At 71.4% G+C, this 56,020-nt stretch carries 50 protein-coding genes and 4 pseudogenes (2 of these 54 running past the window's edge); 23 read left to right on the plus strand and 31 right to left on the minus strand.

Annotation, left to right across the window (positions count from 1 at the left end):
* Positions 1-70, plus strand: partial view of an SAM-dependent methyltransferase gene (locus tag ACIRRY_RS12710; RefSeq protein WP_403971370.1) — the 3' end only. Its footprint begins 719 nt before the window's first position; 70 of the gene's 789 nt are visible here — the last part of the coding sequence; its start codon lies beyond the left edge, outside the window; it ends in the stop codon at positions 68-70.
* A gap of 51 nt (positions 71-121) precedes the next feature.
* On the opposite strand, the gene ACIRRY_RS12715 is transcribed toward ACIRRY_RS12710, so the two are convergent.
* The 8 genes from ACIRRY_RS12715 to ACIRRY_RS12750 form a co-directional block, all read right to left on the minus strand.
* Positions 122-1,765 (minus strand): protein kinase, encoded by a 1,644-nt coding sequence (locus ACIRRY_RS12715; RefSeq protein WP_403971372.1) that lies wholly within the window; start codon positions 1,763-1,765, stop codon positions 122-124.
* A 160-nt stretch (positions 1,766-1,925) separates the two neighbouring features.
* Positions 1,926-2,399: a DUF4440 domain-containing protein gene (locus tag ACIRRY_RS12720; RefSeq protein ID WP_403971374.1), complete on the minus strand. Its 474-nt coding sequence runs from the start codon at positions 2,397-2,399 to the stop codon at positions 1,926-1,928.
* 32 nt (positions 2,400-2,431) lie between these two features.
* Positions 2,432-3,571, minus strand: coding sequence for a M24 family metallopeptidase (locus ACIRRY_RS12725; protein WP_403971376.1), 1,140 nt, complete (start codon positions 3,569-3,571; stop codon positions 2,432-2,434).
* A 237-nt stretch (positions 3,572-3,808) separates the two neighbouring features.
* Entirely contained in the window at positions 3,809-4,759 is a 951-nt protein-coding gene (locus ACIRRY_RS12730; protein WP_403971378.1) for an oligopeptide/dipeptide ABC transporter ATP-binding protein, read from the minus strand.
* Complete coding sequence (locus ACIRRY_RS12735; RefSeq protein WP_403971380.1) at positions 4,756-5,541, minus strand: ABC transporter ATP-binding protein; 786 nt, start codon at positions 5,539-5,541, stop codon at positions 4,756-4,758. Before ACIRRY_RS12735 ends, ACIRRY_RS12730 begins: the two co-directional genes overlap by 4 nt.
* Positions 5,538-6,428 carry an ABC transporter permease gene (locus ACIRRY_RS12740; RefSeq protein ID WP_403971382.1) on the minus strand — a complete coding sequence of 297 codons (891 nt, stop codon included), beginning with the start codon at positions 6,426-6,428 and terminating at the stop codon, positions 5,538-5,540. The genes ACIRRY_RS12735 and ACIRRY_RS12740 overlap by 4 nt, the downstream gene beginning before the upstream one ends.
* Positions 6,425-7,504: an ABC transporter permease gene (locus ACIRRY_RS12745; RefSeq protein ID WP_403971384.1), complete on the minus strand. Its 1,080-nt coding sequence runs from the start codon at positions 7,502-7,504 to the stop codon at positions 6,425-6,427. Before ACIRRY_RS12745 ends, ACIRRY_RS12740 begins: the two co-directional genes overlap by 4 nt.
* Positions 7,494-9,080, minus strand: coding sequence for an ABC transporter substrate-binding protein (locus ACIRRY_RS12750; protein ID WP_403971386.1), 1,587 nt, complete (start codon positions 9,078-9,080; stop codon positions 7,494-7,496). Before ACIRRY_RS12750 ends, ACIRRY_RS12745 begins: the two co-directional genes overlap by 11 nt.
* Before the next feature lie 171 nt (positions 9,081-9,251).
* Here ACIRRY_RS12750 and ACIRRY_RS12755 point away from each other — a divergent pair, with 171 nt between their 5' ends.
* The gene (locus ACIRRY_RS12755; RefSeq protein ID WP_403971388.1) at positions 9,252-9,899 is read left to right on the plus strand and encodes an Lrp/AsnC family transcriptional regulator; all 648 of its coding nucleotides are present in this window, start codon (positions 9,252-9,254) and stop codon (positions 9,897-9,899) included.
* A gap of 42 nt (positions 9,900-9,941) precedes the next feature.
* On the opposite strand, the gene ACIRRY_RS12760 is transcribed toward ACIRRY_RS12755, so the two are convergent.
* A complete protein-coding gene (locus tag ACIRRY_RS12760) occupies positions 9,942-11,105 on the minus strand; it encodes an FAD-dependent oxidoreductase (RefSeq protein WP_403971390.1) in 1,164 nt (387 codons plus the stop codon).
* A 198-nt stretch (positions 11,106-11,303) separates the two neighbouring features.
* On the opposite strand from ACIRRY_RS12760, the gene ligA reads away from it, so the two are divergent.
* The 5 genes from ligA to ACIRRY_RS12785 all read left to right on the plus strand — a co-directional run bounded on the left by ligA (position 11,304) and on the right by ACIRRY_RS12785 (position 18,613).
* Positions 11,304-13,394: an NAD-dependent DNA ligase LigA gene (gene ligA / locus ACIRRY_RS12765; protein WP_403971392.1), complete on the plus strand. Its 2,091-nt coding sequence runs from the start codon at positions 11,304-11,306 to the stop codon at positions 13,392-13,394.
* Between the two features lie 340 nt (positions 13,395-13,734).
* Positions 13,735-14,283 (plus strand): hypothetical protein, encoded by a 549-nt coding sequence (locus ACIRRY_RS12770; protein WP_403971394.1) that lies wholly within the window; start codon positions 13,735-13,737, stop codon positions 14,281-14,283.
* Between the two features lie 125 nt (positions 14,284-14,408).
* On the plus strand, positions 14,409-15,269 hold the full coding sequence (locus ACIRRY_RS12775; protein WP_403971396.1) for a PaaX family transcriptional regulator C-terminal domain-containing protein: 861 nt from the start codon (positions 14,409-14,411) through the stop codon (positions 15,267-15,269).
* 234 nt (positions 15,270-15,503) lie between these two features.
* Positions 15,504-16,856, plus strand: a complete 1,353-nt coding sequence (locus tag ACIRRY_RS12780; RefSeq protein ID WP_403971398.1) for an alpha/beta hydrolase — start codon at positions 15,504-15,506, stop codon at positions 16,854-16,856.
* Positions 16,857-17,044: 188 nt separating this feature from the next.
* Complete coding sequence (locus tag ACIRRY_RS12785) at positions 17,045-18,613, plus strand: MFS transporter (protein WP_403971400.1); 1,569 nt, start codon at positions 17,045-17,047, stop codon at positions 18,611-18,613.
* Between the two features lie 46 nt (positions 18,614-18,659).
* Here the strand turns inward: ACIRRY_RS12785 and ACIRRY_RS12790 are convergent, their stop codons facing one another.
* Entirely contained in the window at positions 18,660-19,979 is a 1,320-nt protein-coding gene (locus ACIRRY_RS12790) for a DEAD/DEAH box helicase (RefSeq protein WP_403971402.1), read from the minus strand.
* A 305-nt stretch (positions 19,980-20,284) separates the two neighbouring features.
* On the opposite strand from ACIRRY_RS12790, the gene ACIRRY_RS12795 reads away from it, so the two are divergent.
* Positions 20,285-21,499: a serine/threonine-protein kinase gene (locus ACIRRY_RS12795; protein ID WP_403971404.1), complete on the plus strand. Its 1,215-nt coding sequence runs from the start codon at positions 20,285-20,287 to the stop codon at positions 21,497-21,499.
* A 226-nt stretch (positions 21,500-21,725) separates the two neighbouring features.
* On the opposite strand, the gene ACIRRY_RS12800 is transcribed toward ACIRRY_RS12795, so the two are convergent.
* Complete coding sequence (locus ACIRRY_RS12800) at positions 21,726-22,025, minus strand: hemerythrin domain-containing protein (RefSeq protein WP_403971406.1); 300 nt, start codon at positions 22,023-22,025, stop codon at positions 21,726-21,728.
* Positions 22,026-22,267: 242 nt separating this feature from the next.
* Complete coding sequence (locus ACIRRY_RS12805; protein ID WP_403971408.1) at positions 22,268-22,564, minus strand: hypothetical protein; 297 nt, start codon at positions 22,562-22,564, stop codon at positions 22,268-22,270.
* A 165-nt stretch (positions 22,565-22,729) separates the two neighbouring features.
* Here ACIRRY_RS12805 and ACIRRY_RS12810 point away from each other — a divergent pair, with 165 nt between their 5' ends.
* The 3 genes from ACIRRY_RS12810 to ACIRRY_RS12820 all read left to right on the plus strand — a co-directional run bounded on the left by ACIRRY_RS12810 (position 22,730) and on the right by ACIRRY_RS12820 (position 24,628).
* Complete coding sequence (locus ACIRRY_RS12810; RefSeq protein ID WP_403971410.1) at positions 22,730-23,092, plus strand: winged helix-turn-helix transcriptional regulator; 363 nt, start codon at positions 22,730-22,732, stop codon at positions 23,090-23,092.
* Positions 23,093-23,246: 154 nt separating this feature from the next.
* On the plus strand, positions 23,247-24,284 hold the full coding sequence (locus tag ACIRRY_RS12815) for a zinc-binding alcohol dehydrogenase family protein (protein WP_403971412.1): 1,038 nt from the start codon (positions 23,247-23,249) through the stop codon (positions 24,282-24,284).
* A gap of 176 nt (positions 24,285-24,460) precedes the next feature.
* Positions 24,461-24,628, plus strand: coding sequence for a hypothetical protein (locus ACIRRY_RS12820; protein ID WP_403971414.1), 168 nt, complete (start codon positions 24,461-24,463; stop codon positions 24,626-24,628).
* 93 nt (positions 24,629-24,721) lie between these two features.
* Here ACIRRY_RS12820 and ACIRRY_RS12825 read toward each other — a convergent pair whose 3' ends face one another.
* The 9 genes and pseudogenes from ACIRRY_RS12825 to ACIRRY_RS12865 all read right to left on the minus strand — a co-directional run.
* Complete coding sequence (locus tag ACIRRY_RS12825) at positions 24,722-24,835, minus strand: hypothetical protein (protein ID WP_403972253.1); 114 nt, start codon at positions 24,833-24,835, stop codon at positions 24,722-24,724.
* A 218-nt stretch (positions 24,836-25,053) separates the two neighbouring features.
* Positions 25,054-25,290, minus strand: a pseudogene (locus ACIRRY_RS12830) (sigma factor); the annotation flags it as partial.
* Positions 25,291-25,471: 181 nt separating this feature from the next.
* Positions 25,472-25,735, minus strand: coding sequence for an anti-sigma factor family protein (locus ACIRRY_RS12835; RefSeq protein ID WP_403971416.1), 264 nt, complete (start codon positions 25,733-25,735; stop codon positions 25,472-25,474).
* On the minus strand, positions 25,732-26,523 hold the full coding sequence (locus ACIRRY_RS12840) for a BBE domain-containing protein (protein WP_403971418.1): 792 nt from the start codon (positions 26,521-26,523) through the stop codon (positions 25,732-25,734). Before ACIRRY_RS12840 ends, ACIRRY_RS12835 begins: the two co-directional genes overlap by 4 nt.
* Positions 26,524-26,630: 107 nt before the next feature.
* Positions 26,631-27,131 carry an FAD-binding protein gene (locus tag ACIRRY_RS12845; RefSeq protein ID WP_403971420.1) on the minus strand — a complete coding sequence of 167 codons (501 nt, stop codon included), beginning with the start codon at positions 27,129-27,131 and terminating at the stop codon, positions 26,631-26,633.
* A gap of 191 nt (positions 27,132-27,322) precedes the next feature.
* Positions 27,323-27,976, minus strand: a complete 654-nt coding sequence (locus ACIRRY_RS12850) for a hypothetical protein (RefSeq protein WP_403971422.1) — start codon at positions 27,974-27,976, stop codon at positions 27,323-27,325.
* 106 nt (positions 27,977-28,082) lie between these two features.
* Positions 28,083-29,723 (minus strand): ATP-binding protein, encoded by a 1,641-nt coding sequence (locus tag ACIRRY_RS12855; protein WP_403972255.1) that lies wholly within the window; start codon positions 29,721-29,723, stop codon positions 28,083-28,085.
* 67 nt (positions 29,724-29,790) lie between these two features.
* Positions 29,791-30,015: pseudogene (locus ACIRRY_RS12860) on the minus strand (BTAD domain-containing putative transcriptional regulator); the annotation flags it as partial.
* 16 nt (positions 30,016-30,031) lie between these two features.
* Positions 30,032-30,160: pseudogene (locus ACIRRY_RS12865) on the minus strand (BTAD domain-containing putative transcriptional regulator); the annotation flags it as partial.
* A gap of 284 nt (positions 30,161-30,444) precedes the next feature.
* Here ACIRRY_RS12865 and ACIRRY_RS12870 point away from each other — a divergent pair.
* Positions 30,445-31,239, plus strand: a complete 795-nt coding sequence (locus tag ACIRRY_RS12870; RefSeq protein ID WP_403972257.1) for an SDR family NAD(P)-dependent oxidoreductase — start codon at positions 30,445-30,447, stop codon at positions 31,237-31,239.
* Between the two features lie 196 nt (positions 31,240-31,435).
* A pseudogene (locus tag ACIRRY_RS12875) lies at positions 31,436-31,675 on the plus strand (MFS transporter); the annotation flags it as partial.
* A gap of 79 nt (positions 31,676-31,754) precedes the next feature.
* Here ACIRRY_RS12875 and ACIRRY_RS12880 read toward each other — a convergent pair.
* The 3 genes from ACIRRY_RS12880 to lnt form a co-directional block, all read right to left on the minus strand.
* Entirely contained in the window at positions 31,755-33,707 is a 1,953-nt protein-coding gene (locus ACIRRY_RS12880) for a helix-turn-helix domain-containing protein (protein WP_403971424.1), read from the minus strand.
* Positions 33,708-33,851: 144 nt separating this feature from the next.
* Entirely contained in the window at positions 33,852-34,331 is a 480-nt protein-coding gene (locus tag ACIRRY_RS12885) for an NUDIX domain-containing protein (RefSeq protein WP_200682306.1), read from the minus strand.
* A 77-nt stretch (positions 34,332-34,408) separates the two neighbouring features.
* The gene (gene lnt / locus ACIRRY_RS12890) at positions 34,409-36,019 is read right to left on the minus strand and encodes an apolipoprotein N-acyltransferase (protein ID WP_403971426.1); all 1,611 of its coding nucleotides are present in this window, start codon (positions 36,017-36,019) and stop codon (positions 34,409-34,411) included.
* 257 nt (positions 36,020-36,276) lie between these two features.
* On the opposite strand from lnt, the gene ACIRRY_RS12895 reads away from it, so the two are divergent.
* Positions 36,277-37,344: an O-antigen ligase family protein gene (locus ACIRRY_RS12895; RefSeq protein ID WP_403972259.1), complete on the plus strand. Its 1,068-nt coding sequence runs from the start codon at positions 36,277-36,279 to the stop codon at positions 37,342-37,344.
* A 5-nt stretch (positions 37,345-37,349) separates the two neighbouring features.
* On the opposite strand, the gene ACIRRY_RS12900 is transcribed toward ACIRRY_RS12895, so the two are convergent.
* Positions 37,350-37,895: a hypothetical protein gene (locus tag ACIRRY_RS12900; protein ID WP_403971428.1), complete on the minus strand. Its 546-nt coding sequence runs from the start codon at positions 37,893-37,895 to the stop codon at positions 37,350-37,352.
* 106 nt (positions 37,896-38,001) lie between these two features.
* A complete protein-coding gene (locus tag ACIRRY_RS12905; protein WP_403971430.1) occupies positions 38,002-38,787 on the minus strand; it encodes a glutamate racemase in 786 nt (261 codons plus the stop codon).
* 69 nt (positions 38,788-38,856) lie between these two features.
* Between ACIRRY_RS12905 and ACIRRY_RS12910 the strand changes: the two genes are divergently transcribed.
* The gene (locus ACIRRY_RS12910) at positions 38,857-40,023 is read left to right on the plus strand and encodes a glycosyltransferase (protein WP_403972261.1); all 1,167 of its coding nucleotides are present in this window, start codon (positions 38,857-38,859) and stop codon (positions 40,021-40,023) included.
* 4 nt (positions 40,024-40,027) lie between these two features.
* Here the strand turns inward: ACIRRY_RS12910 and ACIRRY_RS12915 are convergent, their stop codons facing one another.
* The gene (locus ACIRRY_RS12915; protein WP_403971432.1) at positions 40,028-41,353 is read right to left on the minus strand and encodes a TerD family protein; all 1,326 of its coding nucleotides are present in this window, start codon (positions 41,351-41,353) and stop codon (positions 40,028-40,030) included.
* A 278-nt stretch (positions 41,354-41,631) separates the two neighbouring features.
* On the opposite strand from ACIRRY_RS12915, the gene ACIRRY_RS12920 reads away from it, so the two are divergent.
* The 4 genes from ACIRRY_RS12920 (at position 41,632) to ACIRRY_RS12935 (ending at position 46,287) form a co-directional block, all read left to right on the plus strand.
* On the plus strand, positions 41,632-42,069 hold the full coding sequence (locus ACIRRY_RS12920) for a DUF6643 family protein (protein ID WP_403971434.1): 438 nt from the start codon (positions 41,632-41,634) through the stop codon (positions 42,067-42,069).
* 42 nt (positions 42,070-42,111) lie between these two features.
* Positions 42,112-42,936 carry an MOSC domain-containing protein gene (locus ACIRRY_RS12925; RefSeq protein WP_403971436.1) on the plus strand — a complete coding sequence of 275 codons (825 nt, stop codon included), beginning with the start codon at positions 42,112-42,114 and terminating at the stop codon, positions 42,934-42,936.
* 203 nt (positions 42,937-43,139) lie between these two features.
* A complete protein-coding gene (locus ACIRRY_RS12930; protein ID WP_403971438.1) occupies positions 43,140-43,745 on the plus strand; it encodes a hypothetical protein in 606 nt (201 codons plus the stop codon).
* A gap of 106 nt (positions 43,746-43,851) precedes the next feature.
* Positions 43,852-46,287 (plus strand): right-handed parallel beta-helix repeat-containing protein, encoded by a 2,436-nt coding sequence (locus ACIRRY_RS12935; RefSeq protein ID WP_403971440.1) that lies wholly within the window; start codon positions 43,852-43,854, stop codon positions 46,285-46,287.
* Here the strand turns inward: ACIRRY_RS12935 and ACIRRY_RS12940 are convergent.
* Positions 46,257-48,596, minus strand: a complete 2,340-nt coding sequence (locus ACIRRY_RS12940; protein WP_403971442.1) for a hypothetical protein — start codon at positions 48,594-48,596, stop codon at positions 46,257-46,259. The genes ACIRRY_RS12935 and ACIRRY_RS12940 overlap by 31 nt on opposite strands.
* A gap of 290 nt (positions 48,597-48,886) precedes the next feature.
* Between ACIRRY_RS12940 and ACIRRY_RS12945 the strand changes: the two genes are divergently transcribed.
* Entirely contained in the window at positions 48,887-49,714 is an 828-nt protein-coding gene (locus ACIRRY_RS12945) for a DeoR/GlpR family DNA-binding transcription regulator (RefSeq protein WP_403971444.1), read from the plus strand.
* Between the two features lie 66 nt (positions 49,715-49,780).
* Positions 49,781-50,251, plus strand: a complete 471-nt coding sequence (locus tag ACIRRY_RS12950; RefSeq protein ID WP_403971446.1) for an SRPBCC family protein — start codon at positions 49,781-49,783, stop codon at positions 50,249-50,251.
* Between the two features lie 125 nt (positions 50,252-50,376).
* Here the strand turns inward: ACIRRY_RS12950 and ACIRRY_RS12955 are convergent, their stop codons facing one another.
* Positions 50,377-51,498 carry a PLP-dependent cysteine synthase family protein gene (locus ACIRRY_RS12955; RefSeq protein WP_403971448.1) on the minus strand — a complete coding sequence of 374 codons (1,122 nt, stop codon included), beginning with the start codon at positions 51,496-51,498 and terminating at the stop codon, positions 50,377-50,379.
* A gap of 362 nt (positions 51,499-51,860) precedes the next feature.
* Here ACIRRY_RS12955 and ACIRRY_RS12960 point away from each other — a divergent pair, with 362 nt between their 5' ends.
* Entirely contained in the window at positions 51,861-52,184 is a 324-nt protein-coding gene (locus ACIRRY_RS12960) for a hypothetical protein (RefSeq protein WP_019058105.1), read from the plus strand.
* 231 nt (positions 52,185-52,415) lie between these two features.
* Positions 52,416-52,970 (plus strand): ATP-binding protein, encoded by a 555-nt coding sequence (locus tag ACIRRY_RS12965; RefSeq protein ID WP_403971450.1) that lies wholly within the window; start codon positions 52,416-52,418, stop codon positions 52,968-52,970.
* Positions 52,971-53,169: 199 nt separating this feature from the next.
* On the opposite strand, the gene ACIRRY_RS12970 is transcribed toward ACIRRY_RS12965, so the two are convergent.
* A complete protein-coding gene (locus ACIRRY_RS12970; RefSeq protein WP_403971452.1) occupies positions 53,170-55,731 on the minus strand; it encodes an ABC transporter permease in 2,562 nt (853 codons plus the stop codon).
* Positions 55,728-56,020 carry the end of an ABC transporter ATP-binding protein gene (locus ACIRRY_RS12975; RefSeq protein ID WP_403971454.1) on the minus strand. Its footprint extends 457 nt past the window's final position, so the window shows 293 of its 750 coding nt (coding positions 458-750); its start codon lies beyond the right edge, outside the window — the gene reads right to left on this strand; the stop codon is at positions 55,728-55,730. Before ACIRRY_RS12975 ends, ACIRRY_RS12970 begins: the two co-directional genes overlap by 4 nt.

Consider the following 56,020-nt stretch of genomic DNA (forward strand, 5'->3'; position numbering starts at 1 on the left):
GAACCCGCCGGCGTCGGAGGGGGCTCCGGAGGGCAGCGGGATCTACGCGGCGGTGGCGCGGGTCCGCTGAGTCCGGAGTCGCCGGTCCGGACCGGCGACGGCCCCGCGCCGCCGCACTTCCTCAGAACGCGGTATCGGTCTGCCAGACGACCTGGGCGTCGGTCGCGATGACCATGTTGCCGGTCTCCAGCACCTTGAGGGTGGCCCCGTCGGCTCCTTGTGTGTTGCTGGCCCACAGCGACTGGTGCTGGGCGCTGTAGACCACGAGGTTGCCGTCCGCCTGGAGCACGGCCGTGTTGCCCTCGCCCTGGGTCTGGCTCGCCCAGTGGGCCGTGCCGGACGCGTCGTAGAGCACCAGGTTGCCGTCCGGCTGCATGATCAGCTTCGACCGCACGGTCTGCACGAACGTCCCGACCTCGAAGGTGAACGGGGGCTTCACCACCACGGCGTCGGGCAGCTTGCCGTCACCTGTGGCCGAGGGAGAAGGGGACGACGTCGCCGCGCTCTCGGACGGGGCGGCGGACGCGTGGGTGGCGTCGGCGGACGGTGTCGCCCGCGAGGAGGCCGAGTCCTTGCTCTTGCTCTTGCCCTCGTCGTCGAAGGCGTGCGACACGAGCAGCCCGGAGCCCGCGACGACGACCAGCGCGGCCGTGCCGACGCCGGCCCACAGCAGGCGACGGCCGCGCCCGCTCCGGGGGCCTCCGCCGTCCAGTGGCGGAGTCGGCCCGGTTCCCCCCGGATAGGGGCCGTACATGGTGTCCGCCGTGTGACCCGGGTGCGGCGCGAGGAGTGTGGCGGCGTGGGCTTCCCCGACGCCGTGGCCACTCTGGGCGAGGGCCGTCGTCACTTCCTGGGTGCCGGGCGACACACCGCCTCCGCTGTCGGCGACGGTCGCGGCACGCGCCGGGTCAGTCAACGAGCCCACGGCGAGCGCCCGTTGGTAGGCGGGATGGTGGACCAGATCGGCATCGGCCCGGCAGAGTTCGATGATGCGCTGGGGCGTGGGGCGCAGCGCGGGATCGCTCTGCGCACAGGCCGCGATCAGCTCGGCCACGCCGGGGTCGACACCCCGCAGGTCGAGCTCGCCGTGCACCGAACGGTAGGACACGGCGGCGAACGGCCCGTCCCCGTACGGCGGTCGGCCGGTGACGGCGAACGCCAGCGTGGCCCCGAGCGCGAACACGTCCGCTCCCGGACCGGTCTCGCCGGCCGTGATCGTCTCCGGCGCGATGAACCCGGGGCTGCCCATCGCACCGCCGGCCTGCGTCAGGTTGGACGTGCCGGTGGTCCTGGCGATGCCGAAGTCGATCAGCTGGGGGCCGGTGGCGGAGAGGATGACGTTGTGCGGCTTGAGGTCCCGATGCCACACACCCCGGACGTGGATGGCGTCCAGCCCCTCGGCGAGGGCGGCCAGCATGACCCGGGCCAGGTCGGCGGGGAGCGGTCCGTTCGCCACGACCGCCGCGTGCAGCGTGGGCCCCGGCACATACTCGGTGGCCAGCCAGTACGGCGGTGTGTCCAGCTCGGCGTCGATGAGTGAGGCCGTGTACGCGCTGCGGACCGTACCCAGGGTCTCCACCTCGCGGCGGAACCGGCTGAGGGCGTGTTCGTCGTGGCGGAGGTGGTCGTTGATCACCTTGACGGCGGCGGGGCGGCCACCCGGCGACCGCGCGAGGTACACCCGGCCCATCCCGCCCTCCCCGAGTCTGCCGACCAGACGGTAGCGACCTATGTGTGACGGGTCGGAGCCATCGAGCGAAAGCACGGGACATGTCCTCCTTGGGTGGAACCGACACTCACCGGATCCACCGTGAGGTCAACTCGGCTGGGCTCCAACCCCGTTGCCCGACGGGGGTGCACACCAGGCCTCGGACGACACGTCCGGACCGGACCCCGACATAGTAGAGGGAACAGTCCCCCACGCCTCACCTGTCACACGGTTCCGGGGCGCTCTGGATGTCCTCGTGCAGATGCACGACGAGCCAGTGGCCGCCCGAACGGGCACGTCGCAGGACCGCGGTGTTGCGGGCCAACTCCGCCGGGGCCGCACGGAATTCGACCCGCAGCCAGTAGCGGGCCACCGCCAGGTCCCCGAAGACGTCGACGACTTGGCCGTACGCCGTGAGGCCGGTCTCGGCCGGGCCGTCGTCCGGGGTGGGTCGGGCGTCCCGGACCCGGTTCAACTCCGTTCTGCCGCATAGGAGTTCGGGGGTCGCCGAGTCCCAGATGGTGGCCTGGGGATCGAGGAAGGCGTCGATGCGCGCGCGGTCACCCGCGGTGTAGCCCTCGTACATGCCCGTGATCACCGTCCACACCTCGGCCAGGTCGGCGGGCGCGCCACCCGGGCGGGCACCGCCGTCGGCTGCGGGAGGGGCGGAAGGGGGCGGTGGAGCGGGCATGGGGGTTCCTCGGGTGGGGTGTTCGTGCCGGGTCAAGGGAGTACGACCAGGTCCCGGGGCGTGCGGTTGAGACGCTCCCCGCCCTCCTCCGTGCAGATCACGATGTCCTCGATCCGCGCTCCGTACCGGCCGGGCAGATAGATGCCGGGTTCGACGGAGAAGGCCATGCCCGGTGCGAGCGGGAGCGGGTTGCCGGTCACGATGTAGGGCTCCTCGTGGCTCTCCAGGCCGATGCCGTGTCCGGTGCGGTGGATGAAGTGCGTGCCGTGTCCGGCCGCGGTGATGATGTCCCGCCCCACGGCGTCGAGTTGAGCGGCGGTGAGGCCCGGCCGTACGGCGTCGGTCTGGGCGCGTTGGGCGGTCAGCAGGACCTCGTGCAGCCGACGGAACTCCGCGGGCGGCTCGCCCACGGCGTACACGCGGGTGGAGTCGGAGCAGTAGCCGTCCAGGGTCGTGCCGCCGATGTCGACCACCACGGGGTCGCCGGGCCGGATCACGCGGTCGGACAGTTCGTGGTGCGGGCTGGCGCTGTTCGGGCCGGAGCCGACGATGACGAAGTCGACCCGGACGTGCCCCTCGGCGATGATCGCGTCCGCGATGTCCCGGCCGACCTCGCGTTCGGTGCGTCCGGCCCGCAGCCACTCCCCCATGCGGGCGTGCACCCGGTCGATGGCAGCGCCGGCCCGGCGCAGCGCGGCCGCCTCCCGTGCGGTCTTGCGCATCCGCAGCCCGTTCAGCACCTCACCGGCCAACTCCTGTCCGGCGCCCGGGAGTACGGCCCGGAAGGCGAGGACCTTCTCCGCCCACATGCGGTTGTCGACGCCGACCCGGGCGGTGCGGGCGGGCAGCCGGGCCGCGACGAGGGCGTAGGGGTCGTCGGTCTCGTCCCAGCCGGTGATCTCGATGCCCAGGTCACCGGCCGGGGACGCCCGGGCGGCGGGTTCCTCCAGGGCCGGGACGAGGAGGAAGGGGTCGCCTTCGGCGGGCAGCACCAGACAGGTCAGCCGCTCCAACGGCAGGGCGTCGTAGCCGGTCAGGTACCGCAGGTCCGCGCCGGGCGAGATCAGCAGGGCGTCCAGACCGGCTCGGGCGGCGGCCTGCCGGGCACGGTGGAGGCGGTCCGGCGGGTAGAGGTTCGTGTGGTCGTCGTCGGGCGGCGGGGTGGCGGACATCGGCTCTCCGTGAAGTTCGGCGCGAGACTCGGTGCGAAGCTCGGCGTGAGGTTCTGTGCGACGTTCTGCGGGTCAGGTGCTGCCTCGTGCGGAAGTGCGGGGCGCCGCCGACGCGAGGGCTCCGGGCACGTGGGCGGCGCGCGGGGCGCTGTGATCAAGCGCTGCCGGGGTGGAGCGGTGCCGCGTGCGGGCGGCGCGGGGTACGGATCGGCGTGGTGGCGAGCGCCCGGCTCCCGCTCACGCCGCGTACAGACGACACGCGACACCCCCCGCGATCAACTGCGGCTCCTCGCGGTCGCAGCCGTCGAAGGCCTGGGGGCACCGGGGGTGGAAGCGGCAGCCGCTCGGCGGATCGGCGGGATCGGGTACGTCGCCCGGGAGTTCGGCGGGCAGCACGCCCGCGCCGTCGGGTTTCGGTACGGCGGCCAGCAGCGCCCGGGTGTAGGGGTGGCGCGGGTCGGCCCAGACCTCGGCGGTGGGGCCGGTCTCCACGATCCGGCCGAGGTACATCACGGCGATCCGGTCCGCGATCAGCCGTACGACGGACAGGTCATGGCTGATGAACAGCAGACCGGCACCCGACTCGACGGCCAACGACCTCATCAGCGTGGCCACTTGGAGCTGGGCGGAGGCGTCGAGGGCGGAGATCGGTTCGTCGCCGACGAGGAGGCGGGGGCGGGCGGCGAGCGCACGGGCGATGGCGATGCGCTGACGCTGGCCGCCGGAGAACTCCTGCGGATAGCGCTCGGCGGCACTCGCCGGCAGCCCGACCCTGGTCAACAGGTCCTCCGGGGTGGTGCCTTCGGCCGCCTCGCCCCGCCCGGCCGCCGTACGGATGCCGTCCGCGATCTGCGAACCCACCCGGCGACGGGGGTTGAGGGAACCGTACGGGTCCTGGAAGACCATCTGGATACCGGTCAGGGCCAGTTCACGGCGGCGCACCCGCAACGGGCGTACCGGCGTGCCGTCGTAGACGATCCGGCCCTCCGCCGGTGCGGTGAGGCCGCAGACCGCGCGGGCCAGGGTGGACTTGCCGCAGCCCGACTCTCCCACCAGGCCCACGACTTCGCCGGCCCGCACCTGGAGGCTGACCCCGGCGACGGCACGCGTGGGCGGTGCGCCCGGCCGGTGGTACTGGACGACGAGGTCGTCGACCGAGAGGAGGGGGGCCGTCGGGTGGGGGGTCATACGGTGCTCCTTCCGGGGAGCGCGTCCAGGAGTTGGCGGGTGTACTCGTGCCGGGGATCCGTGAGGACCTGGCCGCGTGCTCCCGTCTCCACGACCAGGCCGTGGCGCATCACGCTCACCTCGTCGGCGATCGCGGACATCACGCCCAGATCGTGGGTGACCAGCAGGACGGCGAGGCCGAGGTCGTCGCAGAGGCCGCGCAGCAGACGCAGCACTCCGGCCTGCACGGTGACGTCGAGGGCGGTGGTCGGTTCGTCGGCGATCAGCACCTTCGGTTCGCAGGCGAGCGCGATGGCGATCGCGATGCGCTGGCGCATGCCGCCGGAGAACTGGTGCGGGTAACGGCCCAGCGCCTCACGGGGGTTGGGGATGCGGACCTGCGTCAGCAGCTCGACCGCCTTCCCCTTCGCGGCCTTCCGGTCGAGTTTCAGGTGGTGGCGCAGATGGTCGGTGAGCTGGTGTCCGATGCTGAGCATGGGGTGCAGGCTGGTGGAGGGGTCCTGGAACACCATGCTGACCGATCGGCCGCGCAGCGCGGCCAGTTGACGGGCCGGCAGGGTCAGCAGGTCCGTGCCCTCCAGCTCGATCCGGCCGCCGGTGCGGGCGCCGGGCGGCAGCAGGCCGAGGGTGGCGAGACCGGTCATGGTCTTGCCCGAACCGCTCTCCCCCGCGAGCCCGTGGATACGGCCGGGCCGCAGGGCGAGGTCGACACCGCCGAGGATGCGGGCGCCGCCCAGGTCGAGGGTGAGGCCGCTGATCTCCAGCACGTTGCCGGCGCTCATCCGACACGCTCCTTCTCCGCGCCGATGGTGCGGGCCGTGCCGGGGTCGAGGGCGTCCCGCAGTGTGTCGCCGAGGAAGTTGAAGGCGAGGACGACGGTGAGGATGGCCAGGCCCGGGAAGACCCCGATCCACCACTTGTCGAACTGCTGCGTGCCGTCCGCGACCATCGCGCCCCACTCCGCCGTCGGCGGTTTGGCGCCGAGCCCGAGGAAGGACAGCCCGGACAGCAGCAGGGTCGCGGTGCCGATGTCGAGGGTGGCCAGGACCAGCAGCGGGCCGAGCACGTTGGGCAGGATGTCGACGCGCAGCGACCGCCAGGCGGAGAAGCCCAACAGCCGTCCGCTGAGCACGAATTCACGGTTCCTGAGGCCCATGACCAGACCCCGGGTGACGCGTGCGTACGACGGCCAGGACACGACCAGGACGGCGAGGACCGCGTTCTGGAGGCTGGCGCCGAGCGCGGCGGCGACCACCATCGCCAGGATGACGGTGGGGAAGGCGAACACCAGGTCCGCGATCCGCATCACGGTCTCGTCCACCCAGCGTCCGAAGAACCCGGCACAGGCCCCGAGCACCCCGCCGACCAGCAGCGACATGGCCACCAGCAGCAGGGCGAGCGGGATGGAGACCCGGGCGCCGTACAGGACGCGGCTCAGGACGTCCCGGCCCAGTTCGTCGGTGCCGAACCAGTGGCCGGCGCCGGGGGCGGTGAGCCGGGGCAGGTTCTGCGCGAGGGGGTCGTGCGGGGCGAGCAGCGGGGCGGCGACGACAATGACCAGCCAGAACAGCGCGACCAAGCCGCCGGTCACCGCGAGCGGGCGCCGCCAGGCGGGTGGCAGCCGTCGTAGCAAACCGCGTTTCGTCGGACCCTGGGGACTGCGTTTCACTGCACCCTCACCCTCGGGTCGATCACGCCGTACAGGACGTCCACGGCGAGGTTGACGGTCAGGTACACCAGGCCGACGACCAGGCCGACGCCCATCACGGCGGGCAGGTCGAGGGTGGTCGCGCTGCGGTAGGCGTAGGCACCGAGGCCAGGCCAGGCGAAGATCGACTCGACCAGGACGGTGCCCGAGAGGAGGGCGCCGAAGGCCAGTCCGGCGACGGTGATGACGGGGACGAGGGCCGCGCGGAGGACGTACTGGAAGAGGACGGTGCGGCCGGGGAGGCCCTTGGCGCGGGCCGCGCGGACGTAGTCCTGGTTGAGCACTTCCAGAACGGCGGAGCGGGTGAAGCGGGTGAGGAGGCCGACCGTGTAGGCCGTCAACACCAGTGCGGGGAGGGCGAGATGACCCACCGCGCTCCAGAACACCGGCCACTGTCCGGCGAGTGCCGCGTCGACCGTGTAGAGGCCGGTGACGTGCGGGGGCGCGGTCATGCCGGGGTCGAGCCGGCCGCTGCCCGGGGCCCAGCCGAGGCGGTAGAAGAAGATGTAGAAGGCGAGCAGCGCCAGCCAGAAGGTCGGCACCGAGACCCCCAACAGGCTGACGACACGCAGAAGTTGGTCGGTGAGACGGTCGCGGCGCAGGGCCGCCGCGACGCCGAAGGCCACGCCCACGACCAGGGAGACCACGATCGCGGCACCGGCGAGTTCGAGGGTGGCGGGGACGGCGGTGGACAGGTCGGTGAGGACCGACTGGTGGCTCTGCTGGGACTCGCCGAGGTCGCCGTGGAGGAGGTTGCCGAGGTAGGTGACGTACTGGACCGGCAGGGGCTTGTCGAGGCCGTAGTGGTGGCGGAACTGGGCGACGATCGCCGGGTCTCCGATCGCCCGCTGGCCGAGGTTCGCCGCCGCCGGGTCGCCCGGGACCAGGTTGGTGAGGACGAACGTCACCAGCGTCACGCCGAGGGCGAGCAGGACGGCGGTGGCGGTACGGCGGAGCAGGAAACGGGCGAGCGGACGGCGGGCGAGGGGACGGCGCGAGAAGAGCCGAACACCGCCCCCCTTCCGCTTACTTGGCACCGAGCGCGGCGACATCGATCGTCCACACGGGGTTGTAGGCGACGCCGGTCACGGACGCGGCGGAGACGGTGTTGCGGCTGGGCTGCATCAGCGGGACGAAGGGGCCGGAGGCGTTCATGCGGGTCTGGATCTGCTCGTACAGCGTCTTGCGGGTGTCGTCGCCGATCGTCGTCGCCGCCTTGTCGCCGAGTGCGGTGAGGGTGGGGTCGGCGCCGGCCTTCCAGCCCGCGCGCAGGCCGACGAGGTCACCGGGCAGGAAGGTCAGGTAGTCGCTGGGGTCCGGGTAGTCCGGTCCCCAGTACCAGAGGCCCAACTGCTCTTTGCCGTTGCGGTAGTTGTCGAGTTCGGTGGTGGTCGGCGCGGGGGCGAGCGTGACGGTGATGCCGACCTCCTTCAGCTGGGCCTGGACGCGTTCGGCGAGAGTCTGGAGGGACAGTCCGTCGACGGTGAGGTCGCTGGCGTAGCCGAGGGTCACGGAGGGCTTGGCGATACCGCTCGCCTTCAGCGCCGCCTTCGCCCCGGCGAGGTCGCGGGCGGTGGCCTCGGAGGCGGGCAGCGCGCCGAGGAAGGTCGAGGGGATGATCCCGGCGGGCTGGACGGAGCCGGTGCCGGCGAGCGAGAGCAGGCTCTTGTAGTCGATGCCCTTGCGGACGGCCTCGGCGAACTTCGCGTTGGACGTCGTACCGCTGACCTTGGTGTTCTGGTTGAGCAGCAGGAAGATCACGTCCGAGGACGCGCCGCTGTCCACCGTGAGTCCGCCGCCGAGGCCGCTGACCTGGTCGGAGGTGAGGTCGAGGGCGATCTGGCTGTCGCCGCGCTGGACGTTCAGCTTCTGGGTGGGGGCCTGGACGTTGCGCAGGACGATCTTGTCGTAGGTCGGCTTGTCGGAGCCGGTGTACTTGGGGTTCTTGGTGAGGACGACCTGGGTGTTCGTGTTGAACGAGGTGAGGGTGTACGGGCCGGAACCGGCCGAGGTGGTGTTGAGGTACTTCTCCGCCGCGTCCGTCGCGGTCGCCGAGCCGCCGTGCGCCTGGACCGTCTTCGCGCTGAGGATGCCGAGCGCGGGGTTGGGGAGGATGAAGGGCAGCGCCGGGTTGGCCTTCTTGGAGACCAGGGTGACGGTGGAGGCGTCGGTCTTGGTGACCGTGACGCCGTCGAGGAGGAACGACGGGTTGCCCTTGAGCGCGATCACCCGGTTCAGCGAGAAGACGACGTCGTCGGCGGTGACCGCGCTGCCGTCCGCGAACCTCGCGCCCGTACGCAGGTGCAGGGTGAGTGTCCTGCCGTCCGCCGACTGCTCGTAGGAGGAGGCCAGGCCCGGCACCGGCTTGGTGACGTCGGAGCCCTTGAAGGACAGCAGCGTCTCGTACAGCGCCTTGTCCACGATCTGCCCGGTCGGCTCGAACTCACGGCCCGGGTCGGCGGTCTTCAGGTTGAACGACGTGTCGACGACCAGGGTCTTGCCGGCCGCCGAGCCGGTGGCACCCGTACCGCCGGAGCAGGCGCTCAGGGCGAGCGCCGCGACCGCGACGAGCGGGAGTGCCACCGGGTACGACCCGGCACTGAATCTGGGCATGCGTGCCTCCGTGGGCAAGACAGAGCGGGGCGGAGCGGAAGAAGGCCGTGCGGGAACGGGCGGACACCGGGAGGGAGCCTGGACGATTCGCCGTTAGGGTTGGCTGAAAGTAACCAGGACTCTCGGCGGACGGGACCAGCACGAGACGAAATGCAACGGAGAGGCGCGAACATGGAAGATCTGTCGACCCCGGAGAGCCCGGGCGAGCGCCGCTCTGGACGGATCGGCATCGGTCTTGCCCTGGATTCGGTGCATTTCAAGATCCTCGACGTGCTGCGCACCCAGGGCCGTATTTCCGTCGCGGCGCTCGCGGAACGTGTCGGCGTCTCCCGCGCGAACGCCTACACCCGCCTCGAAGCGCTCCGCGCCGACGGCGTGATCAACGGCTTCAGCGCCCGCGTCGATCACAACCGGGTCGGCCTGGAGATCTGCGCCCTGATCTTCGTCACGGTCCGCCAGGAGCTGTGGAACCAGTTCCGTACGGCGCTGGCCCAGATGCCGGAGGTGGAGTACTGCGCCGTCACCACCGGTCAGCACGACGCCATGATCCAGATCCGGGTGGCCGACGTCACCGCCGTGCACCGCCTGGTCACCGACCGGCTGTCCACGATTCCGGCGGTCCGCGCGACCGAGACCGTGATCATCCTCGACGAGGTGCTCCGCCGGCCCTACGTCCTGCCGTCGGCGCCCCGCTCCGCCGAATCCGCGGTCGGCGGTCCCCAAGACGCCTCCGGGACAAGCCAGTTCGGCATGACCCGCTTCATCCGCGCCGCCGAGGGACGGGCCGACCTGCAACGCACGTCCGAGCCGGAGGACTGAGGGGCGGGAGCGGTTTCCCTTCGGGGGTGCGGGTGGGGGCGGTCAATGGTGGGCGGCCATGTGGGCGAGGGACTGTGCGGCGCTGTCGGGGGCGAAGGCACTGGCGATGCCTTCGGCGGCGCCCTGTGCGGCTTCGACGGAGCGGGGCAGCAGGATCTTCTCGTAGGCGGTGATCGCCTCGTCGATGCCGTGGCGGTCGCGGTCGTGGCGGTCACTGCCGTGGTGGTCGATGAGGGCCTGCGCCAGGTCGGCGCCGTCGCGCATGGCGAGGTTGGCGCCCATACCGGAGAAGGGGGACATCAGGTGGGCGGCGTCGCCGAGCAGAGTGACGCCGGGGGTGTGCTCCCAGGTGTGGGGAACCGGAAGGGCGTACAGGGGTCGGTTGACGTACCCGGTGTCCGTGTCGGTGATGTATCCGCGCAGCGTTTCGCCCCAGTCGGCGAAGCGCTCCAGGAGGGCGGTGCGGACGGCGGCGGTGTCGGCCGGGTCGAGGGCGGCCCGCCCGTACCAGTCCTCGGGGACGCGCATCCCGACGTAGACCCGGATGTGGCCGCCGCTGTTGCGCTGGGCGACGAAGCCGTGGTTGTCGTCGAGGGCCATCATCGTGCCGTCGCCGGTCAGTCCGGCGAGTTCCGGATGACGGGTGTCGGCGTCGTCCAGACCGGTCTCGACGAAGGTGACACCGGTGTAGCCGGGGACGGCGTCGGACAGCAGTCGGCGTACGCGTGACCAGGCGCCGTCGGCGCCGATGACCAGGTCGGCCTCGGTCGTGCCGCCGTGGGTGAAGTGGAGGCGGTGCCGACCGTCGCCGAGGGGTTCGGCCCGCTCCAGTTTGTGGCCCCAACGGACCGGCGCGGCAAGGGAGTCGAGCAGGATCGTGCGCAACTGGCCGCGGTCGATCTCGGGGTTGCCCTCGCCGTCCTGCGGCGGGGCACTGTCGAAGACGACGCGGCCGGCACGGTCGACCAGCCGCATCTGTTCGCCCTCGGGGCGGGCCAGTGCGGCGAACTCGTCCCACAGTTCGGCGGCGCGCAGCGCGTACTGGCCGGTGTCGGGGTGCATGTCGAGGGTGCCGCCCTGGTCGCGGGCGGTCGCGGAGTCGTCCGCGTCGTAGACGGTGACGTCGATGCCGTGGCGCCGGAGGACACGGGCGCAGGTGAGGCCGCCCGGGCCGGCGCCGATCACGGCGATACGGGTGCTGGTCATGGTGACTCTCCTCGGCTGTGACGTGGATCGACTACCGGCCTCCAGAAAAGCAGACTCAATACAAAAGTGCAACGACACACCTTTGAGGGTCGGACAATAAACGGGGCGATACAAGTACAGCGATCCCCACACCGCGAGGCGTGGCCGCGCCGCGTTCGGCCCGGGGCATTGTCAGTGGTGGCAGGCAGGATGAGAGTCATGACAACTCCTGCAGCTGTGATCGTGGATGCCGCCGCCTACGCGCAGGCGGTCGAGGACGCGGTGAAGGCGTCGGCCGCCTACTACACCGGTGGCACGTCCGTGCTGGACGACGACTCCTACGACCGGCTGGTGCGCGGCATCGCAGCGTGGGAGGCCGACCATCCCGACCAGGTGCAGTCCGACTCCCCGACCGGGAAGGTGGCCGGCGGCGCGGTCGAGGGCGATGTCCCGCACACGATGGCGATGCTGAGCCTGGACAACGTGTTCTCGCCGGAGGAGTTCACCACCTGGACCGCCTCGCTGGCCCGAAGAATCGACCACGAGGTGACGCGGTTCAGCGTGGAGCCGAAGCTGGACGGCCTGGCGATCGCGGCCCGCTACACCCGCGGCCGGCTCACCCGGCTCATCACCCGCGGCGACGGCACGGCCGGCGAGGACGTCAGCCACGCGATCGGCACCATCGAGGGCCTCCCGCAGGAGCTGTCCGAGCCGGTCACCGTCGAGGTGCGCGGCGAAGTCCTCATGACCACCGCCCAGTTCGAGCACGGCAACGAGGTCCGCACCGCGCACGGCGGGCAGCCGTTCGCCAACCCGCGCGGCGCCTCGGCGGGCACCCTGCGCGCCAAGGAGCGCGCCTACACGGTGCCGATGACGTTCTTCGGCTACGGCCTGATCCCCGTCGCCGACACCGAGCCCGGGCTCGCGGCACGCCTCGCCGAGCTGGCGCACAGCGAGCTCATGACCGAAGCCGCCGTCTACGGGGTCAACACCACCGCGACCACCGCCGTGCCCGGCATCACCGCCGACACGGTCGAGGAGGTGCTGGCCCGGGTGCAGGAGATCGCCGCGCTCCGGGCCCAACTGCCGTTCGGGATCGACGGGATCGTCATCAAGGCCGACCTCGCCGCCGACCAACAGGCCGCCGGGTCGGGCTCGCGGGCCCCGCGCTGGGCGATCGCCTACAAGCTGCCCGCCGTGGAGAAGATCACCCGGCTCCTTGAGGTGGAGTGGAACGTGGGCCGCACCGGCATCATCGCCCCGCGCGCCGTCCTGGAGCCGGTCGAGATCGACGGCGCCACCATCACCTACGCCACCCTCCACAACCCGGGCGACATCACCCGCCGTGATCTGCGCCTGGGCGACCACGTCATGGTGCACCGGGCCGGTGACGTGATCCCCCGCATCGAAGCCCCGGTCGCGCATCTGCGCACGGGTGACGAACTGCCCATCGTGTTCCCCGAGGTGTGCCCGCGCTGCGGCTCCGGCATCGACACCAGCGAGCTGCGCTGGCGCTGCGAACAGGGCCGCAACTGCCACCTGGTCGCCGCCCTGTCCTACGCCACGGGCCGCGACCAGCTCGACATCGAGGGGCTGGGCCACACCCGCGTCGTCCAGCTCGTCGACGCCGGGCTGGTCGCCGATCTCGCCGACCTGTTCACCCTCACCCGCGAGCAGCTCCTGGGCCTGGAGCGGATGGGCGAGACCAGCACCGACAACCTCCTCACCGCGATCGTCACGGCCAAGGGCCGGCCACTGTCACGGGTGTTGTGCGCGCTCGGGGTGCGCGGCACCGGTCGCTCCATGTCCCGCCGTATCGCCCGGTACTTCGCGACGATGGACACCATCCGGGCCGCCGACGCGGAGGCGATGCAGCGGGTCGAGGGCATCGGCACCGAGAAGGCCCCCTCGATCGTCGCCGAACTGGCCGAACTCGCCCCGCTCATCGACAAATTGGCCGCCGCCGGGGTCAACATGACCGAGCCCGGCGCGACCCCGCCCGCGCCCACGACGGATGACCCCGCCGAAGACGGTACGGAAGCCGCCGCTACGGCCGACGGGCCGCTGGCCGGGATGACGGTGGTCGTCACCGGCGCGATGACCGGCCCCCTGGAGAAGCTCAGCCGCAACCAGATGAACGAACTCGTCGAGCGGGCCGGCGGCCGTTCCTCCTCCAGCGTGTCCAAGAAGACCACCCTGGTCGTGGCCGGGGAAAACGCGGGATCGAAGCGGGCCAAGGCGGAGACCCTCGGTATCCGCCTCGCCACCCCGGACGAGTTCGCGACGCTGATCGCCGACTACCTCGACTGAGGCCTTCCGGCCGAGGTGTTCCGCAGGTCACAGTCACCGGCGGGACCCCCGCGGGAACAACTGGGCCGGGTCGCCCGTTCATGTGTATGTGGCTGCGGAGGGGACAGTGTCCCCGGGCCTCACCTATAGCCCATGGGGACGATCGTCCGGCTGAAGCCCCATGGAGCCTTTCGCCGAGAGGCGACCGCCCTCCGCATGCCACCAGGTACGGCCCCGGCTGGTCTCCCCCGTCCAGCCGGGGCCTTTTTCGCTCTCCGGGACGTCACTCTCGGAGGCGGTCTCCCGCACTCCGCCGCGAGGGCAGAATGGACGCCACACAGCCGCTGCGGATGGGGAGTTCATGGACACGCGTACGTTCGACGCGCTGACGGAGTCGATGAAGAGCGCGTACGTCGCGGGTCTCAGCGAAGGCGCCGTGCCCCGCCCGGTCATCATGCCGCTGGTGCGCGGCGAGCTGGTCGGTCTGATCTGGCTGCGCCCGGTCACCTCCGGCGAGGACGCGCTCACGGCGATCGCGTCGCTGTCGAACATCGCCGCGGCGGCGAACGCCGACGAGATCGTGCTCGCCTGGGAGACCCAGGACGTCGCCACCACCTGCGAACTGCCCGCCGACGGCCCGTCCCCCTGCCTGAACATGGTGCACGCCACGAAGGACGGCCACACGCTCCACCAGTTCCCCTACGGCGTCGACCCGGCGTCCGCCGCACCGCGCTGGCAGCCCGCCTCGGCTCCCCAGCCCGACGGCAAGCTGGTGCCGCCCGTCCAGGCCGCGGTCGACTACGCCTTCACTCCCCTGGAGCTGGACCATCCGTCCCCGTTCGGCGTCACGGTCGTCCTGATGGAAGAGGACGGCTACAACCTGCGCCTGACCGAGGCGTTCGCCTTCTGAGCCGCGACGCCGTGCTGCCGCGACGCCCACTCGATCCCAACCCTTGACCGATATCCGATCGCCGTTACAGACTTGACACAGTTAGCGGTGCGGCGGCCCCGCACACCCACCCCCGGGCCTAGGCTGTGCCGGTGACCAGTGTCGACGTCGCCGCAGGACCCGCCGCCGAGAGCGGCCCCGAGCCGCGCACCCAGTCCCTGATGCTGACCTTCTTCGGCGCTCATGTGCTGGGGCGGCCCGTCGCCGTGTCGTCGGGCAGTGTGATCGCCGCTCTCGGGAGGGTGGGCAGCACCGAGGAAGCGGTGCGAACGACCCTGAACCGCATGGTCAAACGCGATCTGCTGGAGCGCCGCCGCCAGGGCCGGAAGACGTACTTCGCGCTGACACCGCACGCCGTCCAGGTGCTGACGGACGGCAGGAACCGTATCTGGCAGACCGGCGCGGTCAACCGCGACTGGGACGGCCGCTGGACGATGGTGGGCTTCTCGCTGCCGGAGGCCTGGAGCCGTGAACGGCACGATCTGCGCTCCCGCCTGATCTGGGCGGGCTTCGGCCCGCTGCAGAACGGCCTGTGGGTGGCCCCGGCGCCCGTCGACGTCCGCGAGATGGTGGCTGGGCTCGGCCTGGAACCGTATCTGCGGGTGTTCCGCGCGGAGGTGGAGTCGCCGACCGACGTCCGCGAGGTCCTTGAGCAGGCCTTCGACGTGCCGGCCATCGGCGCGCGGTACCGGGCTTTCCTGGACCGCTGGGACCGCACCGACCCCCTCCCCGCGGCCGCCTCCGGCGACGACCTCGCGGGTCAACTCCTGCTGCACACCGACTGGTTGGACCTCGTACGACGGGACCCGCATCTGCCCGCCGAGCACCTTCCCGGGGACTGGCCCGCCGCGCAGGCGGAGACCGTCTTCCGCGGTCTGGCCAGCCGCTGGGAGCGCCCGGCGGCACGCGCGGCCATACGACTGCTGGACACCCTGACGCTGGACTGATCCGCGCGCACGGGCCCCCGAGTCCACACCCGGGCCCCTTCCGGCCCACCTCCCTGTCCGCGCCCTGCCCTCGTGCGTCCACCCGCGGATTCCCCTGCCTCATTATTGGTCACTCTCTTGACGGCCATGAAAAAAGAGCCCTACATTCGCACCGCTCTTCCAACTCGCACGCACAGCTCGTACGCCCAGCACGCTCCCCCACTCGGTCCCCCCTCGACCCGCGGAGCCGCCGCCATGCCCCGACCCCGTCTCTCGACCCTCGCCGCCGTCTGCGCGACCGCCCTCGCCACCGCCCTGCTCGGTCCGGCGACCGGTGCCCAGGCCACCACCGCCGGCCACTACTCCGGCACGCTGACCGACGGCGCCACCTGGATCGCGGACACGCCCGAGCGGTGGAACGGCACCCTGCTGCTGTTCAGCCACGGCTTCGGACCGACCACCGCCGCCGACGCCCCCTCACCCGCCGCGAGCAAGGCTCTGCTGGACGCCGGTTACGCCCTCGCCGGTTCCTCCTACGACCCCAACGGCTCGATGTGGGCGCTCGATTCGGCCGAGCGGGACCAGTTCGCCGCGCTCGCCGCCGTCCGCCGACAGATCGGCACACCGACCCGGGTCATCTCGGTCGGTCAGTCGATGGGCGGGCTCGTCAACGCGCGGATCGCCCGTGACGGCGCGGGCCGTGTCGACGGTGCGCTCGGCCTGTGCGGCCTGGTCGCGGGCGGTGTCGATCTGGACAACTACCAGTTGGACGCGGAGTACACGCTGGCCACGTTCTTCGACCCCGCCGACGCCGACGCCCTGGTGAACCTCGACAGCCAGGCCGACGGCGCCGCCCTCGCCGGTCGGCTCACCCAGGCCGTGCAGACGGCGCAGCAGACCCCGGCGGGCCGCGCCCGGATCGCCCTGGCCGCCGCCTACCTCAATCTGGCCGACTGGGCTCCCGGCCAACTGCCGCCCGCGCGCGGCGACTTCGCGGGCCAGGAGCAGCAGCAGTACGCCTGGCTGGCTCAGGGGCTGCTCAGCTTCATCATCCCGGCGCGCTGGTCGGTGGAGCAGTCCGCCGGCGGCAACACGTCCTGGAACAAGGGCGTCGACTACGCCGGGCTGCTGCGCGGATCCGCCCACGTCAAGCAGGTCGAGGCCCTCTACCGCGACGCGGGGCTCGATCTGCGCACCGACCTGAACCGGCTCACCCACGGGGCGGACATCACGGCCGACCCGGCCGCGGTGGCCCGGCTGAAGCGGACCTCGACCGCCGGTCAGGGGCTGGCCGTGCCGCTGCTGGACCTCCACACCACCGCCGACCAACTGGTGCCCGTGGAACAGGAGTCGGCCTTCGCCGGGCGGGTGCGCGCGGCCGGTGACTCCGCACTGCTGCGACAGGCCTACGTGGCCCGCCAGAGCCACTGCAACTTCACCACCGCCGAAGTGGTCGCAGGTCTGCGCGCCGTGGAACACCGGCTGGACACCGGGCACTGGGGCGACTCCGCCACCGCCGCCCAACTCCAGCGCGGCGCGGATGAGTTGGGCCTCGACGGTGCCGCGTTCACCGACTACCGCCCGAGCCGCCTGACCGGCACCCGCTGATCCCGAAGCGTTCTCTCCCGCCCACCTTCCCGCTCCCGCCCCCGGCCCCTTCCCCGCATTTCCGCCGCCCCTCTCCCCTCCCCGTCCTCTCCCCGTCCCCTCTCCGCTTTCCGCCGGCTCTTCCCCTCCCCGGTTTCCGCTGTCCCTCCCCGTCCCCCGCTCGCGCGCCCCAGGAGCTCCCCGTGTCAATGACGACCGAACCCTCCACCAGAACCACCGCCACCGGCCCCGGTCTGACCACCGGCACCCTGGTCGCCGGTCTCCTCGCCGTCTGTCTGGCCCAGATCGGCCTGGCGATACCGGCCACGCTCAACGGGCTGTTCCAGTCCGACCTGCACCCGGTGGGCTCCCAACTCACCTGGATCTCCGACGCGTTCCTGCTGCCGGTCGCCGTGCTGGAGCTGACCTTCGGTCTGCTCGGCGACCTGTTCGGCCGCAAGCGGCTGCTGGTCGGCGGCGCCGCGCTGCTGGTGGTGGGCGAGCTGGTCAGCGCCACCTCCTCCGGTGTCCACCAGCTCTGGGCCGGGCAGGCGCTGGCGGGTCTCGGCGCCGCCGCGCTGTTCCCGACCTCGCTGACCGTCCTGGCGGCCGGTACCACCTCGCCCGCACAGCGCGCCCGGGTCATCGCGTTGTGGGCGGCGCTGCTCTCCGCAGGCGGGTTCCTCGCTCCGCTGCTCGGCGGCGTGACCGCCACCTACGGCTCGTGGCGCTGGTCCTTCGTCGTGGTCGCCGCCGTCGCCGCGGCGAGCGTCGCCGTCAGCGCCCTGTTCGTGGTCAACTCCAGCGCCCCCGAAGGCCGTTCACTCGACATAGCGGGCCAACTCACCATCGGCCTGGGCCTGTTCGCTCTCCTCTACGCCATCATCCAGGGCCCGACGGACGGTTGGGCCTCGCCCTCGATCGTCGTCGCCTTCGTCCTGGCGGCCGTGTTCCTCGCCGCCTTCGTGCTGGCCGAGAAGCGCGCCAAGTCCCCGCTCCTGCGCCTGGATCTGTTCGGCAACCGGGCCTTCGCGGTGGCCTCGGTCGTGGCCGTGGTGGGCATGTTCGCCTTCCTGGGCACCGCCTACTCCGTCAGCATCCGGCTCGGCCCGGTGCAGGACCAGGCCCCGATGCGGACGGGCCTGGCCTTCGTCCTCCTCAACGGCATGACGCTGCTGATGCTGCCGCTGACGGAACGGCTGCTGCGCACGGTCGCACCGGGGCTGCTGCTGGGCTCCGGGCTGCTGTTGATCGCGGCGGGCGACTACTGGTCGGCCACGCTGCCGATCACAGACACCGCGTTCACCTCGCTGATCCTGCCGCTCGGGCTGGTCGGCCTGGGCTTCGCGATCACCGTCTCGTCGATCACCGCGACGGCCGTCAACACCGTGCCGACGCATCTGGCCGGGATGGCGAGCGCCACCACCAACCTGCTCCGGGACTTCGGCTTCACCCTCGGCCCGGCCGTCATCGGCGCCGTCGCCCTCAGCCGCGCGGCGAGCAGTTTCTCCGCCTCCCTGCACGACTCCGCCCTGCCGCCCGCGCTGAAGGGCGCGGGCACAGCCGTGCTGGAAGAAGGCGGGCCGCTCGCGGTGAACGGTGCCTCGGCGGCCTCGCCCAAGCTGGCCGATCTGCATCCGCTCGCGCTGGACGCCCTCGGACACGGTTACTCGATCGGCTTCGTCGTCTGCGGTACGGCGGCGCTGTGCTCCGCGTTGCTGGCTCTCGTCACGCTCCGGGGGCGAAGCCCTGCGCAGGACGTTGCCGTGGAGCAGTGAGCACGGAGGTACCTCAAGGAGAAGCAGGAGGTACCTCAAGGGCAGGTCAGCGGCCCTTGCGCACCCGGGCCGCCGCGCGGGCCTCGGCGGCCTTGCGGGCCTCGGCGGTCTTCCGGGACTCCTTGGCGGGTCGGCCGGGGCGGGTGCCCATACCGCGGAAGGGGGCGTTGCCGGTGGGCTTCGCCCCGGTCGGCGGGCGTTTGGCGCCGGTGATGGCGGTCAGCTTCTCCTCGCCCGAGCGGACCTGGGTGACGATCGGGCGGATCCCGGCGTCGGACATCATCCGGTTCACGTCCCGCCGCTGGTTGGGGGTGACCAGGGTGACCACGCTCCCGGACTCGCCTGCGCGGGCCGTACGCCCGCTGCGGTGCAGGTAGTCCTTGGCGTCGGCCGGCGGGTCGACGTTGACGACGAGGTCGAGGGCGTCGATGTGGATGCCCCGGGCGGCGACGTTGGTGGCCACCAGGACGGTGATCTCGCCGTCCTTGAACTGGCCGAGCGTGTGCGTGCGTTGGGGCTGCGACTTCCCGCTGTGCAGGGCGGACGCCCGGACGCCGCTGGCCCGCAGATGGCGGGTGAACTGGTCGACGGCGGCCTTGGTGTCCAGGAACATCAGCACCCGGCCGTCGCGCGCGGCGATCTCGGTCGCCGTCGCGTACTTGTCGGCGGCGTGGATGTTCAGCACATGGTGTTCCATCGTCGCGACCGAGCCCGACGCCCGGTCGACCGAGGCGAGCACCGGGTCGTGCAGATGGTCCTTGACCAGTTGGTCGACGTCACCGTCGAGCGTGGCCGAGAACAGCAGCCGCTGCCCGTCGGCGGGGATCTGCGCCAGGAGCTCCGAGACCTGCGGCAGGAACCCCAGGTCGCACATCTGGTCCGCCTCGTCCAGGACGGTGATCCGCACCTGGTTCAGATGGCAGTCGCGTCGCGAGACCAGGTCGGTCAGCCGTCCCGGCGTCGCGACGAGTACCTCGACGCCGGTCCGCAACTGCGCCTGCTGCCGGTTGATCGACAGGCCGCCGACCACCGTGGCCAGCCGCACTCCCATCGTCTGCGCGTACGGTGCCAGCGCGTCGCTGACCTGCTGTGCGAGCTCCCGGGTCGGCACCAGGACCAGGGCGAGCGGTCGCTTCGGCTCCGCCTTCAGGCCCGCGGTCCGCACCAGCAGCGCGAGCCCGAAGGCCAGCGTCTTGCCGGAACCGGTCCGTGCCCGGCCGAGCACATCGCGCCCGGCCAGCGCGTCGGGCAGGGTCGCCGCCTGGATCGGGAAGGGTTCTGTCACCCCGAGGCCGGTCATCGTCCCGACCAGCTCCGGCGGCAGCCCGAGCTGGTCGAAGGATGCGGACGGCGGCTTCGCGTTCATGGAGAACCTTCCTCAGTGTGATGCCCGCAACGGCACCGGGGCCCGTACCCCCTGGTACAGGCCCCGGCGACATCGAAGCGTGCGCCCATTTTACCAGTGGGCCTCCAGGGCACCCGCCGCTCCGCCGACGGCCCCGCGCCTGCGCCGAATGACCGTGCCGCGACTGCCGGACCACCTGTCGAAGTCGCAGTCGGGGTCGGTCGCCGCCTCTCCGCCAGTAGGCTGGGACAGCTGCGCCCCCCTCCAACACCGGTTCCCTCAAAGGGAGATGGCCCGCAGCGTTCGATTCGTCTCATTGCGTGAGGATGAAGCAACAGGTGCTGATAGCGGGCCGGTACCGGCTGAACACCACCATCGGTCGCGGTGCGATGGGCGAGGTCTGGCAGGCGTACGACGAGTTGGCCGGCAGGCCGGTGGCCGTCAAGCTCCTGCACTCCCAGAACTCCGAGCCCACCGCCACCGCCCGCTTCCGCCTGGAGGCCCAGACCGCGGGCCGGCTCAGCCACCCCCATGTGGTCGGCGTCCTCGACTTCGGCGAGCAGGAGGGCCGGCTGTTCCTCGTGATGGAACTGGTCGACGGCGACAGCCTCGCCCACGTCCTCACCCAGGCGGGCTCCCTGCCGGCCGAGGACGTGGCCCGTATCGCCGCCCATTCGGCCGCCGGTCTCACCGCCGCGCACGAACAGGGCATCGTGCACCGGGACATCAAGCCCGGCAACCTTCTTCTCGACGCCGACGGGTCCGTGAAGATCGGCGACTTCGGCATCGCACACTTCGTGAACGACCCGAACGGCGCGCTCACCGCGACCGGTCAGATCGTCGGGACCAGCCTGTACATCGCCCCCGAGCGCGCCCTCGGCCAGCCCGCAGGACCGCCGTCCGACGTCTACTCGCTCGGCTGCGTGCTCTACCAACTCCTCACCGGCAACCCGCCGTTCCGCGCCGGCAGCCCCATCGCCGTCCTCCACCACCACCTCGACACGGCCCCCGTACCACCACGGGAACTCGGGGTCAGAATCCCGCCCGCCTTCGAGAACTATCTGCTCGGTCTCCTCGCCAAACGCCCCGAGGACCGTCCTACGGCACGCCAGGCGGCCGAGTGGTTCGGCGCCGGCGCCTGGCGGGGACATCCCGAGCCCCTACCGGCGGCCACACCGCACCGCGAGCCGAAACCGGCGCCGACTCCGCAGGTGACCGCCTGGGACGCGGGCGTCGCACCCCGGACGAAAAGCACGGCCGCCGGCTCCGCGACCACGTACGCCTTCCCGTCCGCCGGGAGCGGCACCGGTACCGGCACCACGCCCTCGCACCGGACGACCAGGCGCCGGCAACGAACGGGAGGCCGTGCCGGCACCGTACGCCGGTCGAGGACGGCGGGTACCGTCGCCGCCGTCCTCATCTTCCTCGGGGCGCTGCTGGTCGGTCTGACCTGGTTCTCCCCCGACCACAGCTCGGCGGACACCCCGACGACGGACCCGACCGGCACCACGAGCAGTTCTCCGGCCACGCCCCAGCCGTAGGGAGCGGGCCCGTCACGCCCCCCGTACAGGCGGGCCTCCCGACGGGCGTGCGGGCGGCGGCCGGACAGGCGCCACAGGACGCGGGCGGGCAGGGGTGCCTTGGTGAGGAGCGTTCGCTGCTCCTCGGGGGTCGCCACCGCCATCAGCGCGCTGAAGGCGCGCAGCAGATGCTTCTTGCCCAGCTTCGCCAGGCTGATCTCGCCGGGTTCCTCCCACTCGGCGACGCTCAGACACTCGGCGGCCAACGGCAGGATGGCGGACCCCTCAGCTCCGTGACCAACTCTTCGAGCCGGATGTGCTGTTCCTCCATGCGCGCGATCGCCTCGGCCCGCATCTCCACCCGTGCCGCGAGCCGGGGCCAGAGGAACTCGTCCTCGCTGACGTGGTGGGCCTCCAGGCCCATGAGCATGAACTCCACGGTTTCTACGATGACTTGGGCCCGCGCGGTGTCGCCGGGCCGCAGTCCGCGCACCAAGTCCGGGAGTGCCGCGCATGATTGGCGGAAGGTGCGGTGCACGACCACCATGTCGTGGACGTCCGACGCACAGCGCGTCGATCAGGTGGTCGAGTCCGCACCGGCGTCCTTCGCCGGGCAACAGCCGGACCAGGATCGCGCGTTGCAGCGGGCTGCCGAGATCCAGCGCACGCCCGTCGTGACGGCCACTCAGCGGCCCCGGCAGCCCGAACTCGTACCTTTCCACCGCTGTTGCCACTCGGCAGGGTCTAGCCAGCGCCGCTCGTGGCCCTGCCCGGCCGGGGGATCCTTGATCAGCCGCGGCGCAGCATCATGACGACGGCGACGATGACAATGATGAGGACGACGGTACCCAGACCTATGTACACGGGTTTCTCTTTCCTTCGGGGAACGGCACCTTTGAGTGCCGCAGAACCCCGAGTACCCCCGACCGAGCCTTTCAGGCAGAACGGGGGCACCGGCGCTCCCCCGGCCAGCAGCAGCCGGCCGACGATCGCGCGGGAGACCGCGCCCGGAAGTGCGACGACACCGCTCCCGTCGGCCAGCTCCAGACGGCCGAGCAGTCGGGGGTGCATGGCGTCGTCGTTCATGTGTCAGCCCTCATCGGCGGTTCCGATCCGCGAAACCGGGTTCCGAGTATGTCCGTGACCGCGGATTCCGAGTATGTCCGTGACCGTACAAGGCGGGCGTCGGTTACCCGCAAGGGACGTTGATCGCCATTGGGTACCGTGGTACCCAATGGGTACTGTTGCCGCATGACGAACACATCGGGCCTCTGCGACGACCCCAAGAGCGTCTACTCCGCGGCCTGCCCCTGCCGCGACATGCTCGACCTGCTCGCCAACAAGTGGAGCGCCCTCGCGCTGGGCGCCCTGGAGGGCGGGCCGCAGCGCTTCGGAGCGCTGCGCGGCCGGTTGCAGGGCGTGAGCCCCAAGGTTCTCACCCAGACACTGCGCCGCCTGGAGGACTACGGCCTGATCAACCGCCGGATCTACGCGGAGGTCCCGCCGCGCGTCGAGTACAGCCTGACCCCGCTCGGCAGGGACGCCTGCGCGCCGCTCTCCCATCTGCGCACCTGGGTGGAGCAGAACATAGACCGGTTCCCGGAATCCGCCTGACCGCACGCCGTCCGGGGCAGCTCGCGACCGCCTCACCTCGATGGTTTCCTTTGGGAAGCAGGTGCCCTTGATGGTTACTACCTCCCTGTAGGTACCGTGCGGCTCGTGGCCGCCGGTCCTCGTCGGCCCGCAGCACGAGTCGAGGAGACACACGATGAGCGAGACCCGGAAGTTCACGACGATGCCCGCCGTGGCCTACCGCAAGAGCCTGCCGATCGACGACGCCGAGAGCCTGGTGGATGTCGAACTGCCCGTGCCGCAGCCGGGTCCGCACGATCTGCTGGTCCAGGTCGAGGCCATCGCGGTCAATCCGGTGGACTACAAGGTCCGGCAGGGCAACGACCCGGGCGGCGACCTGAAGGTGCTCGGCTGGGACGCCGCCGGCACGGTCGTCGCGGTCGGTGAGCAGGTGGAGTTGTTCGAGGTCGGGGACGAGGTCTTCTACGCCGGCGCGATCGACCGGCCGGGCACCAACTCCCGCTTCCACGCCGTCGACGAGCGCATCGTCGGCCACAAGCCCGGCACCCTCTCCTTCGCCGAGGCGGCGGCGCTGCCGCTGACCTCCCTCACCGCCTGGGAGGGGCTGTTCGAGCGCCTCGGCCTGCGCGAGGGTGCCGCGGAGGAGACCGGCACGCTGCTGGTGACCGCGGCGGCGGGCGGTGTGGGGGCGATGGTGGCCCAGCTGGCACGCGCCCTCACCGGCCTGACCGTGATCGGGACCGCCTCCCGCCCGGAGACCGTCGAGTTCGCCCGCCGGATGGGCGTGACGCACGTGGTCGACCACCATCGCCCGCTGCCGGCGCAGGTGGCCGAGGTGGCGCCCGGCGGGGTCGACCACATCTTCGGCACCGCCGGTACGGACCGGAATCTCGCCGCGTACGCCGAGATGCTCAAGCCGTTCGGAGGGCTGCTCGCCATCGACGACTTCGGTCCCGTGGAGATCGGTCTGCTGAAGGCGAAGAGCATCTCCTTCCACTGGGAACTCATGTTCACGCGCTCGCTGTTCAAGACCCCGGACCAGGTGACGCAGCACCACATCCTCGACCGGATCGCCCAGCTCGTGGACAAGGGCGCCCTGCGCACCACGGCCACCCGGGACCTCGGCACGATCAACGCCGCCCATCTGCGCGAGGCACATCGCATCCTGGAGTCCGGGAGCACCATCGGCAAGGTGACGCTCACCGGATTCTGAGACGGCTGTGAACCTCCTTCTTCCCCGCCCCGTTTACAGGACAGACGAAGGCAATGCCTTCTCGTGATGGTCGAAAGGTGACGGGGATGCGATTCACGAGGTTCACGACGGAGCAGCGAATCGGCCATCTGCTGAGCTGGGCAAACGAATGGAACGGAACGACGCGTGGACGAAGTATGTGGGCGTACTCCCTGAGTCTGGGGGGTTCCCATGCGCTGCTGAACGACTGGGTCAACAACGAGCGGCTCATGGAACTCCTCACCCCGGAGGAAAGAAGCGCGGTCGACGAGGCGCGCCGGCGCGCGACCCGGCGCGAGAGCGTCGCTCACCGGGTGGCCCGGTAGCGCGGTCTGACCGTCTGTCGTTCACCGCGGGCGCGGAGCCGGGCCGCACCGGCTCGGCTCGGCTCGGCGAAGCCCTCGCACGAGGAAGCGCGCTCAGGGGGTGTAGCCCCGCTCGGCGAGCGCGGCGCGCAGGGCCCTGGGGGCCAGATGGGTCCGGGACCTGACCGTGCCCGGCGGTATGCCCAGTGTCTGCGCCGTGCGGGCCACGGACTGGTCCAGGAACTCGACGTGGACGAGGATCTCGCGATGCTGAACGTCAGGTCCGCCAGGGCTTCGCGCACGAGCTTCTTGGTGAGGGCCGGTTCCATGGACTCCGGACCGGGCAGCCCGTTCAGCGCGGTGTCGACCGTCTCCGGCGGGCGGGCTTTACGCGCGCGGTAGCCGTCGATGACGAGGTTGCGGACGACCGTGACGAGCCACGGCCGGACGCCCTCGGCCTCGGGATCGAGGATGTCGGCGTTCTGCCAGGCGCGCAGGACGGCCTCCTGGACCACGTCCTGGGCCTGGTGGCTGTCGCCCCACAGGAGCCCGGTGGTCACTCTCAGCAGGAACACCTTGTGTTTGTCGTAGACGGCTCGGACGAACGCCTCGTCGCGCGCCCTGTCCTGAGTTCCGCCGGTCCCGTTCCGCGGAGTGTCCCGGATTACTGTGCTGTGCCTCATTGCCACGTTCCCCCAGTGCGCCGTGGATCGTCCACGGCGCACCAATTCGTTGAAGGCTGAACGGGGAAACCTTCAGGGGGACCTCTTGCCGGCGGCTTGATGTCCGCTTGCCCGGCCCGCGCGGGCGAGGACAGGCCCAGGAAAGGAGCGGGAAAGGAGCGGGAAAGGGTGCCGGAGACCTTCAGGAACGGTTCGTCCTCGGGATCTCCGCCAAGGCGGCACGGACCGCCGCCTCCCGCAGTTCGGGGAGCCTGCCGGACCAGTCGCCCAGCGTCTCCTCGGCCGGGAGCCTCCGGACGGCGGCGAGCGTGGTGCGGATCCCGTCCACCTCGGTCGCGCAGTCAGGGCACTTCCGCACATGGCTGTCGACCTGTGCCTCTTCCGCGGGATCGAGGGCTCCCACGGCATGGGCGGCCAGTTCGGGAAGCTCCCGCTCGCAGTTCACCGCTGGTCGGGAGCGACGTTGTGGTTGTTGGCGCGGAACAGGTTGCGCGGGTCGTAGCGCCGCTTCAGAGCACGCAGCCGCTCCAGGTCATCGATGGTGAACACGTTCTCCGCCCGATCGTCGCGACCCGCGAAGTTCGTGTACGTGAGACCCGTGGACCAGACGCTCAGGCGTTCGGCCATCCCGCTCAGCATGGCCATGCCGGCGTCGACGACCTCCGGCGGCCCCACGGTCGCCCCCCACACGTTGAACACGGCGTCCCGCGCGGCGATGGGGCTCGCCGCTTCCGGCCGGTGGGCCAGTGCCCCGCCGAGATGCCTGATCTCCAGGACCGTGACGAGGCCGCCTGCGGCCACCTGCGCCCTCTCCACGAGGGATTCGACGGCTCGGGCGGGCAACTCGGCCAGCAGGGCGCCCTGTTCCTCGTACGGGAAAGGGTCCGCCGGGTCCGTGTGCACGATGTCGAACGCGCCGTAGGAGTGGCGGCCGACCGTGTCGAGGATGCCGTCACCGAGGGCGCGGAAGGGCGCGATGAGTTTCTCGGCCTCCTCGTCGGAGCCGAGGTGGGTCACCCGGACGTGGGCGAGGAAGCGGCCGCGCAGCGGTTCGGAGATCTCCGGGACCGGCGGGAAGTTGAGCAGCGCCACGGAGCAGGTGAAGGCGTCGGGCGCGGCGCGGACCACCTCGGGGAAGGCGCGGAGCACGGCCTCGACGTTCTCGGCGGGGAAGTAGATCCCGCCGCCGTAGAAGGAGGTCACGGGGAAGAGTCCGATCTCCAGCTCGGTCACGATCCCGAAGTTGCTGCGTCCGCCGCGCAGGCCCCAGAACAGCTCCGGTTCGGCCTGTGCGGAGACGCGGTGCAGCGCGCCGTCCGGTGTGACGACCTCGATCGTGACTACGTGTCGGCGGCCCAGCCGAAGGACCGGCCCAGGAACGGGCTGAGCCCGCCGCCGAGGGTGAAGCCGACAACTCCCACCTGGGAACTGGACCCGTTCAGCGGCGCCAGACCCGTCGCCTGGGCGGGCTCCACGACGTCCGACCAGAGCGCGCCCGCGCCCACGCGGGCCACGGCACCCTCGGCGTCGATGTCGACCGTGCGCATCGCCCGCGTCGTGACAAGCAGGAAGTAGTCCGCTGTGGGGAAGGGCTGGTGCCCGGTGGCCATGACCCCGACTGGCAGGTCACGCGCGGCGGCGAAAGCGACGGCGGCCCGTACGTCGTCGGCGCCGGCCGCCGCGACGACCGGGCAGGGCCGCTGCCGCGACCGCAGGTTGAACCCCGCGATCGCCCCTATGTAGCCCGGGGCGTCCGGGGTGAACACGGATCCCTCGATCCGGTCGGCCAGTTCGGCGACGGTGTCCGCTCCGAGAACGATCCGCCCCTGGTAGTCGGTCATGATGCTGTGCCTTTCGTCGGAGAACCGGCCCTGGCCGACGGTCACTCGGGAGCGCAAGGGAACAGTTCCGCGACGCGACACGGCGACGGAGGCATCCCGGAGGACCAGGTGCCGTCTGGTCGCTGCTACGGCACACACTCCGAAGAGGTTCACTGTCCGCGTACGCCTGATCGCGGCGCGGGTGGGACGGTCTAGCTGAAGGCGGCCAGCACGGAGGGGCTGTCCGCGAGCCAGTCGCACTCCTGGTCCGTCCCGGCGGGCACGTTCGCCCCGGGCCCGAGGGTGGGTGTCCAGTCTGTCCAGCAGCACCCCCACCGCGTGCCGGGCGAGCGGTTCCAGCAGGCCGGCGTGCGTCTCCCGCCCCGGTCGATCCAGACCCGCGCGTCGCCCGCGGCGGTGGGGGTCGGCAGCCCGAACATCGCGATGACCGCCAGACCGACGGCCGATACCGCTCTGCGGTCGGGCGGTGCTCCCGGGCAGCCCCAGACACCGAGCAGGATTCTCTCCGCGTCCGCGAAGCGACCGCCCCGGACCGCCAGCACTCCGCGCAGATTGGCCACGGCCGCCTGGAGATCGTCCGCGCTCAGTTCGTCCGCGAGCCGGCTCACGTCCACGAGCCGCTGCTCGGCCAGCGCGAACTCGCCCTCGGTGTTGTCCAGGCAGACCAGCCTGAGCAGCACATACGCCCAGCGGGTGCGCGCTCCTACGGCACGGAGGATCCGGGCGGCTTCGGTCCACTGCTCGCGGGCCCGGGCACGCAGGCCGTCGCTCTCGTCCGCGTCGCCGCAGAGGGTGAGGGAGAAGACCCGGGCGAAGTCGTCGTCGGCCGCGCGTGACGCCGCCACCGCGATCAGCCCGTGCCGACGGGCCCCTCGACGTCACCGTGCTGAAGACAGTAGGTCGACCAGTTCGTCTGCAGGACCGCCCGGTCCCAGTGGAATTCCGTGCCCGCTACGGCGGCCTCGGCCACGGCGAAGCTCTTCTCGACGTCGTCGTGTCCGTTGAGCAGCGCGTAGAGCGTGTCGTAGCAGAGGCCCAGGACGGCGAGGTCGGGGTTCTTCGCGTGTTCCCACGCCGCCTTGTGCCGCTCGACGTAGGAGCCGGCCTCCTTGTGATGGCCGGCGACGTGATGCAGCCAGGTGAGCCAGGCGATGGTGTAGAAGAGCGCCCACTCGTCCTCCTCGGTGGGCACTCCGATCCGCCGCCGGCTGTCGCGTCGTAGGCCTGGAGAGCGCGTTGGAGTCGGTCGATGCCCTCTTCCTCGCGACCGCTGATGAACCAGAAGTAGCCCAGCCGCGCTTCCAGCAGCAGGGCCTCGGTCGGGCGTGATCTGGCCGGCATCACGTCCGCTGCCGCCCTGATGTCGGCGGACTCGTCGGTGAGGCGTCCGGTCCACTTCCGCTGGTCCCGGGATGAGAGGCCCGCGCTGCCGTCGCGGACGAAGCGTGCGGCCCACGCCATGAGGCGTTCCTCGGCCTCCGGCGCCCAGCCCTCCTCGTGGAGCCGGGTGAGCGCGTACTCGCGGACCGTCTCCAGCATCCGCAGCCGGTTCCCGTCAGGTGTGGAGACCGGGACGAGCAACGACTTGTCGACCAACTGCCCGAGTACATGGAGGAGTTCGGCACTGCACGCCCCGGGCAGCGGAGTGACCGCCTCGATGAGTTCGAGGGAGCAGCCGCCCACGTACAGGGCCAGTTCCGTCAGCAGTCGCTGTTCGGTGGTGTCGAGGAGGGCGTAGCTCCAGTCTAGGACGGCACGCAGGGTGCGGTGTCTGGCCGGCGCGGTGCGCTCGCCCTTGGTCAGCAGGGTGAAGCGGTTGTCGAGGCGGGCCTCGATCTCGCGGACGGACAGGAGCCGGACGTGCGCGGCGGCGAGTTCCACCGCGAGCGGCAGTCCGTCGAGCCTGCGGCAGAGGCGGCAGATGTCCCGCAGTGCCGCCTCGTCCGGGGCGAAGGACGGGTCGATCATGACGGCACGGGTGCCGAACAGGTCGGCGGCCTCCTCGTCCGGCATCGGCGCCAAGGGGAACAGCACCTCGGCCGCGACCTCCAGCGGTGCCCTGGTGGTGGTCAGGACGGTCAGTGCGGGACACCGGCCCAGCAGCGTCGCCACAAGCGGGGCCACGGCGTCGAGCAGGTGCTCGCAGTTGTCGAGCGCGAGCACGGCAGACCGTCCGGCCAGGAACGAGGTGATCCGGTGCATGTAGTCGTTCGGCGGCTGGTCCGGCCGGACGGAGGTGTCGGACAGACCGAGCGCGGAGGCGACCACCGCGAGCACGTTCGCGTCGTCGGCCGCGGCCAGATCGACCCACCAGACGTTGCAGCGGGACGGCTGGACCAGCGCGCACACCTCGAGCGACAGCCGTGTCTTGCCGACGCCTCCCGGGCCCAGCACCGTCACCAGCCGCTCGCGGTCGACGACCTCGCGCAGCGCGGTCAGCTCCCTGCGCCTGCCGATGAACGGGCCGAGGGGTCGGCTCAGGTTGCCCTCGCCGGGAGCGGACCGGACGTCCGGGTGCGACGCAGACAGGTCGGTCGGAGAGGGGGACCGACCGTCCTTCGCGTGCCGCGTCGGGCTGTTGGAGCGACGGATCGTGGCGGAGTATCGCGGCGTGCAGGGCGCTCAGCTCCGGCGAAGGAGCGACACCGAGTTCGGACTTCAGGAGCCGGCGGCCCGTGTCGTGGACGTCGAGGGCTTCCGCGAACCGCCCGCAGCGGTAGAGCGCGAGCATGAGTCGGGCCCGGGACCGCTCGCGGAGCGGGGCGAGGGACAGCAGGGCCTGCAGTTCGGGGACCAGCTCGTTCGCGCGACCGAGTTCGAGGCCCGCGGTGGCGGCGTCCTCCAGAGCGCCCAGTCGTAGATCCTCCAGGCGCGTCCGCTCGATCCTCGAAGGCCCGTCCCGTCAGGCCGTCCAGGGCGCGACCGCGCCACATCGACAGCCCCAACCGCAGGGTGCTCTCGGCCTGTTGGTACTCCTTCGCCGCCAGGTGGTCACGGCCTTCGCGGACCGCGGCCTCGAAGGCGGGCACATCGATCTCGTCCTCCGGCCCCAGGACGATCCGGTAGCCGCCTTCACCCCGCGCACCTGGCCGCCATCGCCCACTGGATGCACCACGCCTCGTGGGTGGTCGTGGACATGCATGTCCAGTCGACCTGTATATCGGGGACGTCCGGGGGCCCGGGGGTCGGCCGAAGTGGCGGGCCGGTCGCCCTGCCGCCAGGCTGACGGCAGGCGTACCTGCGCGCAGGACGGACAGCCGTATCGCAGACAGACAGCCGTACAGGGGACTGACGTACAAGGGACTGGTTCCACATCCAGATCGATCTGACCGGACGCACCGCCCTGGTGACGGGCTCGACGCAGGGCATCGGCGCGGCGATCGCCGCCGGACTCGCGCGTTCCGGCGCCCGGGTGGGGGTGAACGGCCGGGACGAGCGGCGGGTCGAGGAAGGCGTGGCACGGCTGGCGGCGGAAGTACCCGGTGCGGACTTCGTCCCGGTGGCGGCCGATGTCGCGAGCGAGGAGGGCGCTCAGCGCGCCCTGGAGGCGCTGCCGGAGGTGGACATCCTCGTCAACAACCTGGGCATCTTCGGATCCGCCGACCCGTTGGAGATCAGCGACGAGGAGTGGCGCCGCTACTTCGAGGTCAACGTGCTGGCCGCGGTCCGGCTGACCCGGATGTACCTGCCGGGCATGACGGAGCGTGGCTGGGGACGCATCCAGTACATCGCCAGCGACTCGGCGATCGTCATCCCGGCCGAGATGATCCACTACGGCATGTCCAAGACCGCGCTCCTCGCCGTCGGCCGCGGCTTCGCGAAGCAGGCGGCGGGCACCGGCGTGACGGTCAACTCGGTCATCGCCGGTCCCACCCACACCGGCGGCGTCGAGGACTTCGTCTACGAACTCGTCGACCGCGAACTGCCCTGGGACGAGGCCCAGCGCGAGTTCATGCGGAAGCACCGGCCGCAGTCCCTTCTGCAACGGCTGATCGAGCCCGAGGAGATCGCCCACATGGTCGTCTACCTCAGCTCCGACCAGGCCTCGGCAACGACGGGCGGAGCGCTGCGCGTCGACGGGGGTTACATCGACTCGATCGTGCCCTGACGGCGCGAGGCCGCGGGTGGGCGCACGCAGTTGGCCCGAACACCTCTGCACGGCGCCACGCCGCGCACTAGGAGGTGGCACATCGCGAAGCGGGCGGGTGACGCTCCCTCCCGCAGGGCACGGCCATGGGCTGCGGCCTGCCGCCCGGACACCCCGTCCGGTGCGCACCATGTGCGGGGCGGTCTGTCCGACGCGTACTTCTCGCTGCGTGGGAGTGGCCGCGCCGGTCCCGCTCACCACGCTGCGCCCGATGCGGGGTTTCGCATCGGGCGGCGAGTGGGGTGCGGCCATCCTGCTGGTGGCGGAGCGCGGGGATTCGCGACGGTGCGGGTTCTGGGCGTCGTGGGCATCGTGGCCCCAACCCGGCGCGCCCGCACGGCAGTTGCTCGCGCCGGGAGCGCCCCCTCTGCTCACCGCCGCCCTTGCGGACGAGGCCCGGCACACGCTCGCACCTCCTGGCGAGTACGCGCGGTCCAAAACCCACCGCCTCTCGTACGCCCCGTACATAGCAAGAGTCACCCCCGTCCCGGTCCCGTCAACCGCCGCAGCCTCAGGGCGAGTTGCACCTCCAGGGCGCGTCCCGGTTCCTGCCAGTCCTCGCCGAGGAGTCGGCCCACGCGCTCCAGCCGCTGGGCGACGGTGTTGACGTGGACGTCCAGGTCGTCCTTCGTCCGGGCCGGGCTCATGCCGCAGGCGAAGTACGCGTCGAGGGTGAGCAGCAGATCCGTGCCGCGTCGCTCGTCGTACCGCACGACCTGTCCGATGGTCCGCTCGACGAAGCCGCCGATGTCGCGGTCCCCGGCGAGGAGCAGCCCGAGGAAACCGAAGTCCTCGGCGGCGGCCCCGTCTCCGGCACGGCCCAGCAGCCGCAGGGTGTCGAGGCAGCGGCGCCCCTCCTCGTAGGCGGCGGCCACGGCGTCGGGCCGGGCGACGAGTTTCGCCACGGGGGCGGAGGCGCCCACCGTGACCGCTTCGTGGACCGCCGTTCCCAAGTGGCCGGCGGTGCGTCGGGCCAGGTCCGTGGCGGTGTCGCCGGGGTCGAGGGGCAGCAGCAGGACGGTGCCTCCGTCGCGGGCGGCGGCGAGTCCGTGCCCGGTCCCGGCGAGGTGCGAGGCGGCGGACCGGAGGCGGCTGCGGGCGGCGGCCTCCTGGTCGGCGTCGGCGGCCGTGCCGTCCAGCCGGGCGGCGAGTACGACATGGGTGGCGTCCAGGTCGGTGTCCAGCCTGGCCGCACACTCCCGCAGCAGACGCGGGTCGCGGGCGCGGGCGTCGAGCAGATCGTCCAACAGCTCGCCGCGGACGCGCTGTTCGGCCTCGGCGGCGGACCGTCGGGCGAGCAGCAGCAGGGAGGTGACCATGGCGGCTTGCTCCAGGGTGCGCCGGTCGACGGGGTCGAGCCCGGGGTGGCCGCGCAGCACGAGTGCGCCGAGCGGTTCGCCGCCGACGGCCACGGCCGCGATCCAGTCGTCCCGGTGCCGTACCGCGTGCCCCTCGACGCGGGACGCCTCCAGCGCCCTGGCGGGTGTGGCATCGATCTCGCTGAACTCCACGTCTCCGCCGAGGACTTGGGAGACCGCGGCGGCCACGTCGTGGACCCCGGCGCCGCGCAGGACGAGTTCGGCGAGCCGGTCGTGGACGTCGGAGGCGCGCTCGATGACTCCGCCGCGGTCCCGGATGATCTCGTTGGCGCGCTCCAGGCAGGCGAGGGCCGAGCAGGTCTCGGTGAGCAGGTTCGCGGTGTCGACGGCTGCCGCGGCCAGTGCGGCGAACGAGCCGAGCAGTGCGATCTGTTCGCGCTCGAAGACCCGCGCCCGCCGGTCCGCCGCGAACAGGACCCCGATGACCCGGTGCCCCGCCATCAGCGGCACACCGAGGATCGCCACCAGCCCCTCGTCCCGTACCCCGGAGTCGATGGTGGGGGTGTGCTGGAAGCGGTCGTCCTTGAAGTAGTCCTCGGTGACGCACGGCCGTGCCGTCCGGGCCACGAGTCCGGCGAGCCCCTCCCCCATGCCCGGACGCAGTTGCTGGAAGCGGGCCGCGACCGAACCCTCGGTCACCCGCAGGCAAGTGTCGCCCCTCGCCGGGTCGTTGAGGCTGAGGCAGGCCACGTCGCTGCCGAGCAGGGACCGGGCGCGCTGGACGATCGCCTGTAATACGGCGTCCAGGTCGCACAGTCCGGCCAGGTCGTGAGCCGTCTCGAAGAGCGCGGACAGCTCCGCCTCACGCCGTCGGCGGTTCTCCGACTCCGCACGCACACGCAGCGCGAGCCCCTTGGCGTGTTCGAGCCCGGCGATCAGTCCGGCCGCTCTTCCGTCGGCGCGGGCGAGCAGCACCGGCTGCTCATAGGCGTCGGCGGAGGCGCCCCTGGCCAGCAGCTCCAGGAACGGCGCCTCGGCACTGCTCGGTTGCGCCACGGCACCGGTGACGGTGGCGGAACGCTCGGCGGACTGCACGTGATCGCTGGACATGCTCACAGGATTCCGCATCGCCGGGCCGGCCGGTGCGGCCTGTGGATAACTCGAGAACCGCCTGCGCACCGAGGGTTTCAGTGCCCGGTCCACCCGCCGTACGGCACCAGCGCGAGACTGCCGCGTACCGGCTCGGCGCCTGCGTCAGTCGGAACTCGTGGTGTCGAACCAGGTGGGTGCGTCGGCCAGGGTCTGCTTGATCCGGAACAGCTGGTGATCGCTGAGCTCGGGCAGCGCGTCCAGTTCGAACCAGCCGACCTCCAACGACTCGTCGTCGTTCACGGCCGCCTCACCGCCGACGGCCCTGCACTGCAGCGTGATGTCCATGAACTGGCAGGCGTCACCGTTGGGATAGCTGATCGGTCCCCCGGCCTTGACCATGACGACCCGTTCCGCGACGCACTCGACGGCCGTCTCCTCGAACACCTCGCGCACCGCGCAGACCGCGGGCTGCTCACCGGGCTCGGGAATGCCGGAGGGCAGCGCCCACTCGTGGTTGTCCGCCCGCTTGCCCAGCAGGATGCGACCCGCGTCGTCGAAGACAACGGCGCTGACCCCGGGAAGCCAGAGCAGTTGATGTCCCGCGGAGGCCCGGATCGTACGGATGAAGTCAGGAGTAGCCATGCATCGACCCTAACGGGACGGTCCATGGCCGCTCCACGAACTGCCGTGCGTGTGGCGGGCGTACAGCGGGCGTACGGCTACGCGTCGCCCGCGCGTCGTCGGCGCACACCCGCGCCGATCGCCCAGCCGAGGCCGCCGGCGGCGACGAGGACCAGGGCCATCTCGGGCAGGATGCCGAGCTTCGTGGCCGGTGTCTCCGAGGAGCGCAGCGGCACCTTCTGGACCAGGGAGTCGGCCACGAACATGCCGGTCTTCTGGGTGATCTTCCCGTCCGGCATGATGATCGCGCTGACGCCGCTGGTCACCGGGACGGTGACGGTCCGGCTGTGCTCGACCGCGCGGACCCGGGACATGGCGAGCTGCTGGTAGGTCATCTCGCTGCGGTCGAAGGTCGCGTTGTTGCTGGGCACGGAGATCAGTTGGGCGCCGTCGGTGACCTCGGAGCGCACGGCCCAGTCGAAGGCCGCCTCGTAGCAGGTGACCAGACCGATCTTGGCGCCGTTCATCGTGAACACGCCAGGCTTGGTGCCCCGGCTGAAGTCCTGACGGACCATGCTGGTCCAGTTCTTGTTGATCGCCCCGAGAAGCGAGCGCATCGGGAGGTACTCGCCGAACGGCTGGATCTGCCGCTTGTCGTAGGTGTCGGTCGGGCCCTTCACCGGGTCCCAGAGGATCTGCTCGTTGTAGAGCTTGCCACCGCGCTCGACGACACCGCCGACCGAGATGGGAGCGCCGATCGCCTTCGCCGCCTCGTCGATGTCCGTGTACGCCTGGGCGTCGGCGAAGGGGTCGACGTCGGAGGAGTTCTCCGGCCACAGGACCACGTCGGGCTTCGCGACCTTGCCTGCCTTGACCTCGGCGGCCAGCCGCAGTGTCTCCTTGACGTGGTAGTCGAGCACGGCCCGCCGTTGGGCGTTGAACTCCAGTCCCGCGCGCGGGACGTTGCCCTGGATGACCGCGACCGTGGTGGTGCCGTCCTCGGCCTTGTCGCTGACCAGGGACCGCGCGGCCACCGCGCCCACGATCGGTACGGCCACGCTCAGCAGGGCCACGGTCGCGGCGGATCGTTGAACAACCCGGGTGCGCCGCCCCTCCAGGACGAGGCGGACGATCTCGTACAGGCCGAAGCCGCACAGCACGACCGCGAAGCCGAGGACCGGGGTACCGCCGACCGCGGCGAGCGGCAGGAAGACGCCGTCCGCCTGACCGAACGCGATCTTGCCCCAGGGGAAGCCGTGGAAGGGGGCCCGCGCGCGTACCGCCTCACCGGCGATCCACAGCGCCGCCGCCCACAGCGGCCAGCCGGGCAGCTTCGACACCGCGGTGACGGCCGCGCCGACCAGCGCGACGAAGATCGCCTCGACCAGGACCAGGGCGAGCCAGGGCCCGGGGCCGACCTCCACGCCGGTCCACACGAGCAGCGGCAGCAGGAATCCGAGGCCGAAGAGGTAGCCCAGTCCGAGGCCTGCCTTCCAACCGCGGCCACGCAGCACCCACCCGAAGCAGGCGAAGGCGGGCAGCGCCAGCCACCACAGGGTGCGTGGCGGGAAACTGACGTAGAGCAGCACTCCGGAGAGCGCTGCTACGGCGGCCGGAACCAGCCGGACGAGGCGGGCGAGGCGCGATACGGGCACGGCCTTCGGCTCCAGCTGGTCCGACTCGTCCACGGAAGTTGCGGTGACGGTCACTCCGGGAGTGTACGGCGGTGGACCTTGGCGCCGACAGCGCGGTCCGGACGGCGGTACAGGGCACGGAGCGACGGGGTACAGGGCACTGAGCAGGGCCGCAGCAGCATCGTTCCTGCGCAACTCGTCCACAAATCGGTCATCAGCCGTTACGGTGAGCCGGAGCCCCTGTTGTGCGGTCGGTCCAGGCCAGGACGGTGGGGGCCGGTCACGGGTCGGGGCGGCCCGGTTCAGGGGGCGGCGGGGTGGGTTCCACGGGGATGGCGTCGGCGACCGGTCCGGACGCCGACAGTGAAAGACGAAACGTTTCGGACGCGGCGGGCATCGCGGTGCTCGGATCGTGTGCCGCGTGGTCGCTGATCACCGCGGCCATGCACGACGGCCGGCCCGAGGGAGTGCTGCTCGCGGTTCTCGCGGTCGCGGCCGGTTACGCGTCGGGGCGGATCTCCGGGGCGCTCGTCCCGGTCGCCGCGCCCTGTGTGGGTGCGCTGGCCGGGCTCGGTCTGGCGCTGGCCGAACCGCATCTCGCCTTGGGCCCCCAGTTCGCGGTCCCGCTCGGCCACGCGGGTGCGAGCGCGGCCCTGCTGACCCTGGCGGTGGGTTCCGCGTGCTGCTCGGCCTGGAGCGCGTCGGCACCGGTGCTGAGGCTCGGGCTGTGGCTGCTGGCGGCCGGGATCACGGTCACCGCGGCCGTCCTGGGCTCGGTCACGGGATTCGTCCTGTCCACGGCGGTGCTGCTGTGCTCGCTCGCCGCCGGCCGGATGCGACACCGCGGTCCGGGCATCGCGGGCCTGGGCCTGGCCACGGCGCTGGTGACGGGCGCCACCTGGGCCGTCGCCGGAAACGTGCTGCCGGACGGGCTGGCCGCGTCCCTTGAGGGTCAGTTGACCCCGCACCGGATCCAGTTGTGGCAGGACGCCCTGCACATGGCGCATCAGGACTCCGCCCTGGGCGTGGGCCCCGGGCGCTTCGGGGAGCTGAGCGGCGCGGCGGCCGAGGCGTTGCTGCCGGACGGCAAACCGCACTCCGCGCCGCTCCAACTGGCGGCCGAACAGGGCATCTTCGGCGTACTCCTGCTGGCGGCGGCCTTCGGCTGGATCCTCCACGCGCTGTGGCGCACGACGCGCTCCACCCCGATCGCGCTCACCGCGGCCGCCGCGCTGACGGGGCTCGCGCTCATCGCCTCGGTCGGCAACGCGCTGAGCTTCACCTCGGTGTCGGTCGGCGCCGGTTTCCTGGCCGGGCTGGCCACGGCCCACCCGATCGCCGAGGACGCCTCACGCACCGCACCGGACGCACACGCGCGTGGCGACCGCCCGGCCCCCTGAAGGAGTCAGTGCACCGCGCCGGGCGCGGGCGGCGCCAGCCGGTCCGTGATGATCCGTACGGCCGCCTCCGCGTTGTCCACGGTGATCGTGAACGTGTGCCCGTCCCACAGCCGCAGCACGATGCCCTCGCCGCGCCGTACGACGACGGCGGTGCCCTTCTCGGGCCGCCAGCGGTAGCCCCAGCCGCCCCACTGGCGCGGGGTGACGTGCGGGGCGAACTCGGCGCCCGCGACGCTCGCGAGGAGGATGCGGCGGCGCGGCAGACCGATGTGGCCGCAGCGCACTTCGAGGCACTCCGTGTCCACCTTCAGGCCGACGTGCACGAAGGCGAGCGTGCCGAACAGCATGAGCAGTCCGGCCGCGATGCACCCGACGACGGACATGACGAGCGGGGCGATGCCGGACGTCCAGGTGGAGTCCACGGCCAGCTCGATGCCGAGCGCCATGCAGGCGGCACCGGCGAGCGCCAGCAGCCACTGGAACCGGTTGGTCGCGCGTCCGGTCCAGACCTCGGTCTGCGGGAAGGTTTCGTCGCGGGGGTGGTCCCTCATGCCTACGAGACTACTCAGGTTTCGCTGCGCGGGTACGTCGTTGCACAGGGTGACCGTTTTGTGGGGCGATACGGCGAACGCGTAGAGCCCGGTTCGTCGCCGGTGGTCAGTGGGCGGGGGTGACCGCCCGCAGGAGCCGGCCCTCGGCGTAGACCGACGCGGCGGCGGGCAGCTCTCCCTCTCGGCCGTTCAGGAGCACCGTCAAGGTGCCGTCGGCCGGTGCCTCGGGTGCGGGCTGTTCACCGATCCGGCGCAGCGCCTGGGCGGCCACCGCGTCGGCGGAGCCGTGCAGGACGAGCGGCGGGCGGTCGGGGCGCTGCACGGCGGCGCGGATGCGTTCGGCGACCAACTCGTAATGGGTGCAGCCCAGGACGACGGTCGTTACATCGCCGGGGGTCAGCTCCGCGGCCGCGGCGACGGCGGCGTCGATCGCCGCCTCGTCCCCGTGTTCCACGGCTTCGGCCAGCCCCCAGCACGGGACCTCGGTGACGGGAACACCGTCGGCGAAGTCCTTGATGAGGCCACGCTGGTAGGGGCTGCCGGTGGTGGCGGGCGTCGCCCAGATCGCGAAGGGCGTGCCACCGGCCGCCGCCGGCTTGATCGCCGGGACCGTGCCGATGACCGGGATACCGGGCTCCAGGCGGTCACGCAGGGCCGTCAGGGCGCGCACGGTCGCGGTGTTGCAGCCGATGATCAAAACGTCGGGCCGGTGCGCGGCGGCGGCCTCGGCGACGTCCAGCGCACGCCGGGTGACGTCCTCCGGTGTCCGCGGTCCCCAGGGCATGCCCTCGGGGTCCAGGGAGAGCACGAGATCCGCGTCGGGGCGCACCCGCCGTACCGCCGCGGTGGCCGCCAACAGACCGATTCCGGAGTCCATGAGCGCGATCTTCACCCGGCCACGATAGACGATGGCCTCGGTGGAGCAGCTCCCGTGGGGCAGACTGCGGCCGTGAGCGCCATCGTGTGGATCGCCGCCGGATCTCTCGCCGCCTGGCTGTGGCTGCTGTTCTGTCAGGGCTTCTTCTGGCGCACGGACATCAGACTGCCGACCCGCACCGACCCGGACGACTGGCCGTCGGTCGGTGTGGTCGTCCCCGCCCGTGACGAGGCCGCCGTACTGCCCGAGAGTCTGCCCTCGCTCCTCGCCCAGGACTATCCCGGGCGGGCGGAGATCTTCCTTGTCGACGACGGCAGTTCGGACGGCACCGGGGAGCTGGCCCGCGAGCTGGCGTCCCGGCACGGCGGGCTGCCGCTGACCGTGGACTCCCCCGGCGAACCGCCCGCGGGCTGGACGGGCAAGCTGTGGGCCGTACGGCACGGTGTCGGGCTGGCACGCGCGCGTGACCCTGAGTACCTGCTGCTGACGGACGCCGATATCGCGCATGCCCCGGACAGCTTGCGGGAGTTGGTGGCGGCGGCGCGCGGCGGCGGGTTCGACGCCGTGTCGCTGATGGCCCGGCTGCGCGTGGAGAGCGTGTGGGAGCGCCTCGTGGTGCCGGCGTTCGTCTACTTCTTCGCCCAGCTGTATCCGTTCCGCCGGATCGGCATGAAGGGGGCCCGTACCGCGGCCGCGGCGGGCGGCTGTGTGCTGCTGCGCGCCGACACCGCCGAACGGGCGCGGATCCCGGACGCCATCCGGCACGCGGTGATCGACGACGTGGCGCTCGCCCGTGCCGTCAAGGGCGGCGGCGGTCACATCTGGCTGGGGCTCGCCGAGCGGGTGGACAGCGTGCGCCCGTATCCGCGCCTGTACGACCTGTGGCGGATGGTCTCGCGCAGCGCGTACGCCCAGTTGCGGCACAACCCGCCGCTCCTCCTGGGCACCGTCCTCGGGCTGGCGCTGGTGTACCTCGTGCCGCCCGTCGCCCTGGTCACCGGTCTGGCCGTCGGGAACACGGCGACCGCGGTCCTCGGCGGTCTCGCGTGGCTGGTGATGACGGGGACGTACATCCCGATGCTGCGCTACTACGGGCAGCCGCTGTGGCTCGCTCCCCTGCTGCCGTTCACCGCGTTTCTGTACCTCCTGATGACCGTCGATTCCGCGGTGCAGCACTACAGGGGACGCGGTGCGGCCTGGAAGGGCCGCACCTACGCGCGTCCCGACGCCGTCGTCGGCGACGAGAGCTGAGCGGTCACTTGCGGCCCGGGGTCCAGTTCATGCCCCACCCGTAGACGCGGTCGACGGTCCGCTGCGGACTCACCCCACGCTCGGGGACGAGGTACTGGACCTCGCGCTGGACGACGAGATCGCCTCCGGTGTTGGTGATCAGCGCGAGCGCGCACACCGTGGAGGGCACCGTGCACTCGTCGAGCGAGAAGTCGATCGCGGCGCCGTGCTGCGGCTGGAGCGTGACCGTGGCGTGCAGGTCGGCGAAGGAACGCGCGCCTTCGTAGATGGTCACGAAGACGAGGATGCGCCGGAAGTCGCGAATGTGGTCCAGGTTGATGGTGAGGTTCTCGCCGCTCGACGACGCGCCGCTGCGGTCGTCGCCGTCGAGATGGATGTACGGGGGCCGCTGCAGAGAGCCGAACGCGTTGCCGAGGGCCTGGACGACGCCCTTGCGGCCGTCGGCGAGTTCGTACAGGGCGCACAGGTCGAGGTCGAGGTCCGCGTGCATCGCGACCGCCCGGCCGCGCTTGCTGCCCCAGCCCGAGAACTGCTTGCGCACCTCCCAATTGAGGTTCACGCGCATGGCGCCCGAGGTGCCGCCCTGCTTGGTCAGGGAGACCGAGGGGGCCGCCTTGGTGAGCGTCACCTTGGTCAGCCGTACGGGGGTCGCCGGAGGGGGCGAGGGCGGGCCGGCAGGAGGAGCCATGGGCATGGGCGGGGGCAGATTCACGGGCGGTCCGGAGGGCGGGGGCATGGTCGCGGGCCCGGTGGGCGGCGGCATGGTCACGGCCGGTGCCGGTGCCGCCTGCTGCGGCTCGTCCACGGTGATGCCGAAGTCGGTCGCCAGGCCTTCGAGCCCGCTGTCGTAGCCTTGGCCGACGGCCCGGAACTTCCAGGCGCCCTGGCGGCGGTAGAACTCGCCGAGCACGAAGGCGGTCTCGACCGTCGCGCCCGCGCTGTCGAAGCGGGCGACCGCGGTGTTCTGCGCGGCGTCCCGGACCTCGATGTACAGATCGGGGACCTGACCGAACGTTCCGCCGTCCGACGACGCGGCGAGGACGACGCGGTCGACGGCGGGCTCCACGCGCGCGAGGTCGACGAGCAGGCTGTCGGTCACCCGCCCGCCGGTGTTGCCCTTGCCCTCGTGCCGGACCGCGCCGGAGGTGTGCGCCGGCTGGTTGTAGAACACGAAGTCGCCGTCGGAACGGACCTTCCCGTCGACCAGCAGCAGCGCCGAGGCGTCGGCGTCCGGAACGCCGGGTCCGGGCCGCCAGCCCAATTCGACGCGCAGTGCCGTCGTCGGCACCGGAACATTCGATCCTTTCGGCATCGACATGTCTGCCCCCATCACGTGTCGCCGCGCCAGGACGCGCCCGGCAGCCCATCGGGTGTCTACCCGCACAACCTATTCCCCGGGGCGGCGAACGCCCATCAGGGACGCGACAACACCTGTGGCCAACCGCTGGTAACCCGCCGGGAACTCGGCCTTTACACGATCCGAACACCGATCGATGCCCTTTTTTGCCAAGTTCGCTCGCATTGGGGATCCCGTGCCACCCCCGACACGGAAAACAACCCTCTAATCGGTCTCCCCAACCACCACATCGTGGGCTTAACTTATGTGCCATGACCTCCCCCCGCTCCACTTATGGCGGCGGCTACTACTCCGCCTCCTTCCCGGACACTCCGATCTACGACTCCCTAGTCGCCGAACGGGGTACCCCGCAGATCGCCCCGATCCGGGTCCCCGCCGCCTACGACATGCCGGGGAGCAACCTGCCGGCGCTCCCGTCGGCACTGCCCGCCCTCCCGGCGGGTCCCTCGCAGGCCTCCTACGGCGGCTACCCGCAGGCGCAGCAGCCGTCCCCGTTGCAGCAGGCGCCCGCCGCCTACATCCCGCAGCAGGCCCCGCCGCGCGGTTACGGCCAGCAGCAACAGCAGCCGCGCCCGATGGCGGCTCCGGCCGGCTACGAGGCGATGCGTCCGGCGGCTCCCCGCCCGGCTCCGGCGCCGTACCAGCAGGACCCGTACAACAACCAGCAGCAGTACCGGGGCGGTTACTGATCCGTACCCTGCGTTGTCAGTGTCACCTGGCACGATGAGGTGATGGGGAATGCGGAGCTGCGGTCGATCCACGTTCATCCGGTCAAGGCGCTCCGGGGTTTCTCGCCCCGGGAGGCTCTCGTGGAGCCTTGGGGGCTGGCCGGTGACCGACGCTGGGGGCTGATCGACGACGGGGGAAAGGTCGTCACGCAACGCGAGCACCCGCGTCTCGCACTGGCCGCCGCCGAGCTTCTGCCCGGCGGCGGTGTTCGTCTGTCCGCACCCGGCCGTGGCCCACTGACCGTGCCCGTTCCGGAGCCGGTCACCACCGTGGCGATGGAGATCTTCGGTACGAAGGTCGACGTGGTGCCGGGGCCGGACGCGGCGCGCCTCTGGTGCAGCGACTATCTGGGCTTCGGCGTCCGTCTTGTCCACATGGACGATCCCGCCACGCGCAGGCCCCTGGACCCGGACTACGCGCTTCCCGGTGAGACCGTCGGTTTCGCCGACGGCTATCCGCTGCTGCTGACCTCCGAGGCCTCCCTCGACGCCCTCAACTCCCTTGTCGCACAAGGGGATCACCCAGCCGAGGGGCCGCTGCCCATGAACCGGTTCCGGCCCAATGCGGTCGTCGCGGGCGCCGCACCCTGGGCCGAGGACGACTGGTCGGGTGTCGTGATCGGCGAGGTCGCCTTCCGGGTAGCGAAGATGTGCGGGCGCTGCGTCGTGACCACCACCGACCAGGGCACCGCCGAGCGAGGCAAGGAGCCGCTGCGCACCCTGGCCCGGCATCGGCGCATCGGCGGCAAGCTCGTCTTCGGGCTGAACCTGGTGCCCCGGTCCACCGGCACGATCCGTGTCGGGGACCCGGTCCGGATTCTCGGGTAACCGGAGTTCCGCATTCACGCGCGGCCGGAGTTCCGCCTATGAGCGCTCGGGGCGGGAACCCTCCCCGTGGGCCCGGTCGTTGAGATCCCGTGAGAAGTTCGTGAGAGGCCTTGGGAGAGGTGATTTCGCTCTCTCTTTGACGGGGCTCTTGGGCGAACGGCCGGGCGCGGGGTTATCACGGAGCGGGAAGGGGGTGCGGGACGGTGGGAGCAATCAGGGGTCTGTGGCGTTGGCGGCGCAATCCGCTGCGTCGCGCTACCGATCTGGTCGAGGCCTGGCTGGCCCTCGTGGTCCTGCTGGTGGTCCTGGTCGCCGCACCCGTGATCGGTTCGCTCGTCGGCATCGTCGCGCAGGACACCCTGCAGCGGTCGGTGCGGGAGCAGCGCGCGGACCGGCACGTCGTGACGGCGACGGTGGTCAAGAAGCTGAAGGGGGCCGAGATCGACCCCGACCCCGACTCGGCCACCGCGCGGGACATCCGCACCCGCGTCCTCGCCGACTGGACCGCCCCGGACGGCACCGCACAGCACGGCACGATCATGGCGAACCTGAACACCCCGCACGCGGGCGACCACTTCAGGCTCTGGACGGACCAACAGGGGCACATAGTGGCCCGCCCGCTGGACTCGGCCACGGCGACGACGCACGCCGTGCTCGCCGGGCTCGGCGCGGCACTGCTGGCCGCCGGGCTCGTCGACAGCGCCAGACGGTTCGTGCTGTGGCGCATGGTCCGCCGCAGGTACGCGCGTTGGGACCGGGCCTGGGAGCGGGCGGGCCCGGACTGGGGCCGGACCGGCACCGGCAGCTGACAGCCTTCCAACTCTGGTCAACCCACCGTCCGCACGCACGCTACGGTGGACCGGCGAAGGCTTCGGCATCAACCCGCGTACCACGAGGTGGGGGCACAGCAGCGCCATGGCACAGGGCACGGTCCAGGTGACGCACACCGGTACATCGCGGTGGCGGCGCCGCACAGGTGAGTACGCGTCGCTCGCCGCCGCCCTGGAGGCCGCGGCCGAGGGCGACGTACTGACCGTCGCTCCCGGCACCTACCGGGAGAACCTCGTCGTGCAGCGGTCGGTGACCCTGCGCGGCCCCGAGGGTTCGCCCGGCTCGGTGCGCATCGCGCCCCTGGACGGCGTGCCGCTGACGGTCCGCGCCTCGGCGGTGGTCCAGGACCTGCATGTCGAGGGCCAGGACTCGGCCGCGCCCGCGCTCCTTGTCGAGGACGGCGCACCGGAGTTGACGGATCTGCGGATCGTCACGCGCTCCGCGTCCGGCATCGAGGTGCGCGGCGGCGCCCGCCCCACCGTGCGGCGCTGCACCGTCGACAACCCGGCCGGCATCGGGATCGCCGTACTCGACGGCGGTGGCGGGGTGTTCGAGGAGTGCGAGGTCGTCTCGGCCGGGCAGGCGGGCGTCGCCGTGCGTGGCGGCGGTCACCCGCGCCTGGAGCGCTGCCGCATCCACCACGCCTCGGGGGTGGGTCTGTCCGCGACGGGTGAGAACTCCGCGCTGGAGGCGGTGGGTTGTGAGGTCTACGAGACGCGCGGCAGCGGCGTCCAGATCACCGCCCGCGCCACCGCGCACCTCACCGACTGCGATGTGCACCGTACGACCGCGGACGGCGTCACCCTCGACACGGACGCGGTGCTGACGCTGGCCGACTGCCGTATCCACGACATCCCGGAGAACGCGGTGGATCTGCGCTCCCGTTCGGTCCTGACGCTGACGCGGACGACGGTGCGCAAGTTCGGGCGCAACGGACTGTCGGTGTGGGACCCGGGCACGCGCGTGGACGCCAACCAGTGCGAGATCTTCGACAGCACGGGCGACTATCCGGCGGTGTGGGTCAGCGACGGCGCCACCGCGGTCCTCGACTCCTGCCGGGTGCACGACGTACCGGACGCGCTGTTCGTGCTCGACCGCGGCTCGCGCGCGGACGTCGTCGACACCGACATCTCCCAGGTACGCAACACGGCCGTGTCGGTGAGCGATGGCGCGACCGCGCAGCTCGACGACTGCCGGATCCGGGACGCGGCCACGGGCGCGTGGTTCCGCGACCACGGCAGCGGCGGCACTCTCAACAACTGCACCGTGGACGCCACCCAGACCGGCGTGATCGTCACCAAGGGCGCCGACCCCACCATCGAGCGCTGCACGGTCGACTCCCCCGCAGAGGCCGGCTTCTACGTCTCCGCGGGCGGCCGGGGCACCTTCCTCGGCTGCCGCGTGACGGGCAGCGGCGGCTACGGCTTCCACGTCATAGACGGCTGTCGTACGACCCTGAAGAAGTGCCGTACGGAGCGGTGCGCGCGCGGCGGTTACGAGTTCGCGGACGCCGGACCGGACGCGGGGCCCGGCACCGGACCCGTCGTCGAGGACTGCACCAGCGACGAGAGCGGCCTCAAGCCGCCCACCGCCCATGAGACGGCCGTGGAGACGGCGAGCCAGGCGGCCAGCGTGCTGGGTGCGATCCCCGTCCAGCGCACCGCCGAACAGGGACCCCCGGTCACCGCGACGGAGCCGGAGAAGGAGTCCCGCACCTCCAAGGCCGTCCTCGGCGAACTCGACGCGCTCGTCGGCCTGGACAGCGTCAAGCGCGAGGTGCGGTCCCTCATCGACATGATCGAGGTGGGCCGGCGCCGCCAGCAGGCCGGCCTCAAGGCGGCCTCCGTCAAACGGCACCTGGTCTTCACCGGCTCCCCCGGCACCGGCAAGACGACGGTCGCCCGGCTCTACGGCGAGATCCTCGCTTCGCTCGGCGTCCTGGAGAAAGGACATCTCGTCGAGGTGTCCCGGGTCGACCTGGTCGGCGAACACATCGGCTCCACCGCGATCCGCACCCAGGAGTCCTTCGACAAGGCGCGCGGCGGAGTCCTGTTCATCGACGAGGCGTACGCCCTCTCTCCGGAGGACTCGGGCCGCGACTTCGGTAAAGAAGCCATCGATACGCTCGTGAAGCTGATGGAGGACCATCGCGACGCGGTCGTGGTGATCGTCGCGGGCTACACCGCCGAGATGGAGCGGTTCCTGTCCATCAACCCCGGTGTGGCGTCCCGCTTCTCACGAACCATCACCTTCAGCGACTACAACGCCGAGGAGCTGCTCAGGATCGTCGAGCAGCAGGCCGAGGAGCACGAGTACCGGCTGGCCGAGGGCGCGTCCGAGGGGCTCACGAAGTACTTCACGGCGATCCCCAAGGGCGCCGCGTTCGGCAACGGCCGCACCGCGCGCCAGACCTTCGAGGCGATGGTGGAACGGCACGCGAGCCGGGTCGCCCAGGTCGAGGAGCCGAGCACGGACGACCTGACCCTGCTCTACGCCGAGGATCTGCCCGAGCTGCCCTGAGGCGGCACCTCGGGCCGCAGCCGGGCCAGCAGCCGCTCGCGTTCCTCCGCGAACGCCGGGTCGGCCTGGTAGTCGGAGTGGCCGAGGATCGGCGCGGGCAGCGGGTGCCGCGCCGTACGGCCGTACTCCAGTGGGTCCTTGAGGGGTTCGTGGTCCACCTCGGGGCCACAGTCGCCGGACACGCGCACCGGGCCGCCGATGGGGTCGGTGAGCCGGTACAGATTGCGCCAGCAGTCGACCTCGCGGTGTAGACGGCTGAGTGCGGCCGGTCCGAAGTGGGCGGGGAACCAGCGGCCGTAGAGGCGCTCCAGGGGTGAGCCGTAGGTGAGCAGGGCGACGCGTTTGCGCAGGGCAGGCTTGAGTTGCCAGGCCGCCGCCGCGGCGAGGACGCTGCCCTGGGAGTGGCCGGAGAGGACCAGGCGGCCGCCGGTGGCGCGGGTCCAGGTGGCGATCCGCCAGGTCAGGTCGGGGACCGCGCGCTCGGCGTAGCAGGGCGGGGCGAAGGGGTGGGCGGCGCGCGGCCAGAAGGTGCCGACGTCCCACAGGATGCCGATGGTGCGCCGCGCGGAGGCGTCCTTGTAGGCGCGCCTTCCCCAGGTGACGAAGAGTATGAAGCCGAGCCCGATCATCCAGGAGCCGAGGCCCTGCGAGGTCTGTGCGGTGCCGTGCACGAAGGCGTACGTCTCCTCCCCCGCCTGCTCCGGTGTCCGGTCGGTGGTGAAGGCGCCGACGAGTGCTCCGGCGCCCAGGAGCAGGGTCGCGGTGGAGGCGACGGCGACGAGGAGGGGCCCGCGGTCGGTGAGCGTGGCCATCGCGCGCGTGCCGGCGATCCGGGCGGTGCGTGCCCGGTCCTTGCGCCCGCCCGGGTAGTCGTGGGCCACGGCGGCCAGTTCGCTGCGGCGCAGCCGCCAGGTGCGGTGGCCGAGTCCGGCGCACAGGACGAGGACGACGAGGAGCAGCGGCGGGATCACCGAGGCCTGCCAGGTGAGGAGGACGGGCGGGCCCGCGAGGGACGTTCCGGTGCCGTCCAGCCAGTCGGAGACGCGCTGGGAGACCCCGCCGGACATCACACCGCCCAGGGCGCAGGCCAGCATCGCGACGGCCGGGCCGCCGAGGCCGTGCATCGCGGCGCGCGGGTCGCGGTGGGTGCGGTGCAGCAGGTGGGCGACCACGGCGAGGGCGATCACCAACAGGCCCTGCACCAGGGCGATTCCACCGAACGCGGCATCGCCCGACAGCCGCCCGGACGACTCCCATCCCGGGCGCGACCAGCCGGCGTACAGCAGGGCGAAGGCGAGCGGCAGGAGTGCGCCGAGTGGCAGGCGTCGTACGAGACGGCGGTCGAGCGCCTGGTCGAGGCGGTTCTCGCTGCGGCCGCGACGGCACACTACGTAGACCACGACGAACGCGAGGCCGGCGAGTGCGGTCTCCAGGAGTGTGCCCAGGGGAGCAAGGGTGTCGGGGCCGTCGGGTCGCCGGTCGAAGCGGGCCGTCGGGACGGTGACGGCCGCTGCGACCGTCAGGAGGCCGGCCGCCGTGTGGGCGGCGCGCAGCCGGGCGACCAGACGGCGGCCGTACCAGAAGCCGGGGCGGCCCAGGGAACTGTGGCCGGTCTCGTCGTCGGGTTCGGGTCTGCGGGGCATCGGCTGCTGGGACTCGTACTCGCTCCAGGTACGACGGGAGAGGTACCAGAGGAGGACGGTGAGCGCGGTCGGCACCAGGGCGGCGAGCGCGAGGCGGCGGCCGGGGCGGCTCCACCAGCTGTCCTGCGACAGGGCGGGCGACAGGAAGCCCAGCCAGGTGTGCCGTTCGGCGCACGCGCGCGTGCCGGCGCACTGCCAGGCGGCGAGGTCGAGGGCGACCTCGCAGGCGGCCGCGACGAGCAGCACCGTCAGGGTCAGTCCCGCGAGCCGTACCAGCAGCCCGTAGAAACGCACCGTCCGTTTCCGGTCGCGTGCGGTGGGGCGCATCCAGTGCGCGAGGTTGACGACCATGAACGGCAGCAGCAACAGCCACAGGGCGCGGGTGCCGTTGCCCGAGGTGAGGTTGCACCAGACGTAGGCCTCGCGGATCGGTCCGCCGCGTTTGTCCCCGGGCCTGGACTCGGCGTCGACGTCTGTGGCGCGCCGGAAGACGGCCGCGGTGTCGTCGCCGGTGATCCGCACCGTGCGTGGATCGCCGAGCATCTCCTCGGGTGTGGCGCCGCCCACTCCGTGGACCAGGAGTTCCAGGGCGGGTTCGGTCTGTTCGGGCCGTCCGGCAAGGCTCTTCGCCTCGTCCGTGACGGCGTGTTCCTGTACACGCTCCACTGTTCGCACATCCCCCGTGACGCACTGTCCGACTGTGTCCGTGCTCACACCAGGATCGCGCTTCACGGCGCGTCGCACACGCCCCGTCACCGAATCTCCCCGATCCGTGTGACACCTGGGGGACGGACGATGCCCGAATGACATGTGCGCGTCGGGACAGGCGGTGGCGCGGTGCTTGCGGGGGCGTGCGAGGATTGGGGCGTCCACGCACCGCAGCCGGGGAGAATGTCCTGGTCGGGGCGGGCACGCTGGGCAGTCTGACGGGTTGCGGCGAAAGGACCGGAGCGTACGTGAGTGAGAATCAGAACCTCCTCGCGGAGCAGCGGCGCGCCCTGATCCTCGACGAGGTCCGGCGCCGCGGTGGCGTCCGCGTCAACGAACTGACCCGCAAGCTCGGCGTGTCGGACATGACCGTCCGCCGCGATCTCGACGCGCTGGCCCGCCAGGGCGTCCTGGAGAAGGTGCACGGCGGAGCGGTCCCGGTCGTCGAGGCGAGCACCCACGAGCCGGGATTCGAGGCGAAGTCGGGCCTGGAGCTGACCGCCAAGGAGGACATCGCGCGGACCGCCGCCGAGTTGGTGGCGCCGGGCACGGCGATCGCGCTCTCGGGCGGTACGACGACCTACGCGCTCGCCCACCATCTCCTTGAGGTCCCCGATCTCACCGTGGTCACCAACTCGGTGCGGGTGGCGGACGTGTTCCACGCGGCGCAGCGCACCTCCGGTCAGCGGCAGGGCGCGGCCACGGTTGTCCTGACCGGTGGAGTGCGCACCCCCTCCGACTCGTTGGTGGGCCCGGTGGCCGACCAGGCGATCGCCGCGCTCCATTTCGACATGCTCTTCCTCGGCGTGCACGGCATATCGGTCGAGGCCGGTCTGTCGACCCCGAACCTCGCGGAGGCCGAGACCAACCGCCGGCTCGTACAGTCCGCTCGGCGGGTCGTGGTCGTCGCCGACCACACCAAGTGGGGGACGGTGGGCCTGAGTTCGTTCGCCGCGCTGGAACAGGTCGACACGCTGGTGACGGACGCGGGGCTGCCGGCCGAGGCGCGGGCGGACATCTCCGAGCATGTACGGCTCGTGGTCGCGGGCGAACTCACTGACGGGGCAGACATCTGACGTCCCGTCAGCTAGGGTGACGCCCTCCCCCGACCCGAACTGCCGTTGCGTAGCGGAGGTTTGACCATGGCTCACCGTCTGCGTCCGGTGGGAATCGACTTCGTCGAGACCGCCCCCGTACGACTCGTCTTCGCGCGGGAGGTCGCCGCGTCGCCGGAGGCGGTGTTCCGAGCACTGGCCGAGGACGTGGCCGGCTGGAGCGAGTGGTTCTCGGCGGTGACGGCCGCGCGGCCGACCGGGGACGGGGCGGGGCGGGAGGTTCGGCTGCGGGGTGGGACGCGGTTCGACGAGACCGTGTTGGTGGCCAAGTCGCCTGAGACGTATGCGTATCGCGTCGATGCGACGAACGCGCCGGGCGCTCGCGCGCTGGTCGAGGAGTGGCGGTTGGCTCCTGCTGGGGATGGGACTCGGGTTCAGTGGACGTTCGCCGCGGATGGGGGTGCGGCGTTCAGGGGTGTACTGCGGTTGGCGCGGCCCGGGTTGGGGCGGGCGTTCAAGGACGCGGTGGTGGCGTTGGACCGGCGGTTGGTGCGCTAGGTGCCGTGGTGCGTCTTTTGCCTGCGGGTCCGTTGTGGCTGGTCGCGCCCCGCGGCGGAGCCGCAATCTGACACAGCCCCGCGCCCCTGAAGGGGCGCCCCGCTCAAGCGGCGTTCAGCAGTTCACTATCGCCATACCCCAGTCGCCAGTAGCGAATTGATCGCCTTGCTGTACGGGGTGATGTCCAGGCCCTGTTCCGCCAGCCATGCGTCCGAGTAGTACTTGTCCAGGTAGCGGTCGCCCGGGTCGCACAACAGGGTTACTACGCTGCCTTGTTGGTCTGTTGCGACCATCTCGGCGATGATTTTGAGGGCGCTCCACAGGCCGGTGCCGGTGGAGCCGCCCGCCTTGCGGCCGATGGCTTGTTCCAGGGCTCGTACGGCGGCGACGCTGGCCGCGTCCGGGACCTTCATCATGCGGTCGATCGCGCCGGGGACGAAGCTCGGTTCCATCCGGGGGCGGCCGATGCCCTCGATACGGGAGCCGCAGTCACGGGTGACGTCCGGATCGCCGGTGGTCCAGCCCTCGAAGAAACAGGAGTTCTCCGGGTCGGCGACACAGACGCGGGTGTCGTGCTGCATGTAGTGGACATAGCGCGCGAGGGTCGCCGAGGTCCCGCCGGTACCGGCCGTGGCGACGATCCACGCGGGCTCCGGAAAACGCTCCAACTCCAGTTGGCGGAAAATGGATTCGGCGATGTTGTTGTTGCCGCGCCAGTCCGTGGCCCGTTCCGCGTAGGTGAACTGGTCCATGTAGTGACCGCCGGTCTCCACCGCGAGGGCGGCCGACTCCTCGTACATCTTGCGCGGGTCGTCCACGAAGTGGCACTGCCCGCCGTGGAATTCGATCAGGCGGATCTTCTCCGCGCTGGTCGTGCGCGGCATGACCGCGATGAAGGGGACCCCGATCAACTTGGCGAAGTACGCCTCCGAGACCGCCGTAGAACCGCTGGACGCCTCGATCACCGGGCGCGTGGGCCGGATCCAGCCGTTGCAGAGGCCGTAGAGGAAGAGGGAGCGGGCCAGGCGGTGTTTGAGGCTGCCGGTCGGGTGGGTCGACTCGTCCTTCAGATACAGGTCGATGCCCCAGCGCTCGGGGAGCGGGAAGCGCAGCAGGTGGGTGTCCGCCGAGCGGTTGGCGTCGGCCTGGACCTTGCGGACGGCTTCTTTCAGCCAGCTCCGGTAGGCGGCGTCACTGCGGTCGACGTCGAGGGTGGCACCGGTCAGGGCCTGTGGGGTGGTGCTCACGGCGGGGCTCCTTACGCATTGCGCCGACGGCGTCTCGCGCGGCCGACATATCGATCATAGGCACCTTCCGCACGCTTCCCACCTGCATAAACAGTCCTTTGGGCGGATCAAAGGCGAGCCTGGGGCGTGGGTGAGGCGGGCTGGTGACGGGTGTTCGGCGCGTCTTCGGCGGGCCTGCGGTGAGCCTTCGAAGGGGCTCGGGGGCGCACTCGGGCGAGTGCTCCGGGTACTCACCGTGACCGGTTCGTACGTACTGGTGCTCGACGCCCTCGGCGGGCAGACTGCAGCGGAGCGGGACGAACGTCCTGAACGGGGGCGCACACTGGATCACCAGATGTCCTGGAGCAAGGGGGCGGGGAAGCATGGCGGAGCCGGAGTTCACGGCCACGGGCGTGCGGATCGGGAAGCGGCTGCGTTCGCTCACCCGGGCCGGACAGGTCCGGATCAATGACGGCAGGCTGGAGTTGCTCACCAGTTACGGCAGCGAGATCGACAGCGCGCCGGTGCAGGCGGTGCGGGCGTCGAAACCCTGGTTCGCCCCTGAGGACCGGGCACTGGCCGACCTCAACGGCAACAGGTACCTGTTGACCCTCGGCGAGCACGACCCCGCGCCCGGGCAGCCGGGTCCGCCCGCGGCACGCCGGTTCATCGAGGCCGTGCGCAAGGCGGCGGGGCGCGGCGGCTGATCCGGGGCGCGGTCCGGAGAGCGGCTGATTCGCGTAACGCAGGACCACTGGCCGGCCGCGAGTTGCGAGACCGCGGCCCCTGAGTCACTCTGGTCTCACGTCACTCTGGGTTTACCGGCGATAACGCTGCGAACCAGCCCGCCGGACACAACAGCAGGCGGCCGTTCTCTCGACCACCCTGCTGGATCCGAACTCCGTGTTCTTCCGGACCTCAGTCGGGGAGTCGCAGCCGTGATCAGTCACCCAAGCAGGCACTGCGCGGTGGAGCTCCAAGCCCTGCCGTCGCGGATCGGCCAGGTCCGCAGAATCGTATCTGCGCAATTGCGCTACTGGCATCTGGACCCTCTGATAGACCGGGCCGCGCTCGGTGTCACAGAGCTCCTGACCAACGTCCACCGGCACGCCCAGCCCGACAAGACGTGCGTCGTCGAGATCGAGGTGCGCCTCGACCAGCTCATGGTCTCCGTGCGCGACCACGATCCCCGGCTTCCGGTCGTCGGCGACATCGACGAGGTCTCGCCCACGGCGACCTGTGGGCGTGGGCTCGCGATGGTCGCGGCGGTGAGCGAGAACTGGGGGGTACGGCCGGACGGCGAGTCCGGCAAGGTCGTGTGGTTCACGCTCACCGCGCCTACGCCCACGCCGGCGACTGCGGGGGTGGCGGCTCGGCCACCGCGGCGTGCGGCTGCGGAGAAGCCTGCGCACCGGTTTGTTGCCGAGGTCGAGATCCCCGTCGACGACCGACGGGCCCAGCACGCTCCCGCCCGGTCCGCCGTTGCCGGTTGATCGGGCGGTGATTGGTGTTTCTGGGGGGGGCGGCTTGGTTGGCGGGTAAGTGCGGTGCGGTTGGGCGGTGTTGAACGCCGTCAGGCTGTGACTGGGGCGGTGGTGAACGCCGTCGGGTCATTGCTGGGCTGGTGTTGAACGCCATCAGGCCGTCACTGGGCCGGTGTTAGCCGGTTACCCTCGCGCACCTCCTGTTCGATCACTCGGTGGCAATCGCCCTCAGTACGTCCAGCCGTGCCGCCCGTCGCGCTGGGCGCAAGCCCGCAAGTGCCCCGGCTGCTACGCCTACCAGCGCCACCACGACGAGTTGTACGGGTGGGATCGCGAAGGCGAAAGCGCTGTCGCTCGCGCCGTCCGAGGCCCTGACCAGGACCCACCCCAGGAAGGCGCCCAGAGCCAGACCCCCTACCGTGCCGAAGGCGGCGAGCAGGACCGACTCCCAGCGGACCATGGCCCGGAGTTGGGAACGGGTCTGGCCCACCGCCCTCAACAGGCCCAGTTCTCGGGTGCGTTCGTGGATCGCCAGGGTCAGTGTGTTGGCGATACCCAGGAGGGCGATCAGGACCGCCAGGGCGAGCAGGGCGTAGACGAGGGTCAGCATCATGTCGATGCCGCCGGCCGAGGACTGGGCGTATTCGTGGCGGGTCTGGACCTCGGGGTTGCCGTAGCGGGCTGCGATCTTCTGGACCGCTGCCTTGCCCGTGGCCGTGCTCACGCCGTTCTTGAAGGAGACGGCGACCAGTGTGTCGGAGTCCTGGGTGCGGTGTGGGGCCCAGGCGGCGCGGGTGATGACGTAGTCGCCGGCGAGTTCGGAGCGGCCGTAGACCGCGCGGACCGTGAAGGTCTCCTTCTTGCCGTCGGTGAAGGCCAGTTGGGCCTTGCTGCCGATGGTGAGGTGCTGGCGGGTGGCCTCTGTCCTGGTGATGGCTATGCCGTCGGGGCCCAGGTCGCGGAGGGAGCCCTGGACGCTGCCCAGGTCGAAGGTTCGGGCCAGGGCTGTGGGGTTCGTGACCGTCAACGCCCTTCCCTTGCCGTCCACCTCGGCTACTCCGCGCCCCAGTCCCACTGCCGTGTCCACCTCGGGCAACTGGCTTATCGCCCCGGCCAGTTGGGGGCTCAGTCCGCTGCCGCCCGCGCCGAAGGACGGGGTGCTGACGGCTACGTCACCCGCGAAGGACCGGGACACCGTCTGGTCCATCGTCGCCTTCAACGAGGCGCCGAAGACGGTGAACAGCGACACCACGGCCACCCCGATCATCAGCGCGCTCGCGGTCGCGGCCGTCCGGCGGGGGCTGCGCAGGGCGTTGCGCCTCGCGAGGCCGCCGGTGACACCGCGGAGTCGGTCGAGGGGGCTGCCGAGTACGCGTACCGCCGTGGAGGAGGCCACTGGACCCAGGACGATGAAGGCCACCAGGGCCAGCACAGCGCCAAGTCCCGCCAGGAGCAAGGACGGTGAGATCAGGACGCCGGTGAAGGTGGCCGCGACCGCGAGGACCGCGAGGGTTCCACCGGTCACCGCTCGGGCGCGGGACGCGCCGGACTGGTCCACCATCGTCTCGCGCAGCGCGGCCAGGGGTGCGGTGCGGCCGGCTCGGACGGCGGGCATGAGGGCGGAGCCCACGCAGACGACGATGCCTACGGCCAGCGGTAGGACCATGGAGAGGGTCCGGATCACCAAGTCGCCCTCGGGGAAAGGGAATCCGATGGCCGGGAACAGGAGCTTCAGTCCGGCCGCGATCCCGATGCCGCCCGCGAGTCCGGCCGCCGAAGCGGTCACCGCGACGACACTCGCCTCGGCGACGGTCGCCGCCGTCACCTGGCGGCGGGAGGCACCGATGGCTCGCAACAGGGCGTTCTCGCGGGTGCGTTGGGCGATGACGATCGCGAAGGTGTTGTGGATGGAGAAGGTCGCGACCAGCAGGGCGATGCCGGAGAACACCAGCAGGAACGTGGTGAAGATGGTGAGGAACTGGGACGAGATCATGTCCGTGTTCTCTTGCGCCGACTGTTGACCCGTGATCGCCTCAACTCCCTCGGGAAGGTGGGGAGTCAGGCGGTCGACCAGTTGGCGTTGGCTGATGCCGGGGCCGGCGCGCACGCTGATGGTCGACGCCTGGCCCGGCCTCGCGGTGAGGTACTTCTCGGCGTCGGCCTGCGTCATTCCGGTGAACGTCACCTGGGCCATGCCGTCCTCGCCGCCGAAGGTCGCGAGGCCGACGATCGTCACCTTGACGGGGTCGGGGGTGCGCAGGGTCGTCGTGTCGCCGAGCTTCAAGTGGCCCTTGTCGGCGGCGCCTTGGTTGACCACGACCTCGCCGGACCTGGCCGGGGCGCGCCCCTCGGCGAGTCGGTACGGATTGAGTTTCGGGTCGGTGATCCAGTTGCCTGCGAGGGTGGGCGGGCCCTTGCCGCCGATGGCCTCGCCGTTGGAGCCGACGAGTTGGCCCGCGCCTTGAATGCCGGGGGCGGCGGCCGCTACGCCGGGGACCTGGTCGAGGGCCCGCACCAGGGCCGTGCTCACCGGTTGCCGCACGCCCTGGCTCTCGCCCGGTGTCGTGATGGCGTCGGCGCTGCGCACCACGGCGTCCGTGCCGCTGGTCGCCTCGCCGAACATCGTGTCGAAGTTGGCGCGAAGTGTGTCGCCCATGACGAGAGTTCCGGCGAGGAAAGCGACCCCGAGGAACACGGCGAGGAACGTACCGGCGAAGCGCCTTTTGTGGGCCCGCAGGGAGGACATGCTCAGGCGTAGGGACGCGTTCACGACCTCACCTCGAAGGCCTTGAGACGGTCCAACACCTTGTCGGCCGTGGGGGCTTGAATACGGTCCACCAGGCGGCCGTCGGCGAGGAAGACGACCTCGTCCGCGTGGGCCGCGGCCACCGGGTCGTGGGTGACCATCACGACCGTGCGGTCCGTCTGACGTACGGCGCGGCCGAGCAGGCCGAGGACCTCGCCGCCGGAGCGGGAGTCCAGGTTGCCGGTCGGTTCGTCGGCGAAGACGACCTCGGGGCGGCCCGCGAACGCCCTTGCCACGGCGACGCGTTGCTGCT

It is taken from the genome of Streptomyces sp. NPDC101776, assembly GCF_044766845.1.
Lineage (GTDB): Bacteria > Actinomycetota > Actinomycetes > Streptomycetales > Streptomycetaceae > Streptomyces.

Excerpts from the sequence above, each read along its gene's own strand:
- ACIRRY_RS12885 (WP_200682306.1), bottom strand. The coding sequence starts at position 34,331 with ATGGCTACTCCTGACTTCATCCGTACGATCCGGGCCTCCGCGGGACAT.
- ACIRRY_RS12935 (WP_403971440.1), top strand. The coding sequence starts at position 43,852 with ATGGCACAGGGCACGGTCCAGGTGACGCACACCGGTACATCGCGGTGG.
- ACIRRY_RS12755 (WP_403971388.1), top strand. The coding sequence starts at position 9,252 with ATGGAAGATCTGTCGACCCCGGAGAGCCCGGGCGAGCGCCGCTCTGGA.
- ACIRRY_RS12735 (WP_403971380.1), bottom strand. The coding sequence starts at position 5,541 with ATGAGCGCCGGCAACGTGCTGGAGATCAGCGGCCTCACCCTCGACCTG.
- ACIRRY_RS12770 (WP_403971394.1), top strand. The coding sequence starts at position 13,735 with ATGGACACGCGTACGTTCGACGCGCTGACGGAGTCGATGAAGAGCGCG.
- ACIRRY_RS12760 (WP_403971390.1), bottom strand. The coding sequence starts at position 11,105 with ATGACCAGCACCCGTATCGCCGTGATCGGCGCCGGCCCGGGCGGCCTC.
- ACIRRY_RS12805 (WP_403971408.1), bottom strand. The coding sequence starts at position 22,564 with ATGAACGACGACGCCATGCACCCCCGACTGCTCGGCCGTCTGGAGCTG.
- ACIRRY_RS12900 (WP_403971428.1), bottom strand. The coding sequence starts at position 37,895 with ATGAGGGACCACCCCCGCGACGAAACCTTCCCGCAGACCGAGGTCTGG.
- ACIRRY_RS12950 (WP_403971446.1), top strand. The coding sequence starts at position 49,781 with ATGGCTCACCGTCTGCGTCCGGTGGGAATCGACTTCGTCGAGACCGCC.
- ACIRRY_RS12820 (WP_403971414.1), top strand. The coding sequence starts at position 24,461 with ATGTGGGCGTACTCCCTGAGTCTGGGGGGTTCCCATGCGCTGCTGAAC.
- ACIRRY_RS12725 (WP_403971376.1), bottom strand. The coding sequence starts at position 3,571 with ATGTCCGCCACCCCGCCGCCCGACGACGACCACACGAACCTCTACCCG.
- ACIRRY_RS12920 (WP_403971434.1), top strand. The coding sequence starts at position 41,632 with ATGACCTCCCCCCGCTCCACTTATGGCGGCGGCTACTACTCCGCCTCC.
- ACIRRY_RS12730 (WP_403971378.1), bottom strand. The coding sequence starts at position 4,759 with ATGACCCCCCACCCGACGGCCCCCCTCCTCTCGGTCGACGACCTCGTC.
- ACIRRY_RS12925 (WP_403971436.1), top strand. The coding sequence starts at position 42,112 with ATGGGGAATGCGGAGCTGCGGTCGATCCACGTTCATCCGGTCAAGGCG.
- ACIRRY_RS12800 (WP_403971406.1), bottom strand. The coding sequence starts at position 22,025 with ATGGTGGTCGTGCACCGCACCTTCCGCCAATCATGCGCGGCACTCCCG.
- ACIRRY_RS12880 (WP_403971424.1), bottom strand. The coding sequence starts at position 33,707 with ATGTCCAGCGATCACGTGCAGTCCGCCGAGCGTTCCGCCACCGTCACC.
- ACIRRY_RS12815 (WP_403971412.1), top strand. The coding sequence starts at position 23,247 with ATGAGCGAGACCCGGAAGTTCACGACGATGCCCGCCGTGGCCTACCGC.
- ACIRRY_RS12785 (WP_403971400.1), top strand. The coding sequence starts at position 17,045 with ATGACGACCGAACCCTCCACCAGAACCACCGCCACCGGCCCCGGTCTG.
- ACIRRY_RS12810 (WP_403971410.1), top strand. The coding sequence starts at position 22,730 with ATGACGAACACATCGGGCCTCTGCGACGACCCCAAGAGCGTCTACTCC.
- ACIRRY_RS12780 (WP_403971398.1), top strand. The coding sequence starts at position 15,504 with ATGCCCCGACCCCGTCTCTCGACCCTCGCCGCCGTCTGCGCGACCGCC.
- ACIRRY_RS12790 (WP_403971402.1), bottom strand. The coding sequence starts at position 19,979 with ATGAACGCGAAGCCGCCGTCCGCATCCTTCGACCAGCTCGGGCTGCCG.
- ACIRRY_RS12750 (WP_403971386.1), bottom strand. The coding sequence starts at position 9,080 with ATGCCCAGATTCAGTGCCGGGTCGTACCCGGTGGCACTCCCGCTCGTC.
- ACIRRY_RS12720 (WP_403971374.1), bottom strand. The coding sequence starts at position 2,399 with ATGCCCGCTCCACCGCCCCCTTCCGCCCCTCCCGCAGCCGACGGCGGT.
- ACIRRY_RS12845 (WP_403971420.1), bottom strand. The coding sequence starts at position 27,131 with ATGACCGACTACCAGGGGCGGATCGTTCTCGGAGCGGACACCGTCGCC.
- ACIRRY_RS12915 (WP_403971432.1), bottom strand. The coding sequence starts at position 41,353 with ATGGGGGCAGACATGTCGATGCCGAAAGGATCGAATGTTCCGGTGCCG.
- ACIRRY_RS12960 (WP_019058105.1), top strand. The coding sequence starts at position 51,861 with ATGGCGGAGCCGGAGTTCACGGCCACGGGCGTGCGGATCGGGAAGCGG.
- ACIRRY_RS12795 (WP_403971404.1), top strand. The coding sequence starts at position 20,285 with ATGAAGCAACAGGTGCTGATAGCGGGCCGGTACCGGCTGAACACCACC.
- ACIRRY_RS12895 (WP_403972259.1), top strand. The coding sequence starts at position 36,277 with ATGGCGTCGGCGACCGGTCCGGACGCCGACAGTGAAAGACGAAACGTT.
- ligA (WP_403971392.1), top strand. The coding sequence starts at position 11,304 with ATGACAACTCCTGCAGCTGTGATCGTGGATGCCGCCGCCTACGCGCAG.